General features: G+C 67.5%; 36 protein-coding genes. 22 read left to right on the forward strand and 14 right to left on the reverse strand.

Annotated features, from left to right (window positions below; all coding sequences use genetic code 11):
• Positions 1 to 90: 90 nt before the first annotated feature.
• The 4 genes from QMX85_RS17010 to ompR form a co-directional block, all read right to left on the reverse strand.
• Complete coding sequence (locus tag QMX85_RS17010) at positions 91 to 825, reverse strand: SapC family protein (protein WP_282342805.1); 735 nt, start codon at positions 823 to 825, stop codon at positions 91 to 93.
• A gap of 105 nt (positions 826 to 930) precedes the next feature.
• The gene (locus QMX85_RS17015) at positions 931 to 4,344 is read right to left on the reverse strand and encodes an EAL domain-containing protein (protein WP_282342807.1); all 3,414 of its coding nucleotides are present in this window, start codon (positions 4,342 to 4,344) and stop codon (positions 931 to 933) included.
• A gap of 198 nt (positions 4,345 to 4,542) precedes the next feature.
• Positions 4,543 to 5,856 (reverse strand): ATP-binding protein, encoded by a 1,314-nt coding sequence (locus tag QMX85_RS17020; protein WP_282342809.1) that lies wholly within the window; start codon positions 5,854 to 5,856, stop codon positions 4,543 to 4,545.
• 103 nt (positions 5,857 to 5,959) lie between these two features.
• Positions 5,960 to 6,694: a two-component system response regulator OmpR gene (gene ompR / locus QMX85_RS17025; protein WP_090224042.1), complete on the reverse strand. Its 735-nt coding sequence runs from the start codon at positions 6,692 to 6,694 to the stop codon at positions 5,960 to 5,962.
• A 231-nt stretch (positions 6,695 to 6,925) separates the two neighbouring features.
• On the opposite strand from ompR, the gene QMX85_RS17030 reads away from it, so the two are divergent.
• From QMX85_RS17030 to gshA, 3 genes are all read left to right on the forward strand, one after another.
• Complete coding sequence (locus QMX85_RS17030; protein ID WP_282342813.1) at positions 6,926 to 9,241, forward strand: Tex family protein; 2,316 nt, start codon at positions 6,926 to 6,928, stop codon at positions 9,239 to 9,241.
• A gap of 2 nt (positions 9,242 to 9,243) precedes the next feature.
• A complete protein-coding gene (locus QMX85_RS17035; protein WP_090224045.1) occupies positions 9,244 to 9,633 on the forward strand; it encodes a PaaI family thioesterase in 390 nt (129 codons plus the stop codon).
• A 124-nt stretch (positions 9,634 to 9,757) separates the two neighbouring features.
• Positions 9,758 to 11,350 (forward strand): glutamate--cysteine ligase, encoded by a 1,593-nt coding sequence (gene gshA, locus QMX85_RS17040; protein WP_282342816.1) that lies wholly within the window; start codon positions 9,758 to 9,760, stop codon positions 11,348 to 11,350.
• 309 nt (positions 11,351 to 11,659) lie between these two features.
• Here the strand turns inward: gshA and rutR (QMX85_RS17045) are convergent, their stop codons facing one another.
• Entirely contained in the window at positions 11,660 to 12,355 is a 696-nt protein-coding gene (gene rutR / locus QMX85_RS17045; RefSeq protein ID WP_090224049.1) for an HTH-type transcriptional regulator RutR, read from the reverse strand.
• Positions 12,356 to 12,704: 349 nt separating this feature from the next.
• Here rutR (QMX85_RS17045) and rutA point away from each other — a divergent pair, with 349 nt between their 5' ends.
• The 6 genes from rutA to rutF all read left to right on the forward strand — a co-directional run bounded on the left by rutA (position 12,705) and on the right by rutF (position 17,070).
• Positions 12,705 to 13,796, forward strand: a complete 1,092-nt coding sequence (gene rutA / locus QMX85_RS17050) for a pyrimidine utilization protein A (protein WP_282342819.1) — start codon at positions 12,705 to 12,707, stop codon at positions 13,794 to 13,796.
• Positions 13,793 to 14,527 carry a pyrimidine utilization protein B gene (gene rutB, locus QMX85_RS17055; protein WP_282342858.1) on the forward strand — a complete coding sequence of 245 codons (735 nt, stop codon included), beginning with the start codon at positions 13,793 to 13,795 and terminating at the stop codon, positions 14,525 to 14,527. Before rutA ends, rutB begins: the two co-directional genes overlap by 4 nt.
• A gap of 163 nt (positions 14,528 to 14,690) precedes the next feature.
• A complete protein-coding gene (gene rutC, locus QMX85_RS17060) occupies positions 14,691 to 15,077 on the forward strand; it encodes a pyrimidine utilization protein C (protein WP_282342821.1) in 387 nt (128 codons plus the stop codon).
• Between the two features lie 52 nt (positions 15,078 to 15,129).
• Entirely contained in the window at positions 15,130 to 15,906 is a 777-nt protein-coding gene (gene rutD, locus QMX85_RS17065; RefSeq protein WP_282342823.1) for a pyrimidine utilization protein D, read from the forward strand.
• Positions 15,907 to 15,923: 17 nt separating this feature from the next.
• Positions 15,924 to 16,514: a malonic semialdehyde reductase gene (locus QMX85_RS17070; protein WP_282342826.1), complete on the forward strand. Its 591-nt coding sequence runs from the start codon at positions 15,924 to 15,926 to the stop codon at positions 16,512 to 16,514.
• Between the two features lie 31 nt (positions 16,515 to 16,545).
• Entirely contained in the window at positions 16,546 to 17,070 is a 525-nt protein-coding gene (gene rutF / locus QMX85_RS17075; RefSeq protein ID WP_282342828.1) for an NADH-dependent FMN reductase RutF, read from the forward strand.
• 115 nt (positions 17,071 to 17,185) lie between these two features.
• Here the strand turns inward: rutF and rutR (QMX85_RS17080) are convergent, their stop codons facing one another.
• Positions 17,186 to 17,821 (reverse strand): HTH-type transcriptional regulator RutR, encoded by a 636-nt coding sequence (rutR, locus tag QMX85_RS17080; protein WP_282342830.1) that lies wholly within the window; start codon positions 17,819 to 17,821, stop codon positions 17,186 to 17,188.
• A gap of 435 nt (positions 17,822 to 18,256) precedes the next feature.
• Here rutR (QMX85_RS17080) and QMX85_RS17085 point away from each other — a divergent pair, with 435 nt between their 5' ends.
• The 7 genes from QMX85_RS17085 (at position 18,257) to QMX85_RS17115 (ending at position 25,473) form a co-directional block, all read left to right on the forward strand.
• Entirely contained in the window at positions 18,257 to 19,264 is a 1,008-nt protein-coding gene (locus tag QMX85_RS17085) for a 2-oxoglutarate and iron-dependent oxygenase domain-containing protein (RefSeq protein WP_282342831.1), read from the forward strand.
• Between the two features lie 3 nt (positions 19,265 to 19,267).
• Positions 19,268 to 19,654 (forward strand): VOC family protein, encoded by a 387-nt coding sequence (locus QMX85_RS17090; protein ID WP_090224065.1) that lies wholly within the window; start codon positions 19,268 to 19,270, stop codon positions 19,652 to 19,654.
• 154 nt (positions 19,655 to 19,808) lie between these two features.
• A complete protein-coding gene (locus QMX85_RS17095; RefSeq protein WP_282342832.1) occupies positions 19,809 to 20,894 on the forward strand; it encodes a BMP family ABC transporter substrate-binding protein in 1,086 nt (361 codons plus the stop codon).
• A 123-nt stretch (positions 20,895 to 21,017) separates the two neighbouring features.
• The gene (locus QMX85_RS17100; RefSeq protein WP_282342860.1) at positions 21,018 to 22,532 is read left to right on the forward strand and encodes an ABC transporter ATP-binding protein; all 1,515 of its coding nucleotides are present in this window, start codon (positions 21,018 to 21,020) and stop codon (positions 22,530 to 22,532) included.
• Positions 22,525 to 23,646 carry an ABC transporter permease gene (locus tag QMX85_RS17105; RefSeq protein ID WP_282342834.1) on the forward strand — a complete coding sequence of 374 codons (1,122 nt, stop codon included), beginning with the start codon at positions 22,525 to 22,527 and terminating at the stop codon, positions 23,644 to 23,646. The genes QMX85_RS17100 and QMX85_RS17105 overlap by 8 nt, the downstream gene beginning before the upstream one ends.
• Positions 23,646 to 24,572 (forward strand): ABC transporter permease, encoded by a 927-nt coding sequence (locus tag QMX85_RS17110; RefSeq protein ID WP_282342835.1) that lies wholly within the window; start codon positions 23,646 to 23,648, stop codon positions 24,570 to 24,572. Before QMX85_RS17105 ends, QMX85_RS17110 begins: the two co-directional genes overlap by 1 nt.
• Positions 24,573 to 24,798: 226 nt before the next feature.
• A complete protein-coding gene (locus tag QMX85_RS17115) occupies positions 24,799 to 25,473 on the forward strand; it encodes an isochorismatase family cysteine hydrolase (RefSeq protein WP_282342836.1) in 675 nt (224 codons plus the stop codon).
• Between the two features lie 263 nt (positions 25,474 to 25,736).
• Here QMX85_RS17115 and argA read toward each other — a convergent pair whose 3' ends face one another.
• Both argA and argE read right to left on the reverse strand, forming a co-directional pair.
• On the reverse strand, positions 25,737 to 27,035 hold the full coding sequence (gene argA / locus QMX85_RS17120) for an amino-acid N-acetyltransferase (protein WP_090224073.1): 1,299 nt from the start codon (positions 27,033 to 27,035) through the stop codon (positions 25,737 to 25,739).
• A gap of 133 nt (positions 27,036 to 27,168) precedes the next feature.
• Complete coding sequence (gene argE, locus QMX85_RS17125) at positions 27,169 to 28,320, reverse strand: acetylornithine deacetylase (protein WP_282342838.1); 1,152 nt, start codon at positions 28,318 to 28,320, stop codon at positions 27,169 to 27,171.
• A gap of 100 nt (positions 28,321 to 28,420) precedes the next feature.
• On the opposite strand from argE, the gene QMX85_RS17130 reads away from it, so the two are divergent.
• The 6 genes from QMX85_RS17130 to QMX85_RS17155 all read left to right on the forward strand — a co-directional run bounded on the left by QMX85_RS17130 (position 28,421) and on the right by QMX85_RS17155 (position 34,367).
• Positions 28,421 to 29,788, forward strand: coding sequence for a CYTH domain-containing protein (locus tag QMX85_RS17130; RefSeq protein WP_282342840.1), 1,368 nt, complete (start codon positions 28,421 to 28,423; stop codon positions 29,786 to 29,788).
• A gap of 182 nt (positions 29,789 to 29,970) precedes the next feature.
• Entirely contained in the window at positions 29,971 to 30,636 is a 666-nt protein-coding gene (locus QMX85_RS17135) for a DUF502 domain-containing protein (RefSeq protein WP_090224078.1), read from the forward strand.
• Positions 30,637 to 30,708: 72 nt separating this feature from the next.
• Entirely contained in the window at positions 30,709 to 32,493 is a 1,785-nt protein-coding gene (locus tag QMX85_RS17140) for a GspE/PulE family protein (RefSeq protein ID WP_282342842.1), read from the forward strand.
• 97 nt (positions 32,494 to 32,590) lie between these two features.
• Positions 32,591 to 33,523, forward strand: a complete 933-nt coding sequence (locus tag QMX85_RS17145) for an SPFH domain-containing protein (protein WP_282342843.1) — start codon at positions 32,591 to 32,593, stop codon at positions 33,521 to 33,523.
• Entirely contained in the window at positions 33,520 to 33,966 is a 447-nt protein-coding gene (locus QMX85_RS17150; protein WP_282342844.1) for an NfeD family protein, read from the forward strand. Before QMX85_RS17145 ends, QMX85_RS17150 begins: the two co-directional genes overlap by 4 nt.
• A gap of 89 nt (positions 33,967 to 34,055) precedes the next feature.
• Entirely contained in the window at positions 34,056 to 34,367 is a 312-nt protein-coding gene (locus tag QMX85_RS17155) for a DUF2388 domain-containing protein (protein WP_282342846.1), read from the forward strand.
• Between the two features lie 118 nt (positions 34,368 to 34,485).
• On the opposite strand, the gene QMX85_RS17160 is transcribed toward QMX85_RS17155, so the two are convergent.
• The 6 genes from QMX85_RS17160 to QMX85_RS17185 all read right to left on the reverse strand — a co-directional run.
• Positions 34,486 to 35,946: an inorganic phosphate transporter gene (locus QMX85_RS17160; protein WP_282342848.1), complete on the reverse strand. Its 1,461-nt coding sequence runs from the start codon at positions 35,944 to 35,946 to the stop codon at positions 34,486 to 34,488.
• 217 nt (positions 35,947 to 36,163) lie between these two features.
• A complete protein-coding gene (gene gcvH, locus QMX85_RS17165) occupies positions 36,164 to 36,550 on the reverse strand; it encodes a glycine cleavage system protein GcvH (protein WP_282342850.1) in 387 nt (128 codons plus the stop codon).
• A gap of 94 nt (positions 36,551 to 36,644) precedes the next feature.
• On the reverse strand, positions 36,645 to 37,727 hold the full coding sequence (gene gcvT / locus QMX85_RS17170; protein WP_282342851.1) for a glycine cleavage system aminomethyltransferase GcvT: 1,083 nt from the start codon (positions 37,725 to 37,727) through the stop codon (positions 36,645 to 36,647).
• 337 nt (positions 37,728 to 38,064) lie between these two features.
• Positions 38,065 to 39,288: a 2-octaprenyl-3-methyl-6-methoxy-1,4-benzoquinol hydroxylase gene (locus tag QMX85_RS17175; RefSeq protein ID WP_282342853.1), complete on the reverse strand. Its 1,224-nt coding sequence runs from the start codon at positions 39,286 to 39,288 to the stop codon at positions 38,065 to 38,067.
• 193 nt (positions 39,289 to 39,481) lie between these two features.
• A complete protein-coding gene (ubiH, locus tag QMX85_RS17180; RefSeq protein ID WP_282342855.1) occupies positions 39,482 to 40,666 on the reverse strand; it encodes a 2-octaprenyl-6-methoxyphenyl hydroxylase in 1,185 nt (394 codons plus the stop codon).
• Between the two features lie 2 nt (positions 40,667 to 40,668).
• Positions 40,669 to 41,343: M24 family metallopeptidase (locus tag QMX85_RS17185; protein WP_282342856.1), on the reverse strand; the 675-nt coding region annotated here is incomplete at its 5' end.

Below are 41,343 nucleotides of genomic sequence, written 5' to 3' on the forward strand. Positions count from 1 at the left end.
CCCGTAGGGTGGCTTCAGCCCACCAGCGTCCGACTCACCCACGGCCATGAAAAAGCCCCGCATGGCGGGGCTTTTTCATGGCCGTGACGCTCAGCGCCGGGGGACTTCGCCTTTCCTCTTCAGGTAGTCGTCGAACAGCTGGTTGGCGTTGCCCAGCGACATCAGGTGCGCGTAGATCCAGCCGAGGAAGCCGGACCTGTGAAGATCGAGCACCTGCTCGTCGGCGAGGCCGAGGAACTTCGCCTCGTCCACGGCCTGGAAATCGCTGAGCACGAAGGTTTCGCCGCTGGCGTGGGTGAGCGTCAGGGTGCGGCTGGAAAGCAGCTGCAGTTCGTTGAGCTTGGCGACGAACAGCCGGGTGCGCTCCATCTCGGCGGTGAAGTTCTGCAGGAACTGGATCATCTCGTCGAGGAACTCGCTGTTGCGCCCCTCGGCATCGAACAGCTCGCGGCCGGTTTCCTCGTTCCAGCCGCCGTAGGCGGCGTCGAAGCAGACGGTGAAGGTGGCGTCGTCCTGCGCCATGACGAACGGGTAGCGGCGAACGAAGGCCGGGATGTAGGTGTTGGCCTGCCACTGATGCTCGCCGTCGACGTAGCCGTTGTGGCCGTCCTTGAGGCCGAGCAGGGCGATCGGCATGGCCTTGTCGCCCTCGCCGATGAACACCAGCGGGTAATGCCGCGCCGCCTGGAAGAACTCCAGCCCGGCCACCGGGACCAGATGGGTAGCGGCGGCGAATTCGCAATTCTGCGCGGTCCGCAGCTTCAGCGTGCGGTGTTCCTCGCGGTTGAGCGCCTTGATTTGCTTGTAGAGCAACAGGGTGGTCATGAATGACTCCTGGGTCGATGGACGGTCGAGGCGGGAGCGCCCGCCTGAGGGTTCTGACGGTCCTAACCATAGCCAAGGGTTCCCGCCGGCGAAAGCCGCGCTGCCCTACCTGCGCTCCATCCAGTCCACGAACTGCTCGGCGACCAGCGGCCGACTGAAGTAATAGCCCTGGCCCAGCGCGCAGCCGTGCTCGCGAAGGAATTGCAGCTGGCTGGACGTTTCGATGCCCTCGGCGACGCACTCCAGCCGCAGGTTGGCGGCGATCAGCAGGATGGTTTCCACCAGCAGCAGGTCGCTGGCCTCGCCGTTCAGGTCGAGGAAGCTGCGGTCGATCTTCAGCCGGTCCAGCGGCAGGCGCTTGAGGTAGGTCAGCGACGAATAGCCGGTGCCGAAATCGTCGATAGCGAAGCGCACGCCGAGGGCCTTGAGCTCCTGCATGGCATCGATGCACCGTTCGGCATCCTCCAGCAGCACGCCTTCGGTGATCTCCAGCTCCAGCGCCGAGCCGGCCAGCCCGTGGCGCTGCAGACAGTCGCCGACGCGTTGCGCGAAGCCGGCCTGGCGCAGCTCGCGCGGGCTGACGTTGACCGCCATGACCAGGTGCGGCCAGCGCCGGTGCCACTCGGCCAGCGTCGCGCAGGCCTGCTCCAGCACCCACTGGTCGAGTTCCTGGACGAGCCCGGTTTCCTCGGCCAGCGGGATGAAGGCGGCCGGCTCGATGTCGCCGCGCTCGGGATGATTCCAGCGCAGCAGCGCTTCGACCCCGCAGACCTCGCCGCTCTCCAGCGCCAGTTGCGGCTGGTATTCCACGCGCAGCTGATGGCGCGCGATGGCCTGGCGCAGTTCGCTTTGCAGTTGCAGGCGCTGGTCGATGGCGTCCTGCATCTCGGGGGCGAAGAAGTGCAGCGCATTGCGCCCGCCGAGCTTGGCCCGGTACATCGCGGTGTCCGCCTGTTTCAGCGCGTCGGTGGCGAGCTGCGCGCCGATGGGATGCAGGGCGATGCCGATGCTGGCGCTGGCCGACAGTTCGTGGCCGTCCACCACGCAGGTTTCCACCAGGGACCGGAGCAGCTTCTCGCCGACTTCGGCGGCGTACTTGGCGGCCGCCTCCGGCTGCGTCGCGAGGCCTTCGAGCAGCACCACGAATTCATCGCCGCCCAGTCGAGCCAGCGTGTCTTCCGTGCGCAGGCAGCGCGCCAGGCGCGCGGTGACCTCGCGCAGCAGGGCATCGCCGACCGGATGGCCGAGGCTGTCGTTGACCGTCTTGAAGTGATCCAGGTCGATGAACAGCAGCGCGCCGAAGCGCTGCTCGCGCTGCTCGCGGTCCATCGCGTGCTGCAGGCGGTCCAGCAGCAGCCGGCGGTTCGGCAGGCCGGTCAGCTCGTCGCTGTAGGCCAGCCGCTCGATTTCGCGCTGGTAGCGCTGGCGTTCGGAAATATCGGTGATGCTCAGGCGCAGCAGCGGCCGTTCGCCGCCCGGCAGGCGCACCAGGCGCACCTCGCAGGGCCGCACGCGTCCGGCACGGTCGCGGATCAGCCAGTCGAACACCGGCACCTCGCCGGCGAGCGCGGCCCGCAGCAGGTCCACCGCGACCGTCTGGGAGGCGCGTCCATCGGCCTGTTGCGGCGGGCTGAACTCGACCGGCTGGCGGCCGAGCAGTTGTTCGCGCGGCAGGCCGGTGAGCCGCGAGGCGTTGCCGTTGACCTCGACGATGCCGTTCTTCGCATCGAACATCATGATCGCCTCGGGCGCGTGCTCCACCAGCGTCTGGTAGCGCGCCTCGGCCTCGCGGCGCTCGGTGATGTCGGCCAGCAGCGCCAGGCAGGCCTGCAGGTGGCCCTCGGCGTCGCGCACGGCGCGCAGGCTGAGGCGGGTGAAGACGACGCTGCCGTCGGGACGAAGGAAACGTTTCTCCATCTCGTAGTCGTCGCGCTCGCCAGACACCAGCTCGGCGAACAGCACAGCCTCGTAGGCCAGGTCGTCCGGGTGGCTGACCTGATTCCAAGGCGCTGCGTGCAACGCCTCGAGGCTGCGGCCGAGAATCTGGCACAGGCGCAGGTTCATTTCGCGCCACTGCTGCTGCGGGCCGAGCATGGCCATGCCGATCAGCGGGGCCTCGAAGAACAGCCGCAGCCACTCGTCGCGCTCGCGCAGCTGCTGCTCCGCGAGGCGCCGCGCGCTGACGTCCTGGATCGCGCCATAGATGCGCACCAGCTGCGTACCGTCGCGTTCCACCAGGCCGTTGATACGCACCCAGCGTGGTGTGCCGCGGCCGCCGACGAGGCGGGTTTCCAGGTCGAAATCGTTGCCGGAAAGCAATAGCCCGGCCATCGTCTGCTTGAGCAGCTCGCGGCCCTCGGCATCGAACAGTCCGAGCACGCGCTGGTAGCTCGGCTGGCCGTCGAAGGCGTCCACTTCGAGGATGCGCAGGCAGCCCTCGCTCCAGAACATGCGCAGGTCCGGGTACTCCAGCACCCAGCCGCCGATATCGGCGATGGCTTCGGTCTGCGCCAGCAGGTGAGCCTGGCGCAACAACTCGCCGCGGCGCTCGTCCAGCTCGCGGGCGAGCCGTTCGCGGATCGTCACGTCCTGCTGCAGGGCGAGGAAATGGCTGACGCCCTCGGCATCGCGAATCGGGGCCAGGGTCAGCTCGTTCCAGAATGCCGTACCGTCCTTGCGGAAGTTGCGCAGCACCACCTGGCAGGGTTCGCCGCGCTGCAGCGCCCGGCGCAACTGCTGCATCTGCACCTGCTGGCCGTGGTTGCCGCAGAGGAAACGCAGATCCCGGCCGAGTACCTCGCCCTGCGCATAGCCGCTCATCCGCTCGAACTGCGGGTTGCAGTAGATCAACGGCAAATCGGCGTGCCGCGCGTCGGCGATGGTCAGGCCCAGCGGCACCGCCTTCAGCGCCTTGTCGCTCATTCCGGGAACCGGCGAAGCCGAAGACGGCAGCGCATCGACCGCCACCGCGCGCAGCCAGCCGCGACGCCGCAGTGCGGGGCTGAGGCCGGCCAGCAGCGGAATGCCGAGTACCACCATGAGCAACCCGCGGGCAGCCCAGTGGCCTTCCTTGAGCGGTTTGACCGACTGCCAGAGGAAGGTCGTCAGCGCCTCCTGGTGGTCACTGACGAAGGTCGCGACGATCAGCGGCAGCAGCACGCCCAAGCCGAGAAACTGCGCCCAGCTGCGCGGGCAGCGCAGCGCGGGGTCGAACGGCCGACCGCTCAGCAGCAGCCAGCCCAGACCGCAGCAGAGCGTTTCCGGAATCGCCAGGAACGGCGCCCAGGCCCATTCGCCGAGGCTGATGCCGATTACCAGCACGCCGTTGAGATAGACCGAAGGCAGCACCCACGCGCCCCACCAGAGGCTGAACACCAGGCCCAGCGCCAGCGACGGATACCACAGCGGCAACGCGTCGGGGCTGCTCCAGGCCAGCGCCGCGGCGCTGGAAAGCAGCAGCAACGGCAGCGGCAACCAGCGGGTCCAGCCAGGCAGGCGGTCGGATCGGGCGGCGGGCATGAGACCTCGTCGGGGAAATGCCGTAATCAGAGCAGCTCCGAACCGCACGGGCGGCAGGGATGGGTTCGAGGGGGTGGCGAAGAAGCGGAGGCTAGGCTAAAGGGCTGCGCGGAAGCCGTCCAGACAAACCAAAGGGCAAGAATTGCGCCGTATCGGCGGCATGATTGACGGCGGCGACACCGGCGCGTCGCGCGGCGGCTAGACCGCGTCGCGCGGCAGCACCAGCCCCAGGGGCAGGCGAACCCGCGCCTCCAGCCCGCCGCCAGCCCGGTTGCGCAACTCGACGCTGCCGCCGTGCAGCGCGGCGATGCGCTTGACGATCGCCAGGCCCAGCCCGGTGCCGCGCCCGCCGCGGGCCCGGTCGCCGCGGATGAACGGGTTGAAGATCTCGCCCAGTTCGGCCTCGTCGATGCCTTCGCCGCGATCGAGCACGCTGAGCACCACGTAGGGCGCGGTGAAGTCGTCGGCCACGTAGGCCGCGACCTCGACGCCGTTGCCACCGTGGTTGAGGGCGTTCTCGATGAGGTTGGTCAGCAGGCGCTTGATCGACACGCGACGCAGCGGGAACGGCGGTATCTGCTCCAGGCACAGGCGCACGTGCTCGCCGTTCTGGTTGAACGGCGCCACCGTTTCGGCGACCAGCTCGCCAAGGTCGAGCTGCTCCACCGGCTCGTCGCGGCCATCGCGGATGAAGGCGAGGAACTGGTCGAGGATGGCGTTCATGTCCTCGATGTCGCGGACCATGTCTTCGGTCAGTTCGGTGTCGCTGTCGAGCAGCTCCAGCGCCAGGCGCAGGCGAGTCAGCGGCGTGCGCAGGTCATGCGAGACGCCAGCGAGCATCAGCTCGCGCTCGCGCGCCGCCTGCTCGACGTCCTCGGCCATCTGGTTGAAGGCGCGGTAGACCTCGGTCATCTCGCTGGGCGTATCGCCCACCGGCAGGCGCACGCTGCGGCCCTGGCCGAGCTGGCGGGTGGCGTCGACCAGACGCTTGAGCGGCGCGTTGAGCTGGCGCACGAAGATCCACGCGGCGGCAGTGGACAGCAGGCCGATGCCGAGGAACCAGCCGAGCACGCTCCAGATGCGCTGGCCGCGCAGCGGGTGGGCGTACATCGGCACCTTGATCCATTCCGGGCCTAGCGCAGGGGCGCGCACCCACAACGCCGGCGGGCTCTGCACGCGCACGCGCACTTCGGTGTCGGCGCCCAGTTCGACCTGCATCTGCCGCTGGAACACCTCGCTGTAGGGCCAGTGCTGCTCGCCCGGCGGGAGGATTTCCTGCGGGACGATCTTCAACCCGGCGGAATCGGCGATCCGCGGACGATCGGCGGAATCCGCCGCCCAGTAGGCGCGCAGGGTCAGCGCCGCGCCATGGCTGTACTGCCGGTCCACCAGCATGTCCTCGTTCATCATCAGGTAGACCAGGGTCAGCGCCTTGGAGAACAGCACGACGACGAGCACCAGCCAGAGGGTGCGGGCGAAGAAGCTTTGCGGGAACCAGACAGGGGTTTTCATTACGGGAAGCCAGAACGGCGCAGCGCCGGTCGCGGGAAGGGTCGCTCGGCGCGCGAGCGGGAGGGCCGGGCGGCGGACGAGGCGGGCCCCGTCCGCCGGGCGATCACTTGTTGCCGTCCGGCACGAAGACGTAGCCGACGCCCCAGACGGTCTGGATATAGCGCGGCTTCGACGGGTCCGGCTCGATCAACCGGCGCAGGCGGGAAATCTGCACGTCGATGGAGCGCTCCAGGGCATCCCATTCGCGGCCGCGGGCGAGGTTCATCAGCTTGTCGCGGGTCAACGGTTCGCGGGCGTGCTGGACCAGCGCCTTGAGCACGGCGAACTCGCCGGTGGTGAGCATGTGCACCTCGTCGCCACGCTTGAGCTCGCGGGTCGCCAGCGACAGTTCGTAGTCGCCGAAGGTTACGGTTTCCTCTTCGCTGCCCGGCGCGCCCGGCACCAGCGGTACCTGGCGGCGCAGCACGGCCTTGATCCGCGCCATCAGCTCGCGCGGGTTGAACGGCTTGGCCAGGTAGTCGTCGGCGCCCTGCTCCAGGCCCTGGATGCGGCTACTCTCGTCGCCCTTGGCGGTGAGCATGATGATCGGTACCTGGTTGTTCGACTCGCGCAGCCGGCGGCAGGCGGACAGGCCGTCCTCGCCGGGCAGCATGAGGTCGAGCACCACCAGCTGGAACAGCTCGCGGCCGAGCAGGCGATCCATCTGTTCGACGTTCTCCACGGCGCGTGCGCGGTAACCCTGCTCGGTGAGGAAGCGTTCGAGCAGGCGGCGCAAGCCGGGATCGTCGTCGACGATGAGGATCTTTTCGCCTTCGGCGGCAGGGGCAGTGCTGTTCATGGAATCTCCAAAAAACCATCCGGGCGGCATTATGGCGTAGTCGCGAGGCGCGGGAACGTCAGCCATTGTTAGCAGATTTTTCGCTGCCTGGCGGCGCTGGCGCACGCCACAGGCCGGCCACGGCGTGTCGTCGCCTGTCCGCCACCTGCCGTTCGCGGACGCCGCTCGTGTTTATAATGCCGGCCTTTCGCGCAGGCACGGCCTGCTCTTCTTGTCTGATTCAGGTGGTTCATGGACAGCATCAGTACCCGCATCGCCAACGAGCTGGGCGTGCGCCCGCAACAGGTCGCCGCCGCCGTGGCCCTGCTCGACGAGGGCTCCACCGTGCCCTTCATCGCCCGCTACCGCAAGGAAGTCACCGGCAGCCTGGACGACACCCAGCTGCGCCATCTGGAGGAACGCCTGCGCTACCTGCGCGAGCTGGACGACCGTCGCGCGGCGATCCTCGCCAGCATCAAGGAACAGGGCAAACTGACGCCGGAACTGACCCGCGAGATCAACCTGGCCGAGACCAAGACGCGCCTGGAAGACCTCTACCTGCCGTACAAGCAGAAGCGCCGCACCAAGGGCCAGATCGCCCTGGAAGCCGGCCTCGGCGAACTCGCCGATGGCCTGTTCGGCGACCCGACCCGCGACCCGGAAACCGAAGCCGCGCGCTTCGTCGACGCCGAGAAAGGTTTCGCCGACGTCAAGGCGGTGCTCGAGGGCGCCAAGTACATCCTCATGGAACGCTTCGCCGAGGACGCCGACCTGCTGGCGAAACTGCGCGGATTCCTCAAGGACAACGCCACCCTCGCCGCGCGCCTGGTGCCCGGCAAGGAAACCGAAGGCGCCAAGTTCAGCGACTACTTCGAACACGACGAACCCTTCCGGAGCGTACCGTCGCACCGCGCCCTGGCGATCTTCCGCGGGCGCAACGAAGGCGTGCTGAGCGCCGCGCTGAAGGTCGGCGAGGAGCTGCCCGGCAGCATGCATCCGGGCGAAGTGATGATCGGCGAGCGCTTCGGCATCGCCAACCAAGGCCGTGCGGCCGACAAATGGCTGGCCGAAGTGGTGCGCTGGACCTGGAAGGTCAAGCTCTACACGCACCTGGAGACCGACCTCTTCGGCGAGCTGCGCGACGCCGCCGAGGACGAGGCGATCAGCGTCTTCGCGCGCAACCTGCACGACCTGCTGCTGGCCGCCCCGGCCGGCCCGCGCGCCACCCTCGGGCTCGATCCGGGGCTGCGCACCGGCTGCAAGGTCGCCGTGGTCGATGCCACCGGCAAGGTCCTGGATACCGCCACCGTCTACCCGCACGCGCCGAAGAACGACTGGGACGGCACCCTCGCCGTGCTCGCCAGGCTCTGCGCCAAGCATGGCGTCGACCTGATCGCGATCGGCAACGGCACCGCCAGCCGCGAGACCGACAAGCTCGCTGGCGACCTGATCGCCAAGGTCCCGGGCCTCAAGCTGACCAAGGTGATGGTCAGCGAGGCCGGCGCCTCGGTGTATTCCGCCTCGGAACTGGCGGCCAAGGAATTCCCCGGCCTCGACGTTTCGCTGCGCGGCGCGGTGTCCATCGCCCGCCGCCTGCAGGACCCGCTGGCCGAACTGGTGAAGATCGATCCGAAATCCATCGGCGTCGGCCAGTACCAGCACGACGTCTCCCAGCTCAAGCTGGCGCGCTCGCTGGACGCGGTGGTGGAAGACTGCGTGAACGCCGTCGGCGTCGATCTGAACACCGCCTCCGCCGCCCTGCTGGCGCGGATATCCGGGCTCAACGCGACGCTGGCGCAGAACATCATCGCGCACCGCGACGCGCATGGCGCCTTCGCCAGCCGCGACGACCTGAAGAAGGTCCCGCGCCTGGGCGAGAAGACCTACGTGCTGGCCGCCGGCTTCCTGCGCGTGATGAACGGCGACAACCCGCTGGACGCCTCGGCGGTGCACCCGGAAACCTATCCGCTGGTGCAGCGCATCGCCGCCGACACCGGCCGCGACATCCGCTCGCTGATCGGCGATTCGAGCTTCCTCAAGCGCCTCGACCCGAAAGCCTTCACCGACGAGTTCTTCGGCCTGCCGACCGTCACCGACATCCTCCGGGAACTGGACAAGCCCGGCCGCGACCCGCGCCCGGAGTTCAAGACCGCGACCTTCCAGGACGGCATCGAGAGCCTCAACGACCTGCAGCCGGGCATGCTGCTCGAGGGCGTGGTGACCAACGTCACCAACTTCGGCGCCTTCGTCGACATCGGCGTGCACCAGGACGGGCTGGTGCACATCAGCGCGCTGGCGGAAAAGTTCGTCAAGGACCCGCGTGAAGTGGTCAAGGCCGGCGACGTGGTCAAGGTCAAGGTGATGGAAGTGGACATCCCGCGCAAACGCGTCGGCCTGTCCATGCGCCTGGGCGACACGCCGGGCGAGAAGGTCGAAGGCCCGCGCGGCGGCCAGGGGCGCGGCAATCGCCCGGCGCCTGCCGCGCGCAACGAGCCCAAGGCGGCCGCTGCGGCGCCCAACGCGGCGATGGCGGCGCTGTTCGCCAACGCCAAGCAACTGAGGAAGTAGGCATGACCCGACAAGTCGAAGCAGTGGGCAGCAGCAGCGCTTTCGGACGCCTGCTCGGGCTGGAGATCATCAAGGCCGAGGCCGGCGAGGCGCGCCTGCGCCTGCGCATGCACGAAGGCCTGAGCAACGTGCGCGGCATGCTGCACGGCGGCGCGCTGTTCTCGCTGATCGACACCGCCATGGGCCAGGCCAGCCACAGCCTGTTCGGCGGCGAAGCCGCCGCGGTGACGCTGGAGAGCAAGATCAACTACATCCGCGGCGTGAGCGAGGGCGAAGTGCTCTGCCGCGCCTGGGTGGTGCATGCCGGCAAGCGCACCCAGGTGATCGAGGCCGAGGTGCACCAGGGCGATAAACTGATCGCCAAGGCGCAGTCGACCTTTGCCGTCCTCTGAGTCGACGGCGCCGGTCGCCGCCACCCCACTTCACGGCCAGACGTCGACGTCACCGTTCCTCCCCTTGTAGAGCGAAAGGCCCACCCCCATATTGGGGCGACCGTCGCGTGAAGGAATTGCAATCTTGAGCGAGCTTTTGACCCGCCGCCTGGCCCTGCTAGGCGCGCCCGCCCACCTGTCGCTGCTCACCCGCAGCCTGCATGGCATCGAACGCGAGACCCTGCGCGTCGATCACGACGGACGCCTGGCGAAAACCGCGCACCCGGCCGCGCTGGGCTCGGCGCTGACCCATCCGCAGATCACCACCGACTATTCCGAGGCGCTGCTGGAGTTCATCACCCCGGCCGAAGCCGACCCGCGCGCGACCCTCGCCGACCTCGAGGCGATCCATCGCTTCGCCGCCAGCCAGCTCGACGGCGAATACCTGTGGAGCCCGTCGATGCCCGGCGCACTGCCGGAAGAAGCGCAGATTCCCATCGCCGAATACGGCGACTCGCTGATCGGCCGCCTCAAGCACGTCTACCGCAAGGGGCTGGCGCTGCGTTACGGCAAGACCATGCAGTGCATCGCCGGGATTCACTACAACTTCTCCCTGGCCGACGAGGTCTGGCCGCTGCTACAGGCCGACGAAGTGCCCGACGACACGCGCAGCGCGCGCGACTACCAGTCGGCGCGCTACATCGCCCTGGCGCGCAACTTCCGCCGCTACAGCTGGCTGCTGATGTACCTGTTCGGCGCCTCGCCGGCGCTGGACGCGAACTTCCTCCGCGGCCGTCCGCACGCCCTGGAACGCTTCGACGACGACACCCTCTACCTGCCTTGGGCGACCAGCCTGCGGATGAGCGACCTGGGCTACCAGAGCAGCGCCCAGTCCGGCCTGACGCCCTGCTACAACGACCTGCCCAGCTACATCGAGAGCCTGCGCACCGCAGTGGCGACGCCCTACCCGCCGTACGCCGAGGTCGGCACCAAGCGCGATGGCGAGTGGCTGCAGTTGAACACCAACATCCTGCAGATCGAGAACGAGTACTACTCGACGATCCGCCCGAAACGCGTGACCTACACCGGCGAACGACCGATCCAGGCGCTCAGCGCCCGCGGCGTGCAGTACGTCGAAGTGCGCTGCCTGGACATCAACCCGTTCCTGCCGCTGGGCATCGACCTCGCCGAAGCGCGCTTCCTCGACGTGTTCCTGCTGTTCTGCGCGCTGGAAGGCAGCCCGCCGCTGGATGGCAGCCACTGCCAGGGCTGCACCGACAACTTCCTCAGCGTGGTCAAGCAGGGTCGGCGCCCGGGCCTGCTGCTGCGCGGCGAAGACGACCAACCGGTCGAGCTGAAGACCTGGGCGAACGCGTTGCTGCAACGCTTCGAGGCGATCGCCGAACTGCTCGATGCGGCCAGCGGCAGTGACGAGCATCGCCAGTCGCTGCAGGCGCAGCGCGGCAAGATCTCCGACCCCGACTCGACGCCGTCGGCGCGGGTGCTGCGCGAAATGCGCGAGCGCCAGGAAAGCTTCTCGGCCTTCGCCCTGCGCCTGTCGCGCGAGCATGACGGCTACTTCCGCAGCCATCCGCTGAATGCGCAAGAGCAGGCGCGCTTCGAGAAACTGGCCGCCCAGTCCATCGCCGACCAGGCCGAACTGGAGCAGACCCAGGTGGGCGACTTCGACACCTTCGTCGGCGCCTACCAGGCGAGCATCCTCGGCCTAAGCCACTGACGCCGGACTGCGCCCACCCTACGACACCCATAGCAGGGTGTCGTAGGGTGGGTCAGCGGCATCGCTCGATCTGTCAGCCTTCGTCGATTCCCACCGCCGCGTGACCCACCGGTCGGAGTCCCGCCAAGGCATCCCCGGCAGGCACCCGCGCCGCGATCGGCGAATCGCCGCTCGCGGATCGCACCAACCGTAGGGTGGGTTAGCGGCATCGCGCGATGTGCCAGCCCTCCCCCGATTCCCACCGCCGCGTAACCCACCGGTCGGAGTCTCGCCTCGCCCCGCAAAGACCGATTCAACGCCGGCTCCCCCTCAGCGCGGGCGGATGCCGTCGAGGATCAGCGCCTGCAGACTGCCCAGCACTTCCTCGAAGAAATCCGGATCGCTCAGCGTGCGGCCGGTGATGGACTCCACCTGGACGCGGAAGTCCGCGTAGTGCTGGGTCGTCGCCCAGAGCGAGAAGATCAGGTGATAGGGGTCGATCGGCGCCAGCCGGCCGGACTCGCTCCAGCGGCGGATCACCTCGGTCTTGGCGTGCACCAGATCGCGCAGCTCGTGCTCCAGCTCGCCGCGCAGCAGCGGTGCGCCCTGGATGATCTCCAGGCAGAACAGCCGCGATGCCGCCGGCTCGTCGCGTGACAGTTCGAGCTTGAGGCGGATGTAGCCGCGGATCGCCTCCAGCGGCTCCATCTCCACGCTCAGCGCGCGCAGCGGTGCCAGCCAGACGCTCATCAGTTGATGCAGCACCGCCAGGTAGAGGTCTTCCTTGCTGCCGAAGTAGTACAGCAGGTTGGTCTTGGAGACGTCGGCACGGGCAGCGATCTGATCGACGCTGGTGCCGTGCAGGCCGAACTGCGAGAACAACGCGATGGCCGCCTCGGTGATCGCCGCGCGCTTGCTTTCCATCTGCCGCTCGCGTCGCGCCAGGGTCGCCGCGCTGGCCGTGCGCGACGCCTTCTTGCGAATCGCCGGCGCATGCTCGGCGCCGGACGGGTGGTCCTGGGTCATGCGGCCCTCCTGTTCGGCCGAAAGCGCCTGGGCGAGGCGCCGGGCGGGGTCGCCACCATAGCCAAAACGACGGGGGCTGTCAGGCCGCCCTGAATGCATCCGGCTTGACGACGGTCATGGACAGATCCGGATTCGTGCGTCTTTTTCGGGCGGCACGCACAAACCAGGTGCTCTATGACGGACCATTTGGTCCATGTTAACGATACGCTTTGGCGTAACCTACTGTTTTCGCTGGATTTTCCTTTTCTGGCACAGTCCATGCTCTCTTCCCTGCGACACATCGCCGCGAGCAGGCGCCGTGAACATGCCGGCATCGCTCGCCAACACGCGCAATCAAGGGGTTATCGTTATGAAAGTTGGCGTCTTCATTCCCATCGGCAACAACGGCTGGCTGATCTCCGAAACCGCCCCGCAATACATGCCGACCTTCGAGCTGAACAAGCAGATCGTCCAGCGCGCCGAGCACTACGGCTTCGATTTCGCCCTGTCGATGATCAAGCTCCGCGGTTTCGGCGGTAAGACCGAATTCTGGGAGCACAACCTCGAATCCTTCACCCTGATGGCCGGCCTCGCCGCCGTCACCAGCAAGATCCAACTGTTCGCCACCGCCGCCACCCTGACCCTGCCGCCGGCCATCGTCGCGCGCATGGCCTCGACCATCGACTCGATCTCGGGCGGCCGCTTCGGCGTCAACCTGGTCACCGGCTGGCAGCGCCCCGAGTACTCGCAGATGGGCATGTGGCCGGGCGACGAGTTCTTCTCAACCCGCTACGAGTACCTCGGCGAGTACGCCCAGGTCCTGCGCGACCTGTGGAGCACCGGGCACAGCGACCTGAAGGGCAAGTACTTCACCATGGAAGACTGCCGCGTCAGCCCGAAACCCCAGGCCGACATGAAGATCATCTGCGCCGGCTCCAGCGACGCCGGCATGGCCTTCTCCGCGCAGTACGCCGACTACAACTTCTGCTTCGGCAAGGGCGTGAACACCCCCGCCGCCTTCGCCCCGGCCACCGAGCGCCTGCTCGCGGCCACCGCCAAGACCGGTCGCGAGGTCAATTCCTGCGTGCTGTTCATGGTCATCGCCGAGGAAACCGAAGCCGCCGCCCGCACCAAGTGGGAGCTGTACAAGGACGGCGCCGACCAGGAAGCGCTGAAGTGGCTGGGCGACCAGGCCGCGGTGGACACCCGCTCGGGCAGCGACACCAACGTGCGGCAGATGTCCGACCCCACCTCGGCGGTGAACATCAACATGGGCACCCTGGTGGGCTCCTTCGAGCAGGTCGCGAAGATGCTCGACGAAGTGGCGGCGGTGCCGGGCACCGAGGGCGTGATGCTGACCTTCGACGACTTCATCGAGGGCGTCGAGAAGTTCGGCCAGCGCATCCAGCCGCTGATGAAGAGCCGCAGCGCCGTCGTGGAAACCCTGAAGGAGATCGCCTGATGAGCGAGAAAAGCGTATCCGGCTACGAACTGCCGGTGGACGCCAGCGCGCCTCTGACCCTGCCGGCACGCCCGGAACCCCTGCAGCTGCGGCCCAGCCAGACTGCGCTGATCGTGGTCGACATGCAGAACGCCTATTCGACCCTCGGCGGCTACCTCGACCTCGCCGGCTTCGACGTCTCCTCCACCGGCCCGGTGATCGAGAAGATCCAGGTCGCCCTCGACGCCGCGCGCGCCGCCGGCGTGCAGGTGATCTTCTTCCAGAACGGCTGGGACAAGGACTACGTCGAGGCGGGCGGCCCCGGCTCGCCGAACTGGCACAAGTCCAACGCGCTGAAGACCATGCGCCGGCGCCCCGAACTGCAGGGTACCCTGCTCGCCAAGGGCGGCTGGGACTATGACCTGGTCGACCAGCTGAAGCCGCTGCCAGGCGACATCGTGATGCCGAAGCCACGCTACAGCGGCTTCTTCAACACGCCGTTGGACAGCATCCTGCGCGCCCGCGGGATCAAGAACCTGGTGTTCACCGGGATCGCCACCAACGTCTGCGTCGAATCGACCCTGCGCGACGGTTTCTTCCTCGAATACTTCGGCGTGGTCCTCGCCGACGCGACCCACCAGGCCGGCCCGCCGTCGGCCCAGGAAGCGGCGCTGTTCAACATCGAGACGTTCTTCGGCTGGGTGTCCTCGGTCGACGACTTCTGCACCACGCTCAAGCAACCGAATCATTAACCGAGGTCGTTCAGAAGCGTAGCGAGCGAAGGACGGGCAAGGCGGAGAAAACCGAGGACGCGGAGTTTACGAGCTGTAAATGAGCAGTCCGAGGTTTTCTCCAACGCAGCCCGCCCGAGCGCAGCAGCTTCTGAGCGATCTCTGAAAACCAGGAAGCCTTGCCATGCCCAAACAATCGATCATCCCGCCGGGAACCGGCAAACCCCTCGCCCCCTACGTGCCGGGTTCGCTGGCCGACGGCATCCTCTACGTCGCCGGCACCCTGCCGCTGGACAAGGACGCCAACGTGGTCCACGTCGGCAACGCCACCGAGCAGACCCGCCACGTGCTGGAAACCATCAAGGGTGTCGTCGAGGCCGCCGGCGGCAGCATGGACGACGTCACCTTCAACATGATCATGCTCAAGGACTGGGCCGACTACGCGGCGATCAACGCCGTCTACGCCGAGTACTTCGCCGGCGAGAAGCCGGCGCGCTACTGCATCCAGTGTGGCCTGGTGAAACCCGAGGCACTGATCGAGATCGCCTCGATCGCCCACGTCGGCAAGTGATGCGCTGCCCGGATGCGCCTGAGCGGCGCATCCGGCGGCTCGAGGACCCTCCATGCACTACGAAATCCACGGCAATCCCGACGCCGGGCAGACCGTCCTGCTGTCCTCCGGCCTTGGCGGCTCGGCGGGCTACTGGACGCCGCACCTGGCCGCGCTCGGCGAACGTTTCCGGGTGATCAGCTACGACCAGCGCGGCACCGGGCGCAGCCCCGCCGAGCTGCCCGAGGGCTACTCCATCGCCGACATGGCCGACGACGTGCTGGCCCTGGCCGACGACCTCGAACTGACCCAGTGCGCCTTCGTCGGCCATGCCCTCGGCGGCCTGGTCGGCCTGCAGGTCGCCCTGCAACGCCCCGGCCTGATCCGCCGCCTGGTGCCGATCAACGCCTGGGCCGCGCCCAACGCCCACAGCGCGCGCTGCTTCGACATGCGCATCGCGCTGCTGAAGAACACCGGCCCCGCCGCCTACGTGGCCGCGCAACCGATCTTCCTCTACCCGCCGAGCTGGATCGTCGCCAACGAAGAACGCCTCGAAGCGGACCTGGCCCACGCCCTCGCGCACTTCCCCGGTGAGGCCAACACCCTGCGGCGGATCGCGGCGCTGCGCGCCTTCGACATCTCCGCGCGCCTGACCGAGATCGACGTGCCGACGCTGGTCATGGCCAGCCGCGACGACAGCCTGGTGCCCTGGACACAGTCCGTGGCCCTGGCCGAAGGCCTGCCGAACGCCCGCCTGGACGTGCGAGACTTCGGCGGCCATGCCTTCAACCTGACCGAACAAGCGGCGTTCGAGGCCAGCCTGCTGGACTTCCTCCAGCAAGCGGACTGAAACGCCCGGAGAACACCATGAGCCTTGCACTCGACGAAAAAGCCCTCGCCAGCCTGTTCAGCGAAGCCCGCACTCACGGCAGCTGGCGCGACCAGCCGGTGAGCGACGATCAGCTGGCCGAACTCTATGCACTGACCCGCATGGGCCCGACCTCGGCCAACTGCAGCCCGGCGCGTTTCGTCTTCGTGCGCAGCGCCGAAGGCAAGGAAAAGCTCAAGCCGACACTGTCCTCGGGCAATCTGGAAAAGACCATGAGCGCGCCGGTGACGGTGATCGTCGCCTACGACCGCGAATTCTACGAAGCGCTGCCGCGCCTGTTCCCGCATGGCGACGCGCGCAGCTGGTTCACCTCCAGCCCGGAATTCGCCGAACAGACCGCGCTGCGCAACAGCTCGATGCAGGCCGCCTACCTGATCCTCGCCGCCCGCGCGATGGGCCTGGATACCGGGCCGATGTCGGGCTTCGACCGCGCCAAGCTCGACGCTGCCTTCTTCGCCGGGAGTACCTGGACCGCCAACCTGCTGATCAACCTCGGCTATGGCAACCCGGAGAAACTTTACCCGCGCCTGCCGCGCCTGGCCTTCGACGAAGCCTGCACGCTCGCCTGACCGACTCGCCCCGCGGGGCAAGGAGAACCTCATGCTCAGCCATTCCCTCGCCGCCTGCGCCAACGACCGGCCGCCGCTCGTGCTCAAGCACGACTATCGCGACGCCATGGCGCGCCTGGGCGCCGCGGTGAACGTGATCACCACCGACGGCCCCGGCGGGCGCGCCGGCTTCACTGCCTCGGCGGTGTGCAGCGTGACCGACGAACCGCCGACCCTGCTGGTCTGCCTCAACCGCGGCGCCTCGGTCTACGACGCCTTCCTGGCCAACGGCGTGGTCTGCGTCAACGTCCTCGCCCACGGCCAGGAAGCGCTGTCCAACCTGTTCGGCGGCAAGACCTCGATGGCCGAGCGCTTCGCCGCCGCGCAGTGGGGCGAACTGGCCAGCGGCGCACCGGTACTCGAAGGCGCGCTGGTCTCCTTCGATTGCCGCGTCGCCGAAACCACCCGGGTCGGCACCCACGACATCCTGTTCTGCGAAGTGCTCGCCATCCGCCACGGCGAACCGGGCAAGGGCCTGATGTATTTCGAGCGGGCCTACCACGGCCTGGGCATTTGACACGACGTAGCCTGGGCAACCTGTAGGGTGGATCGCGCCTTATCGTTCCACCTTACGGGGTTCACCTCCTACGCCGCCTCGCACCGGGCACGTGCCCGGCGGGGGAAGACGGCATCTACGATCCGGACACCTCGCCCGCGTCCACCCCGATGCCGCGCAGAATCAGCCCCTGGACACTGGCCAGGGCCTGCTCGAAGAACGCCGGATCGTCCAGCGTGCGCCCGGTGATCGACTGCACCTGGACCGAGAAATCGGCGTAATGCTGGGTCAGCGCCCAGAGCGAGAAGAACAGGTGATGCGGGTCCACCGGCTGCAACCGGCCGTCGGCGACCCAGGCGCGAACCACCCCGGCCTTGGCATCCACCAGTTCGCGCAGAGTTCCTTCCAGCGCCGGTTTCAGCAACGGCGCCCCCTGGATCATCTCCAGACAGAACAGCCGCGACGCCTGCGGGTGGTCGCGCGAGTTGATCATCTTCAGGCGGATGTACTGGGCGATCGCCTCGGCGGGGTCCTGCTCCGCGCCGATCGCGCGCAGCGGCGCCAGCCAGAGGTCGAGCAGCTCGCTCAGCAGATCGATGTACAACTCCTCCTTGGAGGCGAAGTAGTACAGCAGGTTGCTCTTCGACAGGCCGGCGAGGCTGGCGACCTGATCCAGACTGGTTCCGTGCAGCCCGTAACGCGAAAACAGATCCAGCGCGGCCGCCTGGATCGCCTCCTGCTTGGGTGTTCCGGGTAGGCTCTTTTTACTCACCGTCGAACTTCCTTCGCTGCGGAAAGTTCACCACCGAAGAGGCGACGAAGTTATGGGAACGCACCCGTTGAATAACCCACATCACGCCGCGCAACAACCCTTTTAAAATGCGGGTTAATTATTTACGACGCAATGCGCCGAGCGATCACCCCGCACAAAACAGGGCAGGCAATACTTTGGTGCGCGGCGGTCCCAATGCGGTGCACCGCCACCCCGACCACGGCGCGGCAAAACGCCGCCAACCTCGCCTTTAAAACCAAATAAATCAAACAGATATGCGTTTTTGTCCATTTGGTCAAAATTGGCATACCGGTTGCTATTCAAAGAGGCGGCAAAATGATTATAAAAGCAACTCGAATAGCCTTAGTCGTGCACTTTTAAGTTCACGTAGCTTCAGCTGCCCTCGATCAACTTTCCCACGACCGGAGAGTAGAAATGACGCTGTTGTATGTGCCCATCATCGACCTCGAACCCTATTTCGAAGGCACTCCGGAAGGGAAACAGAAAGTTGCCAGGGCGGTGGATCAGGCCTGCCGGGATATCGGCTTCCTGATCATCAAGAAACACCGGATTCCCCGCGAACTCATCGAGCGCGTATCGCGCCTGAGCCACGCCTTCTTCGACCTGCCGCTGGCGGAAAAACGCAAGGTCGACCGCCCGCGTCCGGACCAGGTGCGCGGCTTCTCCGCGGTGGCCGAGGAGAGTCTCTCCTACAGCACCGGCGAGGCGGCGCCGGGCGACCTCAAGGAATCCTTCTCGGTCGGCCCGAGCAACGTGCCCGACGAGCCCTACTACAACGGCGCGGACGCCGGCCCGCACTTCGCGCCGAACGTCTGGCCGGGCACCCTGCCGGGCTTTCGCGAAGCCTATGAAGAATACTTCGCCGCGATGAGCGAACTGGCGCTGCACATGATGCGGCTGTTCGCCCTCGCCCTGGAGTTGCCCGAGCACTACTTCGACGACAAGGTCGACCGCCACATCAGCATGTTCCGCGTGCTCAGCTACCCGCGCCTGACGCAGCCGCCCGAGGACGGCCAGTTCCGCGCCAGCCCGCACAGCGACTACGGCAGCATGACCATCGTGCTGCCGGACGCCGGCGGCCTGCAGGTGCGCAACAAGGCCGGCGAATGGGTCGACGTGCCCTTCGAGCCGGACGGCTTCGCGGTGAACATCGGCGACCTGATGATGCAGTGGACCAACGACCGCTGGATCTCCACCGTGCACCGGGTGATCGTTCCCGAGCTGGAGCAGCCGAGCAACGCGCGGCGCCAGTCGCTGGTGTTCTTCCACCAGCCCAACTACGACGCCCTCGTCGAATGCCTGCCGAGCTGCCTCGCCGACGGCGAGACGGCGAAGCACGCACCGATCAGCTCCGGCGATCACCTGCGCTCGAAGTTCGTCAAGCAGACCACCTTCGGCGGCACCAAGAGCGAGGTTGCGTAAGCCATGGCCACGCTCTCCTACGTTAACGTCTTCGCCCGGGACGTGGTCGCCCTCAGCGGCTTCTACCAGAAGGTGTTCGGCTTCGCCGAGATCGAGGCGATCCGCTCGCCGATCTTCCGCGGGCTCGACACCGGCAAGTCGTGCCTGGGCTTCAACGCGCCGGACGCCTACGAACTGCTCGGCCTCGCCGACCAGGCCGAGACCCGCGGCATCAAGTTCCTGCTGAACATCGACGTCGACAGCCAGGCGGACGTCGACCTCCGGGTACCGCTGGCCCTGGAGGCCGGCGCGACGCTGATCAAGGCGCCCTACACCACCTATTACAACTGGTACCAGGCGGTGCTGCTCGACCCCGAAGGCAACGTGTTCCGGATCAATTTCATGCTGTAGGGCCGCGCAAACGCTCGACAGCGCACATTTCGTCCCCTCTCCCATTCATGGGAGAGGGTTAGGGAGAGGGCGGTTTTCCCCTCTCCCCCAGCCCCTCTCCCGTAAACGGGAGAGGGGAGGAATGCACACCACCTTCACTCCCGGAGACGACGCAATGCACAAATGGATTCAGAGAAGCCTCTACAGCGCCGTGCTGGTCAGCGTGGCCGGCGTTGCGATGGCCGATGACGGCTTCACCCTGGAAGGCCCGCCGAAGATCGCGATGATCTACTTCGATGCGAAGAACGATGGCGGCTGGACCCAGGCCTTCGACGAGGCACGGGTGAAGATCGAGAAGGAGCTGGGGCAGAAGATCCAGTTCGTCGAAAAAGTCCCGGAGAGCGCCTCGGCGATCAAGCCGGCGGCCGAGCGCTTCATCTCGCGCGGCGCCAACATCGTCATCGGCACCGCCTTCGGCTACTCCGACACCTTCAAGGAACTCGCCGAGAAATACCCCAAGGTGGCCTTCCTCAACGGTTCCGGCACCACCAACGGGCATAACCTCGAATCCTTCTACGGCCGCACCTACGAAACCCACTACCTGTGCGGCATGGCGGCCGGCGCGGCGTCGAAGACCGGCAAGCTGGGCTTCGTCGCGGCCAACCCGTTCGGCGTGGTCAACTGGACCGTCAACGCCTACGAGATGGGCGCCAAGCAGATGAACCCGAACGCCACCACCACGGTGATCTACACCGGCGCGTGGAACGACCCGGTGAAGGAACGCGCCGCCGCCATGGCGCTGATCGACCAGGGCGCCGATGTCATCGGCCAGCACGTCGACACCCCGACCCCGCAGATCGTCGCCCAGGAGCGCGGCGTGTACGGCACCGGCCACCACCGCGACCTCAGCCAGTTCGCCCCGGATGCGACCATCTGCTCGGCGATCTGGACCTGGGACAAGTTCCTCGTCCCGGAGCTGAAGAAAATCACCGCCGGCAACTGGAAGCCGGCGCCCTACGGTGCCTTCATGACCATCCCCGAGGGCGGCGGCGACATCGCCTTCGGCAAGGTCGGCCTGAGCGAGGAAGCCAAGGCCAAGATCATGGCCGAACGCCAGGCGATCATCGACGGCAAGCACATCTACGCAGGGCCTCTGGTCGACCGCGAAGGCAAGGAACGCGTGCCGGCCGGCAGCGACCTGTCCGACGCCGACCTGTGGAAGATGGACTGGTACGTACCCGGCGTGATCACCCAGAAGTAACCCTCGCCAACGGGGACCGCGCCGCGGTCCCTTTGCCAATGGCTTCGTGCGCGAAGCCATTGGCAAAGCCGCTCCAGAGGTTTCCTCCACGGGCGGCCGCAAGGCTCCCGCTCTGTCCCGAGAATCCAAATGCCCAACGCCCTGCAACTCACCGGCGTCAGCAAGTCCTTCGACGGCTTCAAGGCCCTTTCCGACGCCAGCTTCACCGTCAAATGGGGTGAGGTCCACGCCCTGCTCGGCGAGAACGGTGCCGGCAAATCCTCGTTGATGAACATCGCCGCCGGGCTCTACGCGCCGGAAACCGGCGAGCTGCTGATCGACGACAACAAGGTCCAGCTCAAGGGCCCGGCGGATGCCGCGCGCGAGCGCATCGGCATGGTCCATCAGCACTTCAAGCTGGTGAAGCCGTTCTCCGTGGCCGAGAACATCCTGCTCGGCCTGCCCCGGAGCGAAGGCAGCCACCGCAAGCGCCTGCGCGAGACCGAACGGCTGATCGCCGAGAAGGCCGAGCAGATCGGCTTCTCCATCGACCCGAAGAAGACCGTGGCGGACCTGTCCATCGCCGAGCAGCAGCGCGTGGAGATCCTCAAGGTGCTGCTCGCCGGGGCGAAGATCCTGATCCTCGACGAACCCACCGCGGTGCTCACCGACCAGGAAGGCGAACGCCTGCTGTCCACCGTGCAGGGCCTTGCCCGGCAAGGCGCGGCGGTGATCCTGGTGACCCACCGGATGGCCGACGTGAAACGCTTCGCCGACCGCGTGACGGTGATGCGCGGCGGCCGCACGGTGGAAACCCTCGATCCGCAGCAGGTCTCCATCGCCGACCTGGTCAAGCTCACCGTTGGCGAGTCGCTGCCGGCTCCGGAGCATGCGCGCAGCGAACCCGGCCCGGCGCTGCTGACCGTGCGCGGGCTGAAATCCCCGGAGGTCGGCGGCCGGCGCGTCCTCGACGGCATCGACCTGAGCCTGCGCGGCGGCGAGATCTACGGCATCGCCGGGGTCGGCGGCAACGGCCAGAGCGAGCTGGCCAACGTGCTGATGGGGCTGCCCGAACCCAGCGAGGGCGAGATCGCCCTGGAAGGCTTCGGCGACCTGCGCACCGCCGACATGGACCAGCGCCGCGACCTGCGCATCGCCGCGATCCCCGCCGACCGTTACGGCCTGGCGCTGGCCGGCGGCCTGTCGATCGCCGAGAACTTCGCCATCGGCCAGGTCCACAGCGGCCGCTACGGACCGTTCTGGCTGCTGCGCGAAGGCCGCGCGCGGGAAGAGACGCAGGCCGCCGTGGAACGCTTCGACGTGCAGGGCGTGCGCAACGTCCGGCAGAAGGCCGCGCTGCTCTCCGGCGGCAACGCGCAGAAGCTGGTGATCGCCCGGGAATTCTCCCGCGAGCCGCGCATCGTCCTCGCCCACAGCCCGAGCCGCGGCCTCGATGTGCGCGCCGGCGCCGCCGTGCACCAGCGCCTGCTGGCTGCACGCGACAGCGGTGCCGCGGTGCTGCTGATCAGCGAGGACCTCGACGAAGTGCTGGCCCTGGCCGACCGCATCGGCGTGATGAGCGCCGGCAAGATCGTCGCCGAATTCGAACGACCCGCCGATCGCCAGGCGATCGGCAAAGCCATGGTGGACCATGTCTGAGCTTTCCAACGCAACCCAACCGACGTCCGCGCCGAAGCGCCAGCCGCTGACCAGCCGCCGCTACGCCCTGGAAATCCGCCAGCAGATGGCCTGGCACTGGCAGGCGCTGATCCTCGCCGTGTCGCTGATCGTCGGCCTGGGCATCTCCGCGGCGATCCTGATCGCCGCCGGCGTCCCCGGCGGCGAGCTGCTCGACGAGTTCGTCATCCTCACCCTGTTCGATGCGCAGAGCCTGCGCGCGGTGCTGTTCCAGGCCGCGCCCATCGTCATGGTCGGCATCGCCGGCTGCCTGGCGTTCCGCGCGCGCTTCTGGAACCTCGGCCTGGAGGGCCAGATGATCTGGGGCGGGATCGCCGCCACGGCCATCTCGCTGTTCGAGGTCGGTCCCGAATCCACCCGCCTGGCGCTGATGTTCGTCGCCGCCACCCTCGCCGGGCTGGCCTGGGCATTGGCGCCGGTGCTGCTCAAGCTGAACCTCAAGGTCAACGAAATCATCTCCACCCTGATGCTCAACTACATCGCCGCCAACTTCCTCCTGCACCTGGTCTACGGCGCCTGGAAGGACCCCAAGGATTCCTTCCCCTATTCGCCGCAGTACCGCGCCTTCGAGCGCCTGCCGGAGATGTTCGACGGCTACAGCATGGCGATCCCGCTGGCGGTGCTGGTGGCGCTGTTCGCCTGGTGGTTCGTCGGCGTCTGCCGCGCCGGGCTGTACCTGCGCTTCGTCGACGCCAACCCGCGCGTCGCCGACGCGGTCGGCGTCCCGGTGCGCAAGGTGATCGTCGGCACCGTGCTGCTCTCCGGCGGCCTCGCCGGGATCGCCGGTTTCGTCGTCGCCGCTGGCCAGGAGGGCCGCCTGACCCAGGCGTTCTACCAGGGCTACGGCTTCTCCGGGATACTCATCGCCTTCCTCGCGCGCAACAACCCGCTGGCAGCGACCATCGTCGCGCTGCTGGTGGCGACCCTGTTCGTCGCCGGACGCAACCTGCAGGTGTTCTACCAGATCCCGTTTTCCATGGTTCAGTTGATCCAGGCGCTGATCGTCATCTGCGTCGCCTCCTCGGACTTCTTCATTCGCCACCGCATCCGCCGCATCGCCGGGAGGGAAAGCTGATGGACCTGCTCGCCAGTTGGCTCGGCAACGTGCCCGATTTCGCCGTGCCCTACGCCCTCGCCGCGCTGGGCCTGATCCTCACCGAGCGCGCCGGCGTGCTCTCGCTCGGCGCCGAGGGCCTGCTGCTGGCCGGGGCGCTGGCCAGCATCGGCACGCAGCTGGCCTTCGGCGTGGCCGGCTTGTCGCTGCTCGCCGGAATGGCCGCCGCCGCGCTGGTGTCGATCCTCTTCGCGGTGATGGTGATCGTCCTGCGGGTCAACCAGGTGATCGCCGGGCTGACCCTGGTGTTCTTCTGCCAGGGTCTCACCAGCCTGCTCGGCACGCTGCTGGAATGGACCAACCAGCCAATCCGGGGGCTGCCCGCACTGGCCCTCTGGCCGCTGTCCGAGCTGCCGCTGGTGGGCAAGCTGTTCCACCAGAACCTGATGGTCTACCTGACCGTGCCGATCTTCCTCGGCGTGGTCTGGTACCTCAACCGCAGCACCTCCGGCCTGCGCCTGCGCGCGGTGGGCGAGAACCCGCAGGCGGCCGACGCCGCCGGCATCCCGGTGCTCGCCTACCGCTTCGCCGCGGTGATGGCCGGCTCGGCGCTGGTCGGTCTGGCCGGCGCCTACATCGCCGTGCTCAGCACCAAGATGTGGATCGCCGACATGAGCGGCGGGCGCGGCTGGATCGCCGTGGCGCTGGTGATCTTCGCCCGCTGGTCGCCGTGGAAGGCGCTGGCCGGCGCGGTGCTGTTCGGCTGCATCGAGGCGCTGATCCCGCAACTGGCCGCCGCCGGCGTGCGCCTGCCGCAGTATTTCGTGCTGATGACGCCCTATGCGGTGACCCTCGCCGTGATGATCTGGGTCGCCCTCGGCGGCCGCCAGAACAACGCCCAGCCCGGTGCACTGGGCGAACCCTATGTGCGCGAGGAACGGCGCTGAACGACTGGACCGGGGCACGCATTCTCTTCGCCGGCCGGGCGCAGCACCGCACGGTGGATCGATGAAGCGCGATCCACCCTACGAAAGCGTTGAGTTGCGGATGACGCGCCGATCATAGCCGCTGCACCGATCGGCTTTTCGTAGGGTGGATGTCGCTTTTCACATCCACCAGGGCGCAGACCGCACTCTTCCGCAAACTACCCATTACCCACTCCCAGGAGCCCGCATGCGCACCTTCGTCTATGAACAACCGCGCGAGCTGGACGCGGCGCAATTCGCCGATTACCTCGACCCCGGCCGCACCGCGGTCATCTCCATCGACCTGCACCGCGGGCACCTCGACGACTCGCCGGAATGCCCCTGCCCGGCGCCACGCGCACGCGAGCTGGTAGCGCCGGTGGACGCCTTCCACGATCAGGCCCGCGCCCTGGGCGTGCGCGTGGTGCACATCCGCTCGGTGCTGCGCGCCGACGGTTCGGACGACATGAACGGGATTCCGGCAGCCTGGCGGCGGACCTTCCCGCTGCACGTCGGGGAGATTCCCAACCACGCCGAACACGCGCTGGAGGGCTCGATCTGGACCGAATGGGTGACCCGCGTCGAACCGGGCGATCTGATGGTCTCGAACAAGCGCCGGCTGTCGGCCTTCTATCCCACCGACCTGGACTTCCTGCTGCGCAACCAGCGCATCGACACCCTGGTGTTCAACGGCGGCTTCGCCGACTGCTGCGTGCTCAACAGCGCCTTCGAGGCGAACAACCTCAACTACCGGGTGATCGTCCTGCGCGACCTGGTGCGCGGCACCGACGAACACCTGGAGTCCGCGGCCTTCTCGATGGTCTCGCTGCACCTGGGGCTGGTGATGGAATCGCAGGACCTGCTGCAGGTCTGGCGCGGCTGAACGCATGCTGTCCCCAACGGGCGCTCGCGATGGTGGGCTGAAGCCCACCTTACGCAAGACGTCCGACTTTAGCCGTAGGGTGGGTTAGGCGCATTCCCGGAAGTTTGGTCCCGCGCCGACCGTGACGCGCCGTAACCCACCGGGCGGTGCCTTGCCGATCCCGTGCGGAGTGATCCGGACGCGCCGACTGGTGCGCACGGCGTTCCCCCGCGACGCATGCCGGCTCGCTGGCGTAGGGTGCGCTGCGCGCACCGCTGCTTGACCTACAGCGTCTTCTCGAAGATCTTCGAGTTGCGCTGGAAGTTGTACAGCGAGGCGCGCGCCGCCGGCAGGCGCTCGACGCCGCTGGGCTCGAAGCCGCGCTCGCGGAACCAGTGCGCGGTGCGCGTGGTGAGCACGAACAGGGTCTTCAGCCCGGCCGCCCGGGCGCGCTCCTCGATGCGTTCGAGCAGTTCGTCGCCGCGCCCGCCGTGGCGGTAATCCGGGTTCACCGCCAGGCACGCCAGTTCGCCGGCATCGGAATCGGCGATCGGGTAGAGCGCCGCGCAGGCGATGATCAGGCCGTCGCGCTCGACCAAGCTGAACTGCTCGATCTCGCGCTCCAGCACTTCGCGCGAGCGGCGCACCAGAATCCCCTGCTCCTCCAGCGGCGTGATCAGGTCGATCAGCCCGCCGACATCCTTGATGCTCGCCTCGCGCAATTGCTCGAACTGCTCCTGGTCGACCAGCGTGCCGCCGCCGTCGCGGGTGAACAGCTCGGTGAGCAGCGCGCCATCCTCCGCGTAGCTGACGATGTGGCTGCGCTTCACCCCGGCGCGGCAGGCGTGCGCGGCGGCGTCGAGCAGTTCGGCCTGGTAGTTGCTGCCCAGGCGCTGCAGATGCGCCGGAACCTGCTGCGGGCGCAGCTCGCGGATGAGCTTGCCGCTCTCGTCGAGCAGGCCGTGCTCGGCGCCGAACAGGATCAGCTTGTCGGCGGCCAGGTCGATGGCCGCGCGCATCGCCACGTCCTCGCAGGCGAGGTTAAAGATCTCGCCGGTCGGCGAATAGCCCAGCGGCGAGAGCAGCACGATGTTGCGCTCGTCGAGCTGGCGGCCGATGCCCTTGCGGTCGATGCGGCGGACCTCCCCGGTGTGGTGGTAGTCGACGCCATCGAGCACGCCGATCGGCCGCGCGGTGACGTAGTTGCCGCTGGATACGCGCAGCCGCGCGCCCTGCATCGGCGAGGCGGCCAGGTCCATCGACAGGCGCGCCTCGATGGCCACGCGCAGGTGGCCGACGGCGTCGATCACGCACTCCAGCGTCTGCGCATCGGTGATCCGCAGGTCGCGGTGGAAGTGCGGGGTCAACCCCCGCGCCGACAGCCGCGCCTCGATCTGCGGGCGCGAACCGTGGACCAGCACCAGGCGCACGCCAAGGCTGTGCAGCAGCACAAGGTCGTGGACGATGTTGCCGAAATTGGGATGGGCAACGCCCTCGCCGGGCAGCATCACCACGAAGGTGCGCTCCCGGTGGGAGTTGATGTAGGGCGAAGCGTGGCGTAGCCAGTTGACGTAGTCGTGCATGAAAGAACCGCTGTCGATCGGATAACTCCCCGCACCGGTCGGGCGCGGGGTCGCGGAGAGGCCCTGAGTGGTGGCGTCTCGGTCCTCGGGGGAGGGACTCATCGTCGTAGCACGGGGTACTCCGTTGTCGGCCTCAGCGGGCGGGGTTCAGGCAGTAATGGGCGATCAGCTCGCGCAGCAGGTTCACGCAGGGTTCCAGGCGAGACAGCTGCAGGTACTCGTCCGGCTGGTGCGCGCAGGCGATATCGCCGGGACCGAGTACCAGGGTCTCGCAGCCAAGCTGCTGAAGATAAGGCGCTTCGGTGCCGAATGCCACCGCCTCGGCGGCGTGCCCGGTGAGCCGCTCGGCAAGGCGCACCAGCTCGGCGTCGGCGGCCTGCTCGAACGGCGGCACTTCGGGAAACAGCGGAGCGAAGTCGATCTGCACCTGGCGGGCCTCGGCCAGTGGCTGCAGCTTGTCGCGGATCGCCGTGCGCAGCTGCTGCGGGTCCATCCCCGGCAGCGGGCGCAGGTCGAACTCCAGCGAGCATTGCCCGCAGATGCGATTCGGGTTGTCGCCGCCGTGGATGCAGCCGAGGTTGAGGGTCGGTTGCGGCACGTTGAACAGCGGGTTCTGGTATTCGCGCTGCCATTCGCCGCGCAGCAGCAACAACTCGTGCATCGCCGCCTGCATCGCCTCCAGCGCGCTGTGGCCGAAGCTCGGGTCGGAGGAGTGGCCGCTTTGCCCGAGGATGTCGATGCGCTCCATCATCACGCCCTTGTGCAGGCGGATCGGTCGCAGTCCGGTCGGCTCGCCGATCACCGCGGCGCGTCCCAGCGGCCGTCCGGCCTGGGCCAGCGCGCGGGCGCCGGACATCGAGCTTTCCTCGTCGCAGGTGGCGAGGATCAGCAACGGCTGGCGGAACGGCTGCTGCAGCAGCGGCAGCACCGCTTCGATGATCAACGCGAAGAAGCCCTTCATGTCGCACACGCCGAGGCCGTACCAGCGGTCGTCGGCCTCGCGCAGTTGCAGCGGGTCGCCGCTCCACAGCGGCGCGTCGAACGGCACGGTATCGCTGTGCCCGGCCAGCACCAGGCCGCCGGGACCGCTGCCGTAGCTGGCCAGCAGGTTGAATTTGCCGGGGCTGACTTCCTGGGTCTCGCAGACGAAACCGAGGTCGCCCAGCCAGTTGGACAGCAGTTCGATCACCGGGCGATTGGTCTGGTCCCAGTGCGCCTGGGTGCAGCTCACCGACGGCGCGGCGATCAGCGCGGCGAAGCGTTCTTTCAGGTTGGGAGGCGACATGAATACTCCAGGGTTCTGCATCGTGAAAGCGTGCGGCGGACGCGTCCTGTAGACTTTCCGCTTCCGGCAGCCGTCCCGCGCTGCGTCGAACGCCACGGCCATGCACAAAGAAACCGAAATCAAATTGCGCGCCAGCCGCGAAACCCTCGCCGCACTGCGCGAGCACCCGCTACTGAAGAAGCGCAACAAGTCCGGCTGGGAGCGCAGTGAACTGCTCAACCAGTATTACGACACGCCGAATCGCGATTTGGCTCAGGCCAGGGTCGCCCTGCGCGTGCGTCGCGACGGCGACCTGTTAATCCAGACCCTGAAGAGCCGCGGCCGCAGCGTCGCCGGGTTGTCCGAACGCAACGAGTGGGAATGGAACCTGCCCAAAGCCAGGCTGGATATCAAGCTGCTCGGCGACGACTGCTGGCCGCAAAGCCTGGCCGACCTGGACAAGAAGACCCTGAAACCGCTGTTCACCACCGATTTCGTCCGCGAACGCGCGGAGATCGCCTGGGGTCGCGGCAAGGCCAAGGTAGTCGTCGAGGCGGCGCTGGACCTCGGCCAGGTGCTCGCCGACGGCAAGCAGGAGGAAATCTGCGAGCTGGAGCTGGAACTGCGCCAGGGCGAACCCGAGGCGCTGCTGGAGCTGGCCGCCGAGCTGGCCGCGAGCCTGCCGCTGATGCCCTGCGACATCAGCAAGGCCGAGCGCGGTTATCGCCTGTTCGACCCGGACAGCTACGCCGTCAGCCTGCCGGCCGTGGAGCTCAATGGCCTGATGCCGCTGGACGATGCCTTCGCCGCGCTCGCCTGGCAGTTGCTCGGCAGCAGCCAGCGCCTCGCCGAGCAATATCGCTTCAACGGCCACTGGAAGCTGCTGGAGGACTGGCTGCGCCAACTGGTCGACCTGCGCGCCCTGCTCAGCAGCCTCGGCCAGGCCGCGCCGCGTTCGAGCAGCCACGCGCTGCGCGAAAGCCTCGACGCGCTGCTGGCCGACTGGCGCCCACGCCTGCTCGCCGGGCACGACGACGAAAGCGTGCGCCAGGCGGCGCCAGGGTCGTTCGCCGAAGAGCTGGCCGGCACGCGCTGGGGCGTGTTCTCGCTGAACGCCTCGAACTGGCTGCTGGGCCGCCAGTGGACCGCCGGTCGCAACGAGCGTGGGACGCGCCAGGGCGCCGCGCCGCTGGGCAAATGGCTGCCACGCCAGCTCGGCGACGAGGCCAAGGCACTGCCGCTGGCGCGCTACGAACTGCAGCCCGAGGACCTCGCCGAGCAACTGCCGCGCCTGGAGCGCCTGCTGGTCTGGCTGCGCCTGGGCCGCGGCGTGCTGGAGCTGGCGGAGACCGACCGGCTGTTCGGCGAGTTGAGCAAGCTGGTCGACCTGGCGAACCGCCCGCGCGACGAGGACGGCGTGCTCGACGAACGCGAGCAGCAGGCCCGCACCGTCGGCACCCTGCGCGCCTGGAAGACGCTCAACCGCTGAAGCCCGCGAATTCGTGGGGCAGGTCTAAGCCGCGCCCTCACTCGACCATCGGGCATCTGCGAACGCGTAGGGTGGGCTTCAGCCCACCACACCCACACCGCCCGCGCCGCAGAGCCTGCCGATAGTTCCTCCGGGGATAATCTGGCAAGCTCCGGCGACCTGTTCATCCACCGGAGCCCCGCGTGTTCAAACGAAGCTTCCAATCCCTCGTCGCCACCTGGCTGACCGGGCTGATCGCGTTGCTGCCCCTGGTGCTGACGTTTGCCCTGCTGGCCTGGATCGTCAACCTGCTCAACGGCATCGTCGGTCCGTCAACGCTGATCGGCCGCGTGCTCGCCGCGCTCGGCCAGCCGTTCGCCAGCAATTCCTACCTGGCCTACTTGGTCGGCACCCTGGTGATCCTCGCCAGCCTCTACCCGCTCGGCCTGGCCGTGCAGCTGGGCTTTCGCCGGCCGCTGGCCTGGCTGTTCCGGGTGACCCTGCGACGGGTGCCGCTGATCGGCAATTTCTACAACCTCGCGGACCGCTTCGTCGGCCTGCTCGACCGCGACAAGGACGCCGACATCACCAGCATGAGCCCGGTCTGGTGCTTCTTCGGGGGCGACGGCGCGGCGGTGCTGGCACTGATGCCCAGCGGCGTGACGGTCGACCTGGAAGGCCGCCCGCACGTGGCGATCCTGGTGCCGACCGCGCCGATCCCGGTCGGCGGCGGCCTGCTCTACGTGCCCCAGGAATGGATTCGCCCGGCCAACATGGGCGTCGATACGCTGACCAGCATCTACGTCTCCATGGGCCTGACGCCGCCACCGGCGCTGCCGCGTCGCGAGGCCGATCAACTGCCCGGCTAGCCGCCAGGCGCAGGTTCTGCGATCACCGGGATTAGGGCATCCTAGTCCCCCAGCCGCTCAAGGGGACTCCGCATGTCCGCCCTCACCTCCTCCGCCGCCGACCGCACGCTCGATCTGGCCGATCTGCTCCGCGACCTGGTCGCCCAGGGCCGCATCGACCAGAACGCCGCCGAGCAGTGCCTGGCGATCCGCCGCAGCTCGCTGAACAACCAGCAGCACCCGCTGGAGTTCCTCGCCGCACAGCAGGTCGAGGACAAGGCCAACCCGCCGCGCAAGCTCGACCTGGAAACCCTCACGCGCTGGCTCGCCGACCACGCCGGGCAGCCGTACCTGCGCATCGACCCGCTGAAGATCGACGTCGCCTCGCTGACCCCGCTGATGTCCTTCGCCTTCGCCCAGAGGCACAAGATCCTCGCCGTCGCGGTGGACGCCGAGGCGGTCACCATCGCCAGCGCGCAGCCGTTCGTGGTCAGTTGGGAAGCCAACCTGACCCACGTGCTCAAGCGCCCGATCAAGCGTGTGGTGGCCAACCCGGCGGAGATCCAGCGCTTTACCACCGAGTTCTACCGCCTGGCGCGCTCGGTCAGCGGCGCCAACTCGATCGACCAGAAGATAAGCAACCTGGGCAACTTCGAGCAGTTGCTTAGCCTCGGCGCGCAGGACCAGGAACCGGACGCCAACGACGCGCACATCGTCAACATCGTCGACTGGCTGTTCCAGTATGCCTACCAGCAGCGCGCCAGCGACATCCACATTGAACCGCGCCGCGAGATGGGCACGGTGCGTTTCCGCATCGACGGCGTGCTGCACAACGTCTACCAGTTCCCCGCGCAGGTGACGATCGCCATCATCAGCCGGCTAAAGAACCTCGGGCGGATGAACGTCGCCGAGAAGCGCAAGCCGCAGGACGGCCGGATCAAGACCAAGACGCCCGACGGCGGTGAGGTCGAACTGCGTCTTTCGACGCTGCCGACGGCATTCGGCGAGAAGATGGTGATGCGTATCTTCGACCCCGAGGTGCTGCTCAAGAGCTTCGACGCGCTGGGCTTCTCCGCCGACGACCTGCGCCGCTGGCAATCCATGACCGGCCAGCCGAACGGCATCATCCTGGTCACAGGACCGACCGGTTCGGGCAAGACCACCACGCTGTACACCACGCTCAAGCAGCTGGCCACCGAGGAAGTGAACGTCTGCACCATCGAGGACCCGATCGAGATGATCGAGCCGGCGTTCAACCAGATGCAGGTGCAGCACAACATCGAGCTGACCTTCGCCAGCGGCGTGCGCGCGCTGATGCGCCAGGACCCCGACATCATCATGGTCGGCGAGATCCGCGACCTGGAGACCGCCGAAATGGCCATCCAGGCGGCGCTCACCGGCCACCTGGTGCTCTCCACCCTGCACACCAACGACGCGCCCAGCGCGATCACCCGCCTGCTCGAACTCGGCGTACCGCACTACCTGCTCAAGGCGACGCTGCTGGGCGTCATGGCGCAGCGTCTGGTGCGCACCCTGTGCCCGCACTGCAAGGCGCCAGTGGAACTCGACGAAGCCGACTGGCACAGCCTGACCAAACCCTGGAGCGCGCCGCTGCCAACCGGAGCGCACCGCGCGGTGGGCTGCAACGAATGCCGCGACACGGGCTACCGGGGGCGCGCCGGGGTCTACGAGATCATGCTGCTCAACGACTCGATCAAGCCCCTGATCACCGCCGACATCGACCTCGTCGCCTTCCGCCGCCAGGCCTTCAAGGACGGCATGCGCAGCCTGCGCCTGTCCGGCGCGCAAAAGGTCGCCGCCGGCCTCAGCACCATCGAGGAAATCCTCCGGGTAACGCCGCAGAGCGAGCAGAAGTGAGCGCAACGTGCGGCAACAGCTTGCTCGGCCGGGAACCGGAGCCGACCAGCGATCCGGGTTAGACTGGCGCTTCCTCTTCATTCGCAAAGGAACCGCAATGGAAGTCGCCAGCGTCATCTTTCTCTTCGTCGGCCTCGCCGTGGCCATCGTCTTCATGGGCTTCAAGGTCGTGCCGCAGGGCTACCAGTGGACGGTGGAGCGCTTCGGTCGCTACACCACCACGCTCAAGCCCGGTTTGAACATCATCGTCCCGGTGATGGACCGCATCGGCCACAAGATCAACGTCATGGAAAGCGTGCTGGACATCCCCCCGCAGGAAGTCATCACCGCCGACAACGCCACTGTGCAGATCGACGCCGTGTGCTTCTACCAGGTGATCAACACCGCCCAGGCCGCCTACGAGGTGAACAACCTGGTGCATGCGATCCGCAACCTGCTGCAGACCAACATCCGCACCGTGCTCGGCTCGATGGAACTGGACGCCATGCTCAGCCAGCGCGACGCCATCAACGAGAAGCTGCTCAAGACCGTTGATGAGGCGACTGCGCCCTGGGGCATCAAGATCACCCGCATCGAGATCAAGGACATCAGCCCGCCGGCCGACCTGATGGCCGCCATGTCCGGGCAGATGAAGGCCGAACGGGTCAAGCGCGCGCAGATTCTCGAAGCCGAGGGTTCGCGCTCGGCGGCGATCCTCACCGCCGAAGGGCACAAGCAGGCGGAAATTCTCCGCGCCGAGGGCGAGCGTGCCGCGGCCTTCCTCGAGGCCGAGGCGCGCGAACGCGCGGCGGCCGCCGAGGCGGAGGCGACCCGCGTGGTCTCCGAGGCCATCGCCAGCGGCAACGTGCAGGCGGTGAACTACTTCGTCGCGCAGAAGTACATCGACGCCCTCGGCAAGCTGGCCGGCGCCAATAACAGCAAGGTGATCCTGATGCCGCTGGAAGCCAGCCAGGTGATCGGCGCGGTCGGCGGCATCGGCGAGATCGTCAAGGCCACTTTCGGCAACGCACCCGAAGACAAGCGGCCATGATCGAGTACCTGCAACACCTCTCGCCCTGGCAATGGCTGGCCTTCGGCACGCTGCTGCTGATCCTCGAGGTGTTCGGCGCCGGCGGTTATCTGCTCTGGATCGGCGTGGCCGCGGCCGGCGTGGCGCTGGCCGGCTTCGTTTTCCCGGCGCTGCCCTGGGCGTTGCAGTTCGTGCTGTTCGGCGTGCTGTCGATCCTGACGGCGGTGTACTGGTGGCGGCGCCAGCGCAGCGGCAAGTCGCCGTCGGAGCAGCCGGGCCTGAACCAGCGCGGCCAGGAATTCCTCGGCCGGCGCTTCGCCCTGCACGAAGCGATCGTCGACGGACGCGGCAAGATCAAGGCCGGCGACAGCCTCTGGCTGGTGACCGGCCCGGACCTGCCGCAGGGCAGCGAAGTGCGCGTGGTTGGCCAGGATGGCGTGCTGCTCAGGGTCGAAGCGGCCTGAGAGCCGGCATAGCGAACGGAACTGTTTGCCGTACGTCGCTTTCTGATGGGTAGGTCCCCCTCGACGGGCCGTACAAAAGGAGTCCTATCATGCGCAATAAACTTCTGATCGCTTCGCTGGCGCTTTGCCTGCCTACCACAGCCGCCATGGCCGCAGGGATGCGTGACTACGCCACGTCCGCCGGTATTTCCGCCTCGCTGTACTCGACCTTCAAGGACGACAAGATCGTCTACGCCGCCCAGGACGACGCCAGCAGCTTCGTCGCCAGCAACGGCGCGATCCGCGGCCCCTACCTGGAAGCCGCCCTGCAGCAGGTGCGCGGCAACAATCCGGGCCTGCAGGCCGACGACATGGCCCTGGCCACCGCGATCCTGACCGCCGAGCAACAGCCGGCGCAGTGATCCGGCAGCGACGACGAAGCCGCCCCAGGGCGGCTTTTTCATGCCTGTCATCCGCCGTGGCCCATGCTGCGGGTAACAAAAAGGCCGCCCGTGGGCGGCCTTTTCGAGCAATCCGGCTTCAGCCGAACACGCGGGTGGCGGTCCAGAACAACAGTGCCGCCAGCGCCATCGAGATGGGCAAAGTCAGCACCCAGGCCAGCAGGATGTTGCGGATGGTGTTGCCCTGCAGTCCGCTCTTGTTCGCCACCATGGTCCCGGCGACGCCGGACGACAGTACGTGGGTGGTCGATACCGGCAGGCTGAACACGTTGGCAAGGCCGATGGCGCAGGCGGCGGTGATCTGCGCGGACATGCCCTGCGCATAGGTCATACCCTGCTTGCCGATCTTCTCGCCCACGGTGAAGACCACCCGTTTCCAGCCAATCATGGTGCCCATGCCGAGCGCCAGCGCCACCGCCAGGATCACCCAGAACGGCGAGTACTCGGTGGTGGTGGTGAGGTCGCCGCGCAGCTTGTCGAGGTCCGACTTGTCGCGTCCCGAGAGCACGTTCAGCTTGCCGACCAGCTTCGCCGAGTCGTCCAGACACAGCAGATAGCGGCGCACTTCGATGCGCTTGGCTTCGCTTAAGGTGCGGTAGTCGTCGATGCCCTCGAGGTTGGCCTTCAGCGCGGCGATGGTCGGCACGGTCAGCTTCGGATCGCAGCGATATTCCGGCGGCAGGTCGACGTCGCGACGTTTCAGCGCGAGGAAATCGCCCAGCGAATCGGCGTTGCGCTCGTAGAACATGCTCAGGTGGGTCGCCGCGTCGCGGGTACGCTCGATCTCGTAGGTGCTGGCGTTCAGATCGAGGACGAACTTGGCCGGCACCAGGCCGATCAGCACCAGCATGATCAGGCCGATGCCCTTCTGCCCGTCGTTGGACCCGTGGACGAAGCTCATGGCCATCGCCGACAGCACCAGCACCAGGCGATTCCAGAACGGCGGGTGCTTCTTGTTGCGGCGCTGTTCGGGGGTCTTGTGCATCTTCGAGAACGGCCGCCACCACTTCAGGCCGAGCAGCACCAGGCCGGCGACGACGAAACCCACCATCGGCGAAAGGATCAGAGACAGGCCGATGTCGATCGCCTTCTGCCAGTTGATCCCGTCACCCACCGGAATCCCGGTGATCAGCGCGTTGGCCAGGCCGACGCCAAGGATCGAGCCGATCAGGGTGTGCGAACTGGACGCCGGAATCCCCAGGTACCAGGTGCCAAGGTTCCAGGCGATGGCGGCGGCGAGCAGCGAGAACACCATCGACAGGCCGTGGGCGGTGTTGACGTTGATCAGCAGCTCGACCGGCAGCAGGTGGACGATCGCGTAGGCCACGCCCACGCCGCCGAGCAGCACGCCGAGGAAATTGAACACACCCGAAGCGAATACGGCGAGGTGCGGAGGCATCGCCTTGGTGTAGATCACCGTGGCGACCGCGTTCGCAGTGTCATGGAAACCGTTGATGAATTCGAAGGTGAGGACGAATGCCAGAGCGAGCACCAGGCTCAGCACCAGCCAGGCATCGAGCCCGCTGAAAAGTTCGAACATGAAGGTTCAGGACCACTCTTGAGGGGGCGCGATTATGACAGAAAAGCCACCATGCTCCCCTAGGCGTTTATTGATGCAGCGCACTCGGCGCCGACCGGCGGGCCGCTGAGCGCGTTCCCGGCGGGGTGAAGGAGACACCAGGCAGAAACGCGAAACCGGCGCGGACGCCGGTTTCGATGAGCCGAGGGCACCCGACACGGTCGGTGCTCGCCGGCACTCAGGCTTCGTCGGCGGCGGCGCGGTAGCCGTCGGCATCGAGCAGCTTGTCCAGCTCGCTGACGTCGGCGGGCTTCAGCTTGAAGAACCAGCTGCCGTAAGGATCGCTGTTGACGCCTTCCGGGCCATCGGCCAGGCCGGTATTCACCGCGATGACTTCACCGCCCACCGGGGCGTAGATATCGGAGGCGGCCTTCACCGACTCGACGACGCCGGCTTCCTGGCCGGCGGCGAGTTGTGCGCCGACTTCCGGCAGCTCGATGAAGACCACGTCGCCGAGGGCTTCCTGGGCATGGTCGGAAATGCCCACGGTGACCGTGCCGTCGGCTTCCAGGCGGGCCCATTCGTGGCTGGCGGCGTAACGCAGGTCGGCACGGATATCACTCATTTTCTTGGTCTCCAGAGTTGGAAAAAAACTGCCGGTAATTTAGCAGCCCCGCGCGACTTTTCGCGGAAAACCTGCGGAGCGGAAGGCCGGGCGATCAGATCAGTGCTTTGCCATGGCGGACGAAGGTGGGCTGGACGACCCGAACCGGATACCACTTGCCACGAATCTCCACCTCGGCGCGCACGCCGGTGGCGGCCGGCACGCGTGCCAGCGCTATCGATTTACCCAGCGTCGGCGAATAGCTGCCGCTGGTGATCTCGCCGTCGCCGACGCCGACCACGCGTACCACCTGATGCGCACGCAGCACGCCGCGCTCTTCCAGCACCAGCCCGACCAGACGTGGCAGGGCGCCCTGGGCGCGCTGTGCCTCGAGCGCGGCGCGGCCCATGAACTGGCGCTCGGCGGGCTCCCAGGCGAGCGTCCAGGCCATGTTCGAGATCAGCGGCGACGTGCTGTCGTCCATGTCCTGGCCGTAGAGGTTCATACCGGCTTCCAGGCGCAAGGTGTCGCGCGCGCCGAGGCCGATCGGCGAGATGCCGGCGCCGACCAGTTCGCTGAAGAACCCGGCGACCTGATCCTGCGGCAGGATGATCTCCAGGCCGTCCTCACCGGTGTAGCCGGTGCGGGCGATGAACCAGTCGCCATCGGCGAAGCCCTGGAACGGCTTGAGCGCCCGAATCAATTCGGCGCGCACGTGATTGACCTGCTCGCAGGTACGCGCTCGCGCCTGCGGGCCTTGCACCGCCAGCATGCCGAGGTCCGCGCGCTCGCGCAGCTCGACGTTGAAACCCTCGCTGCACCGCTGCATCCAGGCGAGGTCCTTTTCGCGGGTGGCGGCGTTCACCACCAGGCGGTAACCGTCCTCGGTGAGGTAGACGATCAGATCGTCGACCACCCCGCCACGCTCGTTGAGCATTGCGCTGTAGAGGGCCTTGCCGGGGCTCGCCAGGCGCGCGACATCGTTCGCCAGGAGCATTTGCAGGAAGACCTTGGCATCGCTGCCGGACAGGTCGACGACGGTCATGTGGGAGACATCGAAGACACCGCAGTCACGGCGCACCTGATGGTGCTCTTCGACCTGCGATCCGTAGTGCAGCGGCATGTCCCAGCCGCCGAAGTCGACCATCTTGGCGCCGAGCGCCAGGTGCTGGTCGTAGAGGGGCGTACGCTTACCCATGGGTTTCTCCTTCCGGGTCCGGCGAGATGCGTTCGGGCCTTGCGACCTGGCTGAAACCCGCGGTTGACGGGGCTTGCGCAGATCCACACAGGCCTGCCGGGGATGGTCGGCCGCATCGAATGGCGCGCATTGTAGCCGCAAGGTGGGGGGCGGTCATCCCGGGTTTCTGTCGCAGTTGATGTCCGCTCGCAGGGCCGCGGCCCGGCCTCGAGGCGGTCCGACGGGCGGGCGGATACGAAGGAAATCGTGGCGCGAAAAGACCGCCGCCAGGTTCTGGCGGCGAGTGCGAAGGCGTTGGAAGAGCATCGCCGGACGCCGGGAAGCGCTCGGCACAACGTCAGAGGCGGGCCAGTTCGGGAAGATCGCCGGACAGTCCGAGCGCCTGGCGAACGAACAGCGATTTGGCTTCCGGCAGCTTGTCGACCAGACGCAGGCCGGTGTTGCGCAGCCAGCGCAGCGGCAACAGGTTGCTCTGGAACAGCCGCTCGAAGCTCTCCATCGCCGCCATCATCGCCAGGTTGTTCGGCATCCGCCGACGCTCGAAGCGGCCCAGCACGCGCTCGTCGGCCAGCGTTTCACCGCGCTGCTGCGCATGCAGCAGCACTTCGGCGAGCACCGCGGCGTCGAGGAAGCCCAGGTTCACGCCCTGCCCGGCGAGCGGGTGGATCACATGGGCGGCGTCGCCGATCAGCGCCAGGCCCTGCTGGATATAACGCTTGGCGTGGCGCTGGCGCAGCGGAATGCACAACCGCGGGTCCGCAGCCTGGACCTCGCCCAGACGATGCTCGAACGCATTGCCCAGTTCGGCACAGAACGCGCCGTCCTCCAGCGCCATCAGGCGGCCGGCTTCGGCGGGCGTGCAGGACCAGACGATCGAGCACCAGTGCTGGTCGCCGTCGCGGTCCAGCGGCAGGAACGCCAGCGGGCCGTCATCGGTGAAACGCTGGCGCGCCGTGCGCAGGTGCGGTTTCTCGCTGCGCACGCTGGTGACGATCGCGTGGTGCAGGTAATCCCACTCACGGGTGGCGCAGCCGGCCAGGCGGCGCACGGTGGAGTTGGCCCCGTCGGCGGCGATCAGCAACGGCGCGCTCAGCTCGCGGCCTTCGGTGAGGGTCAGCAGCCAGCCGTGGTCGTTGCGCTTGATCTGGTCGACGCGCGCGTTGGGCAGCAGGTCGACGCGGGTTCCCAGCAGACGTTCGAGCAGCGCCTCCTGCACCACGCGGTTCTCGACGATATGGCCGAGCGATTCGGCATGCACGCTGGCGGCGGAGAAATGGATGTTGCCGGTGCCGCTGCCGTCCCACACCTGCATGTCTTCATAGACGCTGGCGCGACGGGCGACGATGCCCTCCCAGGCGCCCAGGCGCTCGAGAATGCGCTGGCTGGCGACGGACAGCGCGCTGACCCGTGGCTCGAACGCGGCGCTACTGTCGAAGGGCTCGAGGCTTAACGGACCGCCATCGAGGAGGAGGATTTTCAGACCGCTGTCCTTCAGTGCCAGGGCCAGCGCACTGCCGACCATGCCGGCACCCACGATGATCACATCCGCTTGCATCTGCATCGTATTCCTTAAGGCCGCCTCGCCTGGCGAAGCGGCCGAACCTGGGGTTTCGCCCGTTGGGCGTTACGGAACCGGCGCCGAAGCGCCGCCGAAGAAGCTGCGTTTTTACCAGTTCACGCCCCGGCGCGCCCGTTTCGGGGGAATCTTCGCGCGCTTATGCCGCAGCGCCCGAGCCCCGGCGAACGCGGCGGAATCAGCTAACGCGCGTACCCAGTCCCATGGCCTGGCGGGCGAACCAGCGCTTGGCTGGCGGCAACAGGTCGAGACCGAGCAGCCCCAGATGACGCACGCTGGAAAGCGCCGGATCGGCCGCGGTGAACAGCCGGGTGACGCGGTCGGAGAAGCCGATGGTCATCTCCTGGTCGAGGCGCTGGCGCGCCAGGTAGACCTGCAGGGTCGCCAGGTCGCCCAGCGGCGCCTCGCTGCGCAGCAGGGTATCCGCCAGCTCCACCGTGTCGCGCAGCGACAGGTTGTAGCCCTGGCCGGCGATCGGGTGCATGCCGTGGGCGGCGTTACCCAGCACCACCAGGTGCGAGCGCACCTGCTCCTGCGCTTCGATCAGCACCAGCGGGTAGAGGTGCCTCGCGCCGACCTGGCGAAACGCGCCGAGGCGGTAACCGAAGGTCCGCTGCAGCTCGCCGAGGAAGGCCTGGTCGTCCAGCGCCGCGAGGCGTGTGGCCTCCTCGGTCGGCCGCGTCCAGACCAGCGCGCAGCGGTTGTCGGCCAGCGGCAGCAGCGCCATCGGCCCGTCGGCGACGAAGCGCTCGAAGGCCAGCCCGCGATGCGCCTCGCTCGGGGTGACGTTGGCGATGAGCGCGGTCTGCCCGTACGGCGTCTTGTCGACCTGGATGCCGAGCCGCTCGCGCAGACCCGAACGGCCGCCGTCGGCGAGGATCGCGAGGTCGCAATCGAGTGTCGTCTCGTCGTCCAGGATCAGTCGGTAGCCGTCCTCGCGCGCCTGCATCCGCTCGACCACCGCCGGGCAGCGCCAGTTGATCACGTCGCTGTCCAGCGCTTCCCACAGGCACTGGCCGAGCCAGGCGTTCTCCACCACGTAGCCCAGCGCCGGCACGCGCTCGGCGCTGGCGGATAGACGGGTGGCGCCGAAGCGACCGCGCTCGGAGACATGGATGTCGAGGATCGGCTCGGCGCGCCGCGCGATGCTCTCCCACACGCCCAGGCGCTGGTAGATCAGCCGCGTGCCGTAGGAAATCGCCGAGGAGCGCGCGTCGTAGCTGGGCTGGTAGCTGTCGCCGGGCGCGAACGGCTCGATCATCTCGATTTTCCAGCCACGCTGCCGGGCGCCGGCCTGCAGGCTCAGGGCAAGACTGGCGCCGACCAGGCCGCCACCGATGATCGCAATCTGGGTCCGTTGCATGCTCATGCCACCTCGCGCCGGGCCTGGGCCATCAGCGCCTCGATTTCGTCGATGCCTTTCGGCACTCCGCCGGTGAGGATTTCGCAGCCGGTGCGGGTCACCACGACGTCGTCCTCGATGCGAATGCCGATACCGCGCCACTTCTTCGCCACGCTGGTGTTGTCGGGCGCGATGTAGATGCCCGGCTCGACGGTCATCGACATGCCCGGTTCGAGCACGCGCCATTCGCCGCCGACCTTGTAGTCGCCGACGTCGTGCACGTCCATGCCTAGCCAGTGGCCGGCACGGTGCATGTAGAAGGGCTTGTAGGCTTCGCTGGCGATCAGTTCGTCGAGCGTGCCCTTGAGCAGGCCGAGCTCGAGCAGGCCGGCGGTGATCACCCGCACGGTGGCCTCGTGGGCTTCGTTCCAGTGGCGGCCGGGACCGATGAATCTGAAGGCCTCGACGTTCGCCGCCAGGACGATTTCGTAGAGCGCCCTCTGTTCGGCGGAGAACACGCCGCTGACCGGGAAGGTGCGGGTAATGTCGCTGGCGTAGCAGTCGATCTCGCAGCCCGCGTCGATCAGCACCAGGTCGCCGTCTTTCAACACCGAGTCGTTCTCGCGGTAATGCAGGATGCAGCCGTTGCGGGCGGGCGGCACCGAGGGGCCCTTGGGCGGGCGCGTTGCCCCCCCCCG

Source organism: Pseudomonas sp. PS02288 (assembly GCF_029959715.1).
Lineage (GTDB): Bacteria > Pseudomonadota > Gammaproteobacteria > Pseudomonadales > Pseudomonadaceae > Pseudomonas_O > Pseudomonas_O kuykendallii.

Bases quoted from the DNA above. Each gene is read 5' to 3' on its own strand.
- QMX85_RS17010 (WP_282342805.1), bottom strand. From the start codon at position 825: ATGACCACCCTGTTGCTCTACAAGCAAATCAAGGCGCTCAACCGCGAG.
- QMX85_RS17015 (WP_282342807.1), bottom strand. From the start codon at position 4,344: ATGCCCGCCGCCCGATCCGACCGCCTGCCTGGCTGGACCCGCTGGTTG.
- QMX85_RS17020 (WP_282342809.1), bottom strand. From the start codon at position 5,856: ATGAAAACCCCTGTCTGGTTCCCGCAAAGCTTCTTCGCCCGCACCCTC.
- ompR (WP_090224042.1), bottom strand. From the start codon at position 6,694: ATGAACAGCACTGCCCCTGCCGCCGAAGGCGAAAAGATCCTCATCGTC.
- QMX85_RS17030 (WP_282342813.1), top strand. From the start codon at position 6,926: ATGGACAGCATCAGTACCCGCATCGCCAACGAGCTGGGCGTGCGCCCG.
- QMX85_RS17035 (WP_090224045.1), top strand. From the start codon at position 9,244: ATGACCCGACAAGTCGAAGCAGTGGGCAGCAGCAGCGCTTTCGGACGC.
- rutR (WP_090224049.1), bottom strand. From the start codon at position 12,355: ATGACCCAGGACCACCCGTCCGGCGCCGAGCATGCGCCGGCGATTCGC.
- rutA (WP_282342819.1), top strand. From the start codon at position 12,705: ATGAAAGTTGGCGTCTTCATTCCCATCGGCAACAACGGCTGGCTGATC.
- rutC (WP_282342821.1), top strand. From the start codon at position 14,691: ATGCCCAAACAATCGATCATCCCGCCGGGAACCGGCAAACCCCTCGCC.
- rutD (WP_282342823.1), top strand. From the start codon at position 15,130: ATGCACTACGAAATCCACGGCAATCCCGACGCCGGGCAGACCGTCCTG.
- QMX85_RS17070 (WP_282342826.1), top strand. From the start codon at position 15,924: ATGAGCCTTGCACTCGACGAAAAAGCCCTCGCCAGCCTGTTCAGCGAA.
- rutF (WP_282342828.1), top strand. From the start codon at position 16,546: ATGCTCAGCCATTCCCTCGCCGCCTGCGCCAACGACCGGCCGCCGCTC.
- QMX85_RS17085 (WP_282342831.1), top strand. From the start codon at position 18,257: ATGACGCTGTTGTATGTGCCCATCATCGACCTCGAACCCTATTTCGAA.
- QMX85_RS17090 (WP_090224065.1), top strand. From the start codon at position 19,268: ATGGCCACGCTCTCCTACGTTAACGTCTTCGCCCGGGACGTGGTCGCC.
- QMX85_RS17095 (WP_282342832.1), top strand. From the start codon at position 19,809: ATGCACAAATGGATTCAGAGAAGCCTCTACAGCGCCGTGCTGGTCAGC.
- QMX85_RS17105 (WP_282342834.1), top strand. From the start codon at position 22,525: ATGTCTGAGCTTTCCAACGCAACCCAACCGACGTCCGCGCCGAAGCGC.
- QMX85_RS17110 (WP_282342835.1), top strand. From the start codon at position 23,646: ATGGACCTGCTCGCCAGTTGGCTCGGCAACGTGCCCGATTTCGCCGTG.
- QMX85_RS17115 (WP_282342836.1), top strand. From the start codon at position 24,799: ATGCGCACCTTCGTCTATGAACAACCGCGCGAGCTGGACGCGGCGCAA.
- argA (WP_090224073.1), bottom strand. From the start codon at position 27,035: ATGCACGACTACGTCAACTGGCTACGCCACGCTTCGCCCTACATCAAC.
- argE (WP_282342838.1), bottom strand. From the start codon at position 28,320: ATGTCGCCTCCCAACCTGAAAGAACGCTTCGCCGCGCTGATCGCCGCG.
- QMX85_RS17130 (WP_282342840.1), top strand. From the start codon at position 28,421: ATGCACAAAGAAACCGAAATCAAATTGCGCGCCAGCCGCGAAACCCTC.
- QMX85_RS17140 (WP_282342842.1), top strand. From the start codon at position 30,709: ATGTCCGCCCTCACCTCCTCCGCCGCCGACCGCACGCTCGATCTGGCC.
- QMX85_RS17145 (WP_282342843.1), top strand. From the start codon at position 32,591: ATGGAAGTCGCCAGCGTCATCTTTCTCTTCGTCGGCCTCGCCGTGGCC.
- QMX85_RS17150 (WP_282342844.1), top strand. From the start codon at position 33,520: ATGATCGAGTACCTGCAACACCTCTCGCCCTGGCAATGGCTGGCCTTC.
- QMX85_RS17155 (WP_282342846.1), top strand. From the start codon at position 34,056: ATGCGCAATAAACTTCTGATCGCTTCGCTGGCGCTTTGCCTGCCTACC.
- QMX85_RS17160 (WP_282342848.1), bottom strand. From the start codon at position 35,946: ATGTTCGAACTTTTCAGCGGGCTCGATGCCTGGCTGGTGCTGAGCCTG.
- gcvH (WP_282342850.1), bottom strand. From the start codon at position 36,550: ATGAGTGATATCCGTGCCGACCTGCGTTACGCCGCCAGCCACGAATGG.
- gcvT (WP_282342851.1), bottom strand. From the start codon at position 37,727: ATGGGTAAGCGTACGCCCCTCTACGACCAGCACCTGGCGCTCGGCGCC.
- QMX85_RS17175 (WP_282342853.1), bottom strand. From the start codon at position 39,288: ATGCAGATGCAAGCGGATGTGATCATCGTGGGTGCCGGCATGGTCGGC.
- ubiH (WP_282342855.1), bottom strand. From the start codon at position 40,666: ATGCAACGGACCCAGATTGCGATCATCGGTGGCGGCCTGGTCGGCGCC.